This is a genomic window from Pantoea sp. S62 (assembly GCF_016658625.1).
Taxonomy (GTDB): domain Bacteria; phylum Pseudomonadota; class Gammaproteobacteria; order Enterobacterales; family Enterobacteriaceae; genus Pantoea; species Pantoea vagans.
Genome location: NZ_JACVVI010000019.1, coordinates 1 through 55,647 on the forward strand (window position 1 = coordinate 1; position 55,647 = coordinate 55,647).

At 52.8% G+C, this 55,647-nt stretch carries 55 protein-coding genes and 9 pseudogenes (1 of these 64 only partly in view); 25 read left to right on the plus strand and 39 right to left on the minus strand.

Features of this window, described 5'->3' with window-relative positions; translation table 11 throughout:
• From IBT54_RS25275 to IBT54_RS21000, 5 genes and pseudogenes are all read left to right on the plus strand, one after another.
• Positions 1-239, plus strand: a 239-nt coding sequence (locus IBT54_RS25275) for a hypothetical protein (protein WP_236263584.1), incomplete at its 5' end; no start/stop codon positions are given.
• Positions 240-351: 112 nt separating this feature from the next.
• On the plus strand, positions 352-801 hold the full coding sequence (gene umuD / locus IBT54_RS20985; RefSeq protein ID WP_370585186.1) for a translesion error-prone DNA polymerase V autoproteolytic subunit: 450 nt from the start codon (positions 352-354) through the stop codon (positions 799-801).
• A 14-nt stretch (positions 802-815) separates the two neighbouring features.
• A pseudogene (locus tag IBT54_RS20990) lies at positions 816-1,043 on the plus strand (DNA polymerase V subunit UmuC); the annotation flags it as partial.
• 473 nt (positions 1,044-1,516) lie between these two features.
• Complete coding sequence (locus IBT54_RS20995) at positions 1,517-1,741, plus strand: KTSC domain-containing protein (protein WP_201252928.1); 225 nt, start codon at positions 1,517-1,519, stop codon at positions 1,739-1,741.
• A gap of 18 nt (positions 1,742-1,759) precedes the next feature.
• A complete protein-coding gene (locus IBT54_RS21000) occupies positions 1,760-2,383 on the plus strand; it encodes a DUF2913 family protein (protein ID WP_201252929.1) in 624 nt (207 codons plus the stop codon).
• A 752-nt stretch (positions 2,384-3,135) separates the two neighbouring features.
• On the opposite strand, the pseudogene IBT54_RS21005 reads toward IBT54_RS21000, so the two are convergent.
• Positions 3,136-3,318 (minus strand): annotated as a pseudogene (locus IBT54_RS21005) (IS30 family transposase); the annotation flags it as partial.
• A 202-nt stretch (positions 3,319-3,520) separates the two neighbouring features.
• Between IBT54_RS21005 and IBT54_RS21010 the strand changes: the two are divergent.
• Positions 3,521-5,176, plus strand: a complete 1,656-nt coding sequence (locus tag IBT54_RS21010) for a methyl-accepting chemotaxis protein (protein WP_201252930.1) — start codon at positions 3,521-3,523, stop codon at positions 5,174-5,176.
• Between the two features lie 726 nt (positions 5,177-5,902).
• Here IBT54_RS21010 and IBT54_RS21015 read toward each other — a convergent pair.
• The 7 genes and pseudogenes from IBT54_RS21015 to IBT54_RS21045 all read right to left on the minus strand — a co-directional run bounded on the left by IBT54_RS21015 (position 5,903) and on the right by IBT54_RS21045 (position 10,938).
• The gene (locus tag IBT54_RS21015) at positions 5,903-6,205 is read right to left on the minus strand and encodes a hypothetical protein (protein ID WP_201252931.1); all 303 of its coding nucleotides are present in this window, start codon (positions 6,203-6,205) and stop codon (positions 5,903-5,905) included.
• A gap of 119 nt (positions 6,206-6,324) precedes the next feature.
• Positions 6,325-6,606 (minus strand): hypothetical protein, encoded by a 282-nt coding sequence (locus IBT54_RS21020; protein ID WP_201252932.1) that lies wholly within the window; start codon positions 6,604-6,606, stop codon positions 6,325-6,327.
• Between the two features lie 268 nt (positions 6,607-6,874).
• Positions 6,875-7,030, minus strand: a pseudogene (locus tag IBT54_RS21025) (chemotaxis protein); the annotation flags it as partial.
• 150 nt (positions 7,031-7,180) lie between these two features.
• Positions 7,181-8,698 (minus strand): bifunctional diguanylate cyclase/phosphodiesterase, encoded by a 1,518-nt coding sequence (locus IBT54_RS21030; RefSeq protein WP_236263587.1) that lies wholly within the window; start codon positions 8,696-8,698, stop codon positions 7,181-7,183.
• Between the two features lie 601 nt (positions 8,699-9,299).
• Positions 9,300-9,482 (minus strand): hypothetical protein, encoded by a 183-nt coding sequence (locus tag IBT54_RS21035; protein WP_201252933.1) that lies wholly within the window; start codon positions 9,480-9,482, stop codon positions 9,300-9,302.
• Positions 9,483-9,797: 315 nt separating this feature from the next.
• Positions 9,798-9,959, minus strand: a pseudogene (locus tag IBT54_RS21040) (hypothetical protein); the annotation flags it as partial.
• Positions 9,960-10,059: 100 nt separating this feature from the next.
• On the minus strand, positions 10,060-10,938 hold the full coding sequence (locus IBT54_RS21045) for a LysR family transcriptional regulator (protein WP_201252934.1): 879 nt from the start codon (positions 10,936-10,938) through the stop codon (positions 10,060-10,062).
• 96 nt (positions 10,939-11,034) lie between these two features.
• On the opposite strand from IBT54_RS21045, the gene IBT54_RS21050 reads away from it, so the two are divergent.
• Positions 11,035-11,922: a DMT family transporter gene (locus IBT54_RS21050; protein ID WP_201252935.1), complete on the plus strand. Its 888-nt coding sequence runs from the start codon at positions 11,035-11,037 to the stop codon at positions 11,920-11,922.
• Between the two features lie 76 nt (positions 11,923-11,998).
• On the opposite strand, the gene IBT54_RS21055 is transcribed toward IBT54_RS21050, so the two are convergent.
• The 4 genes and pseudogenes from IBT54_RS21055 to IBT54_RS21070 form a co-directional block, all read right to left on the minus strand.
• On the minus strand, positions 11,999-13,024 hold the full coding sequence (locus IBT54_RS21055) for an ExeA family protein (RefSeq protein WP_201252936.1): 1,026 nt from the start codon (positions 13,022-13,024) through the stop codon (positions 11,999-12,001).
• Positions 12,957-14,624 carry a DDE-type integrase/transposase/recombinase gene (locus IBT54_RS21060; protein WP_201252937.1) on the minus strand — a complete coding sequence of 556 codons (1,668 nt, stop codon included), beginning with the start codon at positions 14,622-14,624 and terminating at the stop codon, positions 12,957-12,959. The genes IBT54_RS21055 and IBT54_RS21060 overlap by 68 nt, the downstream gene beginning before the upstream one ends.
• Positions 14,608-15,168 (minus strand): recombinase family protein, encoded by a 561-nt coding sequence (locus tag IBT54_RS21065; RefSeq protein ID WP_201252938.1) that lies wholly within the window; start codon positions 15,166-15,168, stop codon positions 14,608-14,610. The genes IBT54_RS21060 and IBT54_RS21065 overlap by 17 nt, the downstream gene beginning before the upstream one ends.
• A gap of 119 nt (positions 15,169-15,287) precedes the next feature.
• Positions 15,288-16,301, minus strand: a pseudogene (locus IBT54_RS21070) (nitrilase family protein).
• Between the two features lie 170 nt (positions 16,302-16,471).
• Between IBT54_RS21070 and IBT54_RS21075 the strand changes: the two are divergent.
• On the plus strand, positions 16,472-17,263 hold the full coding sequence (locus tag IBT54_RS21075; protein ID WP_370585187.1) for a LysR substrate-binding domain-containing protein: 792 nt from the start codon (positions 16,472-16,474) through the stop codon (positions 17,261-17,263).
• Between the two features lie 221 nt (positions 17,264-17,484).
• Here the strand turns inward: IBT54_RS21075 and IBT54_RS21080 are convergent, their stop codons facing one another.
• The 3 genes from IBT54_RS21080 to IBT54_RS21090 form a co-directional block, all read right to left on the minus strand.
• Positions 17,485-17,943, minus strand: a complete 459-nt coding sequence (locus tag IBT54_RS21080; protein ID WP_201252939.1) for a GNAT family N-acetyltransferase — start codon at positions 17,941-17,943, stop codon at positions 17,485-17,487.
• 438 nt (positions 17,944-18,381) lie between these two features.
• Entirely contained in the window at positions 18,382-19,257 is an 876-nt protein-coding gene (locus IBT54_RS21085; RefSeq protein ID WP_201252940.1) for an EamA family transporter, read from the minus strand.
• Positions 19,254-20,387 carry an MFS transporter gene (locus IBT54_RS21090; protein WP_236263599.1) on the minus strand — a complete coding sequence of 378 codons (1,134 nt, stop codon included), beginning with the start codon at positions 20,385-20,387 and terminating at the stop codon, positions 19,254-19,256. Before IBT54_RS21090 ends, IBT54_RS21085 begins: the two co-directional genes overlap by 4 nt.
• 207 nt (positions 20,388-20,594) lie before the next feature.
• Here IBT54_RS21090 and IBT54_RS21095 point away from each other — a divergent pair, with 207 nt between their 5' ends.
• Complete coding sequence (locus IBT54_RS21095) at positions 20,595-21,068, plus strand: helix-turn-helix domain-containing protein (RefSeq protein WP_201252942.1); 474 nt, start codon at positions 20,595-20,597, stop codon at positions 21,066-21,068.
• Positions 21,069-21,542: 474 nt separating this feature from the next.
• On the opposite strand, the gene IBT54_RS21100 is transcribed toward IBT54_RS21095, so the two are convergent.
• Positions 21,543-22,163 carry a LysE family translocator gene (locus IBT54_RS21100; RefSeq protein ID WP_201252943.1) on the minus strand — a complete coding sequence of 207 codons (621 nt, stop codon included), beginning with the start codon at positions 22,161-22,163 and terminating at the stop codon, positions 21,543-21,545.
• A 754-nt stretch (positions 22,164-22,917) separates the two neighbouring features.
• On the opposite strand from IBT54_RS21100, the gene IBT54_RS21105 reads away from it, so the two are divergent.
• Positions 22,918-23,652, plus strand: coding sequence for an alpha/beta fold hydrolase (locus IBT54_RS21105; RefSeq protein WP_201252944.1), 735 nt, complete (start codon positions 22,918-22,920; stop codon positions 23,650-23,652).
• Positions 23,653-23,756: 104 nt separating this feature from the next.
• On the opposite strand, the gene IBT54_RS21110 is transcribed toward IBT54_RS21105, so the two are convergent.
• Positions 23,757-24,371, minus strand: coding sequence for a LysE family translocator (locus IBT54_RS21110; protein ID WP_201252945.1), 615 nt, complete (start codon positions 24,369-24,371; stop codon positions 23,757-23,759).
• A 257-nt stretch (positions 24,372-24,628) separates the two neighbouring features.
• Between IBT54_RS21110 and IBT54_RS21115 the strand changes: the two genes are divergently transcribed.
• The 3 genes from IBT54_RS21115 to IBT54_RS21125 all read left to right on the plus strand — a co-directional run bounded on the left by IBT54_RS21115 (position 24,629) and on the right by IBT54_RS21125 (position 27,555).
• Positions 24,629-24,775, plus strand: coding sequence for a hypothetical protein (locus tag IBT54_RS21115; RefSeq protein WP_201252946.1), 147 nt, complete (start codon positions 24,629-24,631; stop codon positions 24,773-24,775).
• 17 nt (positions 24,776-24,792) lie between these two features.
• Positions 24,793-25,761, plus strand: a complete 969-nt coding sequence (locus tag IBT54_RS21120; protein WP_201252947.1) for an IS5 family transposase — start codon at positions 24,793-24,795, stop codon at positions 25,759-25,761.
• A gap of 564 nt (positions 25,762-26,325) precedes the next feature.
• Positions 26,326-27,555, plus strand: coding sequence for an acyltransferase (locus IBT54_RS21125; protein ID WP_201252948.1), 1,230 nt, complete (start codon positions 26,326-26,328; stop codon positions 27,553-27,555).
• Positions 27,556-27,762: 207 nt separating this feature from the next.
• Here the strand turns inward: IBT54_RS21125 and IBT54_RS21130 are convergent.
• Positions 27,763-27,988 (minus strand): annotated as a pseudogene (locus IBT54_RS21130) (resolvase); the annotation flags it as partial.
• Between the two features lie 156 nt (positions 27,989-28,144).
• A pseudogene (locus tag IBT54_RS21135) lies at positions 28,145-28,480 on the minus strand (integrase core domain-containing protein); the annotation flags it as partial.
• A gap of 686 nt (positions 28,481-29,166) precedes the next feature.
• Here IBT54_RS21135 and IBT54_RS21140 point away from each other — a divergent pair.
• The 4 genes from IBT54_RS21140 to IBT54_RS21155 all read left to right on the plus strand — a co-directional run bounded on the left by IBT54_RS21140 (position 29,167) and on the right by IBT54_RS21155 (position 31,614).
• Positions 29,167-29,517, plus strand: coding sequence for a GIY-YIG nuclease family protein (locus tag IBT54_RS21140; RefSeq protein ID WP_201252949.1), 351 nt, complete (start codon positions 29,167-29,169; stop codon positions 29,515-29,517).
• A 74-nt stretch (positions 29,518-29,591) separates the two neighbouring features.
• Positions 29,592-30,197 (plus strand): DUF2239 family protein, encoded by a 606-nt coding sequence (locus IBT54_RS21145; RefSeq protein WP_201252950.1) that lies wholly within the window; start codon positions 29,592-29,594, stop codon positions 30,195-30,197.
• Positions 30,198-30,239: 42 nt separating this feature from the next.
• The gene (locus tag IBT54_RS21150; protein WP_201252951.1) at positions 30,240-30,713 is read left to right on the plus strand and encodes a DUF1330 domain-containing protein; all 474 of its coding nucleotides are present in this window, start codon (positions 30,240-30,242) and stop codon (positions 30,711-30,713) included.
• A complete protein-coding gene (locus IBT54_RS21155) occupies positions 30,697-31,614 on the plus strand; it encodes an alpha/beta fold hydrolase (RefSeq protein ID WP_201252952.1) in 918 nt (305 codons plus the stop codon). Before IBT54_RS21150 ends, IBT54_RS21155 begins: the two co-directional genes overlap by 17 nt.
• A gap of 187 nt (positions 31,615-31,801) precedes the next feature.
• On the opposite strand, the gene IBT54_RS21160 is transcribed toward IBT54_RS21155, so the two are convergent.
• The 4 genes and pseudogenes from IBT54_RS21160 to IBT54_RS21175 form a co-directional block, all read right to left on the minus strand.
• A complete protein-coding gene (locus IBT54_RS21160) occupies positions 31,802-32,284 on the minus strand; it encodes an N-acetyltransferase (protein ID WP_201252953.1) in 483 nt (160 codons plus the stop codon).
• A gap of 77 nt (positions 32,285-32,361) precedes the next feature.
• A pseudogene (locus IBT54_RS21165) lies at positions 32,362-32,698 on the minus strand (integrase core domain-containing protein); the annotation flags it as partial.
• Positions 32,699-32,998: 300 nt separating this feature from the next.
• Complete coding sequence (locus tag IBT54_RS21170; RefSeq protein WP_201252954.1) at positions 32,999-33,208, minus strand: hypothetical protein; 210 nt, start codon at positions 33,206-33,208, stop codon at positions 32,999-33,001.
• A complete protein-coding gene (locus tag IBT54_RS21175) occupies positions 33,199-33,960 on the minus strand; it encodes a DMT family transporter (RefSeq protein ID WP_201252955.1) in 762 nt (253 codons plus the stop codon). The genes IBT54_RS21170 and IBT54_RS21175 overlap by 10 nt, the downstream gene beginning before the upstream one ends.
• 114 nt (positions 33,961-34,074) lie before the next feature.
• Here IBT54_RS21175 and gcvA point away from each other — a divergent pair, with 114 nt between their 5' ends.
• On the plus strand, positions 34,075-34,968 hold the full coding sequence (gcvA, locus tag IBT54_RS21180) for a transcriptional regulator GcvA (RefSeq protein WP_201252956.1): 894 nt from the start codon (positions 34,075-34,077) through the stop codon (positions 34,966-34,968).
• A gap of 943 nt (positions 34,969-35,911) precedes the next feature.
• Positions 35,912-36,967: pseudogene (gene umuC / locus IBT54_RS21185) on the plus strand (translesion error-prone DNA polymerase V subunit UmuC); the annotation flags it as partial.
• A 32-nt stretch (positions 36,968-36,999) separates the two neighbouring features.
• Here the strand turns inward: umuC and IBT54_RS21190 are convergent.
• The 6 genes from IBT54_RS21190 to IBT54_RS21215 all read right to left on the minus strand — a co-directional run bounded on the left by IBT54_RS21190 (position 37,000) and on the right by IBT54_RS21215 (position 40,889).
• Positions 37,000-37,728, minus strand: a complete 729-nt coding sequence (locus IBT54_RS21190) for a hypothetical protein (protein ID WP_201252957.1) — start codon at positions 37,726-37,728, stop codon at positions 37,000-37,002.
• A 78-nt stretch (positions 37,729-37,806) separates the two neighbouring features.
• On the minus strand, positions 37,807-38,049 hold the full coding sequence (locus IBT54_RS21195; RefSeq protein ID WP_201252958.1) for a hypothetical protein: 243 nt from the start codon (positions 38,047-38,049) through the stop codon (positions 37,807-37,809).
• A 15-nt stretch (positions 38,050-38,064) separates the two neighbouring features.
• Entirely contained in the window at positions 38,065-38,430 is a 366-nt protein-coding gene (locus IBT54_RS21200) for a plasmid partitioning/stability family protein (protein WP_039343688.1), read from the minus strand.
• 4 nt (positions 38,431-38,434) lie between these two features.
• Positions 38,435-39,391, minus strand: a complete 957-nt coding sequence (locus tag IBT54_RS21205) for a plasmid segregation protein ParM (protein ID WP_201252959.1) — start codon at positions 39,389-39,391, stop codon at positions 38,435-38,437.
• Between the two features lie 504 nt (positions 39,392-39,895).
• Positions 39,896-40,258 (minus strand): hypothetical protein, encoded by a 363-nt coding sequence (locus tag IBT54_RS21210; protein ID WP_201252960.1) that lies wholly within the window; start codon positions 40,256-40,258, stop codon positions 39,896-39,898.
• Positions 40,251-40,889, minus strand: coding sequence for a ParA family protein (locus tag IBT54_RS21215; RefSeq protein WP_116585293.1), 639 nt, complete (start codon positions 40,887-40,889; stop codon positions 40,251-40,253). The genes IBT54_RS21210 and IBT54_RS21215 overlap by 8 nt, the downstream gene beginning before the upstream one ends.
• 294 nt (positions 40,890-41,183) lie before the next feature.
• Here IBT54_RS21215 and IBT54_RS21220 point away from each other — a divergent pair, with 294 nt between their 5' ends.
• Positions 41,184-42,179 (plus strand): type II toxin-antitoxin system PemK/MazF family toxin, encoded by a 996-nt coding sequence (locus IBT54_RS21220; RefSeq protein ID WP_201252961.1) that lies wholly within the window; start codon positions 41,184-41,186, stop codon positions 42,177-42,179.
• 483 nt (positions 42,180-42,662) lie between these two features.
• Here the strand turns inward: IBT54_RS21220 and IBT54_RS21225 are convergent, their stop codons facing one another.
• From IBT54_RS21225 to IBT54_RS21235, 3 genes are read right to left on the minus strand one after another with little or no spacing between them, the layout of a single operon-like run.
• A complete protein-coding gene (locus IBT54_RS21225) occupies positions 42,663-43,436 on the minus strand; it encodes a site-specific integrase (protein WP_201252962.1) in 774 nt (257 codons plus the stop codon).
• Between the two features lie 45 nt (positions 43,437-43,481).
• Positions 43,482-44,087, minus strand: coding sequence for a hypothetical protein (locus IBT54_RS21230; protein WP_236263590.1), 606 nt, complete (start codon positions 44,085-44,087; stop codon positions 43,482-43,484).
• Complete coding sequence (locus IBT54_RS21235) at positions 44,084-44,437, minus strand: hypothetical protein (RefSeq protein WP_201252963.1); 354 nt, start codon at positions 44,435-44,437, stop codon at positions 44,084-44,086. The genes IBT54_RS21230 and IBT54_RS21235 overlap by 4 nt, the downstream gene beginning before the upstream one ends.
• A gap of 511 nt (positions 44,438-44,948) precedes the next feature.
• On the opposite strand from IBT54_RS21235, the gene IBT54_RS25280 reads away from it, so the two are divergent.
• Entirely contained in the window at positions 44,949-45,935 is a 987-nt protein-coding gene (locus tag IBT54_RS25280; RefSeq protein ID WP_236263592.1) for a hypothetical protein, read from the plus strand.
• A gap of 119 nt (positions 45,936-46,054) precedes the next feature.
• On the opposite strand, the gene IBT54_RS21245 is transcribed toward IBT54_RS25280, so the two are convergent.
• The 3 genes from IBT54_RS21245 to ppl all read right to left on the minus strand — a co-directional run bounded on the left by IBT54_RS21245 (position 46,055) and on the right by ppl (position 50,270).
• The gene (locus IBT54_RS21245) at positions 46,055-46,681 is read right to left on the minus strand and encodes a hypothetical protein (RefSeq protein WP_201252964.1); all 627 of its coding nucleotides are present in this window, start codon (positions 46,679-46,681) and stop codon (positions 46,055-46,057) included.
• A 106-nt stretch (positions 46,682-46,787) separates the two neighbouring features.
• A complete protein-coding gene (locus tag IBT54_RS21250; RefSeq protein WP_201252965.1) occupies positions 46,788-47,486 on the minus strand; it encodes a hypothetical protein in 699 nt (232 codons plus the stop codon).
• 102 nt (positions 47,487-47,588) lie between these two features.
• Complete coding sequence (ppl, locus tag IBT54_RS21255) at positions 47,589-50,270, minus strand: anti-phage protein Ppl (RefSeq protein WP_201252966.1); 2,682 nt, start codon at positions 50,268-50,270, stop codon at positions 47,589-47,591.
• Between the two features lie 552 nt (positions 50,271-50,822).
• Between ppl and IBT54_RS21260 the strand changes: the two genes are divergently transcribed.
• From IBT54_RS21260 to IBT54_RS21275, 4 genes are all read left to right on the plus strand, one after another.
• Entirely contained in the window at positions 50,823-51,080 is a 258-nt protein-coding gene (locus IBT54_RS21260) for a hypothetical protein (protein WP_201252967.1), read from the plus strand.
• Between the two features lie 39 nt (positions 51,081-51,119).
• The gene (locus IBT54_RS21265) at positions 51,120-51,467 is read left to right on the plus strand and encodes a hypothetical protein (protein ID WP_201252968.1); all 348 of its coding nucleotides are present in this window, start codon (positions 51,120-51,122) and stop codon (positions 51,465-51,467) included.
• Positions 51,468-51,488: 21 nt separating this feature from the next.
• Positions 51,489-52,115 carry a recombinase family protein gene (locus tag IBT54_RS21270; protein WP_201252969.1) on the plus strand — a complete coding sequence of 209 codons (627 nt, stop codon included), beginning with the start codon at positions 51,489-51,491 and terminating at the stop codon, positions 52,113-52,115.
• Positions 52,116-52,404: 289 nt separating this feature from the next.
• Positions 52,405-52,701, plus strand: a complete 297-nt coding sequence (locus IBT54_RS21275; protein ID WP_201252970.1) for a hypothetical protein — start codon at positions 52,405-52,407, stop codon at positions 52,699-52,701.
• Positions 52,702-52,982: 281 nt separating this feature from the next.
• Here IBT54_RS21275 and IBT54_RS21280 read toward each other — a convergent pair whose 3' ends face one another.
• The 4 genes from IBT54_RS21280 to IBT54_RS21295 form a co-directional block, all read right to left on the minus strand.
• Positions 52,983-53,276, minus strand: a complete 294-nt coding sequence (locus tag IBT54_RS21280; protein ID WP_201252971.1) for a DUF1493 family protein — start codon at positions 53,274-53,276, stop codon at positions 52,983-52,985.
• Positions 53,270-53,728: an STM2901 family protein gene (locus tag IBT54_RS21285; RefSeq protein WP_201252972.1), complete on the minus strand. Its 459-nt coding sequence runs from the start codon at positions 53,726-53,728 to the stop codon at positions 53,270-53,272. The genes IBT54_RS21280 and IBT54_RS21285 overlap by 7 nt, the downstream gene beginning before the upstream one ends.
• A gap of 149 nt (positions 53,729-53,877) precedes the next feature.
• Positions 53,878-55,182, minus strand: coding sequence for a DUF1173 family protein (locus IBT54_RS21290; protein ID WP_201252973.1), 1,305 nt, complete (start codon positions 55,180-55,182; stop codon positions 53,878-53,880).
• 38 nt (positions 55,183-55,220) lie between these two features.
• A protein-coding gene (locus tag IBT54_RS21295; protein WP_201252974.1) for a phospholipase D family protein crosses the window boundary here: on the minus strand, positions 55,221-55,647 show its 3' portion. Its footprint extends 92 nt past the window's final position; 427 of the gene's 519 nt are visible here — the last part of the coding sequence; the start codon falls outside the window, past its right edge; its stop codon occupies positions 55,221-55,223.

Consider the following 55,647-nt stretch of genomic DNA (forward strand, 5'->3'; position numbering starts at 1 on the left):
CACCTTTGCCGGCAGAAACTGCTTATGCGCCTTTCTCAAAAAAAGTGCGTGATTCAGGAATTCCACAGACAGATTACAGGGTGACTGAATCACCTCCCGGGAGCCCGGTGGAACCTTTATTCTGCCCGTTGTCTGACGTGATGCTGCTGAAAGTGCATGATGCTAAAAATTTTCCATTGATAATCAGCCGGATAAAACCGCATCTGAGTGATCCCCTGCTGCTTTTTCTTGCCAGATAAATTTCGCCCAATAATACTGTATATAAAACCAGTTAATTACAGAGGAGGAATTTATGCACCACTTACATACAGCACATATCCCGTCACCGGTATTTTCATCCCGGAGCGTCCTGTGAAACCCGCCGCGTACGGCTCAGGCCTGATGCTGCTCTGGCCCCCGGTTTTCACCCCCCGTGTACGCGTGCCCCTCTATGCAGATCCCTGTGCGGCTGGCTTTCCCTCGCCGGCCGCAGATTATGTGGAAAGTGAACTTGACCTCAACGAGCTCTGCATCCGCCGGCGCGCCTCCACGTTTTTTGTGCGCGCCAGTGGCAGCAGCATGCAGGAACTGGGGCTGTGTGATGGCGACGTCATGGTCGTCGATCGCGCAGAGGAGGCTTCGCACGGAGACATCGTCATCGCCGAGGTGAACGGTGAATTTACGGTCAGGCGCCTGCAGCTTCATCCCCGTCTGGCTCTCCTGCCGATGAACCCGGCCTACTCCGTCATTTATCCGGAGGAGCTGCAGCTGCTTGGCGTCGTCACCTGGTTCTTCAACAGTACAAAAGCGCGCAGGAGGTAGCTATGGCGCTGCCTATGTTCGGACTGGCAGACGTTAACTCGTTTTATGCGAGCTGCGAGTCCCTGTTCCGCCCTGACCTGCGCGGTAAACCGGTGGTGGTACTCAGCAATAATGACGGCTGCGTCATCGCCCGTTCAGCGGGCGCCAAAGCGCTGGGCATCAAAATGGGTGCCCCGTGGTTTCAGATAAAAAATGAAGGATATCCTGATAAGATTCATGTGTTTAGCTCAAACTACAGGCTTTAGTAAGTTAAGTGGAATGCAACATTAGCTGAGTAGACTTTGAGCAGCAAAACTGCTGACAGAGGTGAACGCAATGCTGACTCCACCTGATGAGCGAGTCCTGTTGCTGGCAGAGCGCTGGCTGAAGCTCTTATCCTGCCAGGGACGGGCGCAGGACACCCTCACCGCCTGCCGCTGTGCCCCACCATTATTTTGTGTTCTGCAGCCACCGGCAGCTATGAACACCTGGCTGCATTCATCAGTCCGTAGTTAACGGGCATGTATTTTCCGGCTGTCAGCAGATTCTGTCCTGGCCTCTGTAACCGGTGCTGCCTGACTCATGGTCCCCGGTTCCGGCGTCTCCTTCCCGGACTAAAGCATCCTCAGGTGAGGGGCGGGGGCTGCGCAGCCCCCGCCGTAACCCCCCGTTTTTTCAGTGCCGGACGTTTCTGCTACAGTAGACTTCCGGCATTACCGGCATAAGGGACGGTCCCATGAAGCGACACGACATGAATACCACGCTGTTCAGCAGCGCCGGATTTGATCCGACGTCCGGCGTGCTGGAGCTGGAATACCGCAACGGCAGCTGCCGCCGCTGGCTGGCCGTGCCCGCACGGGTGTATCAGGGGTTCTGCGCCGCCGCTGACCCCGATGCATTTTTTCGCGGCAGCATAGACGGGCGCTACCTGTCGGTGCGTGGTCAGAGCGGCCCGCAGTAAAACAGAGTAAGGAAGCGAATGAGTCAGGATAATAACCCGGTGGGGCACCTGGCCTGGTGCGGTCTGATTGCCCTTTATATGGTGCGGCAGGACCGCCAGGTGAGCACGCCCGCGCAGGAGACGCTGTTTCTGACGCGGTGGCTCGCCGTCGCTGAAAAACAGCGGCGCTTCAGTAAAGAACTGGCGCCGGACATCCGGTGGCTGCTCCGTGAGGGGCGCGAAAAGGGCGTACACGCTGACCTGCCCGGTAAGCTGGAATACCTCTGGCTTACGGGCAGCGACGCGCTGATGGCACAGAACGACCTGTCCCGCCTGCAGCATGCCCTTCAGGCGCTGCAGATGGCCGGCTGGGTTTACAGGCTGCTTGATGAAGGTCAGTGGCAGGGCCGGAAAGCGCTGCGGCTGAACCCGTCCGTATCGGGACTGTATCTGCATAAGAATTCCCTTCACGCCGGGTTTGACCCGGCCGGCTTTCAGGCGGCCGCCCTCCCCGTCCGTATCACCGGCGACCTGAGTGCCCTCGACTCCCTGCTGCAGCGGTCCGGCTGGCGGCGGGAACCGGACGGCAGTGACCCGCTGCTTTATTATCTTGTCGCGCAGAGCAGGGAGTGTGAGGACACCACAGGCAGGCTGACTCCGTAAGCCTTTCCTGCTGTTCCCTCACGGCTGCGCTTATCGTCTGCGCGCGGGCCGGTCATCATCCTGCAGGTACAGATTTCTGTCACATAGCGGCCCGTGCGTGCCGCTCAGGGGATTCACCGCATAATGAAAACAGCACATCTGACAAGATAACCTGACGCATCATTATTTATAACCGGTACTGATGTGTCGCTGTCAGTAAAGCACCTTCATAAACCCTCCGGCGTGTATTCTTCGCCGGACCTGATTGCCTGATGTTTTGAACCGTCTGTATCCCGGTATATCTTTAGTGCTTATCCGGAACGCCCTTCCCGGATGCGGGTTCGGGAACAGGCCGGTTAACCCTGCCCGTACTCTGTATAAATGTGGACCTGTTTTAAACCGGAAGTACCCTTCCATCCTGTTCTGAGTTAAATTTTTAAGGGCCGAATGAAATTATAAAACAGGGCTTTCTTTGACAGTTAATACAGCAGCCGGGAATTGTGCGCAGAAAATCAGGCAGATAGCCGGAATTTATCAGTGCGGCGGAAACCTGAAGGATGCAAAGCGCAGTGTCGACCTCGCCCTCCGTGAGCTGGGGTACCTGAACCGGAAACAGCCAGAGTTGCAAATCATCAGCTGGGAACAGCTGCGTTTATCGCTGGCTTCATACCTTAACTGCTGCAGTGATATACGCTGGTTAACCGTCATCAAATACGCCAGAGCAAAAGCAGGTTCACGCCGGGCTGCCGCGGTTCACAACCTGAAAAAAAGGTTAACCGGTGCCGCGTTCGCGCAGGGGGGCGGTATCCGCCAGTCTGATGGATAGCGGGCATGACAGAAGAATGGTATCTGTCGAACATTCTGGCGATATCATGCAGGGAATTACCTTGCTTATACCTGTCCCGGATGATCGCCTTTTGTTCCGGCAGGTAGTAAATGCGGGTTCTTCGCTTCATGGCAACGTCCTCCCTGATTAAGGATAGCGTTGTGCCGACCCATTGAACTCCCGGCCGGGTGCAGACCTTTTATTTACCTCATTGCATCATTATCCCTGTTAAAAATAACTTTCCCTGTTTTTCTGCCGATATATATGCTGCAGGTTTTTATTATTTTCAGATTTCACACAGTATCAGTCACTTACAATGGCAGGAATGACAGATGACGATTACACAGCGCTTGCTGCTCACCTTTTCACTTCTCTCCGCTGCGCTGGTCGCGATGGTCATCGTGGCCGTTATGGTAGCCGGCGGTTTTCAGTCCCGCTTTCAGTATGTGCAGGAAAATACCATAACCTCCCTGCTGGACCTGGGAAAGCTGACAGACGGCAGTAATTCCCTCATTATCTGGCTTTACCGGCACCAGAGCGCCACGGAGCCCCGGCGGCAGGCTGAGGTCGAAAAGAAAATTGATGAAACTATCAGTAATATCAAATCGCTGAACCAGTACTATCTGAATCACGACGTATCGAGCGAAGAGGACCGGCTGCTGACCGAAGCGGCTTTCTCCACCATTAAACAGATTGAATCCTCGCTGCCGGCCTTTCTTGCCGGCTCACGCGCGCAGAACGACGCCGTTGCGCTGGGCGCGCTTCAGGGCAACGAAGGCATTGGCGAAGCGGCCCGCCAGCTGATTGCGGGCTACAGAAAACAGCTCCAGCTGAATGTGGACATCGGTAAAGCCCTGCGTCAGGAAAACGACCGGACTTACCAGGTGACGCTCTGGGGCCTGCTGGGCGGCTCAGCGCTGGCCATTTCAGTCCTGGCTTTCTTTGCGCTGAAAACCGTTTTCGCCATCCGGCGCCAGCTTAACGGAATGCGTCAGACCATGGAAACCGCCAGCGGGCGGCTTGACCTGACCCTCAGAGTGGACGAGTCACGGCGGGATGAAATCGGCATGACCGGGAAAGCATTTAACCAGCTGATTGAAAACGTCTCGGCCTCGCTGTCGAAAGTGGAGGCCTCTGCACAGTCGGTCAGCTCCGCTTCAGCGCAGATATCTGCCGGAAATGAGGACCTCTCCTCCCGTACGGAAGAGCAGGCGGCCTCACTGGAGCAGACGGCTGCGAGCATGTCCGAACTCAGCGAAACGGTTCGTCAGACGGCAGAGAACACGGTTCTCGCCAGCCAGCTGGCGAAGAACGCCCGGGATATTTCAGAAGACAGCGCCGGCCGGGTGCGCACGCTGCTGGGCACCATGGGTGACATCAGGGGAAGCTCTGCAAAAATCACGGATATTATTGCGCTCATTGAAGGGATTGCGTTTCAGACCAACATTCTGGCCCTGAACGCCGCCGTCGAGGCCGCCCGGGCCGGGGAGCAGGGTCGTGGCTTTGCCGTGGTAGCCGGTGAGGTCCGCAGCCTCGCACAGCGTTCATCATCCTCGGCCCGTGAAATCAGGGAGCTGATTGAGTCTTCCATAAGCTTTGTGGAAGCCGGAGCAGCCCAGGCGGAGGGCGTGGGTGACAATATGTCCCGCATGAACGATGCCGTGCGGCAGGTGACTGACCTGGTAGATGAGATATCTGTCGCCGCCCGTGAACAGTCTCAGGGGATCGAGCAGGTTCACCTGGCCGTAAATCAGATGGATGACGTGACGCAGCAGAACGCAGCGCTGGTTGAAGAGGCCTCAGCAGCATCATCTTCACTGATGGAGCAGGCGGCGTCGCTGAACCGGCTGGTCAGTACTTTTACGCTGACTCCCACTTCAGACCCGGCAGGCACTGCGCGCGCTGACGCAGTCAGTCCGGTACGGACGGTGGCAGTATTACGTTTCGCTCCGGCCGCTGCAGGTGATGATAACTGGCAGAGCTTCTGAGAGAGACGTCGGTTCTCTTCGGGTCAGGGCCGGAGCGGCGGCGCCCGCCTGCCCGGCAGCACATCAGTATTAAGAAAACTTTTCTATTCATACAGCCGGGAAAAAATAGTGCCGGCCGGGCTCATGCCCGCGGCAATCCGGCCGATAACGGTTATGTCCCCCTGCAGAGACAGATGACGACCCATTGAGACCCCTGAACGTATTCGGCTCCCGGACGGGGGCCTTTTTTTCGCCTGCAGGCGCACCCGGCTTGCGAAACCGCCCTTATTTTTCCATGCTGAAGGTGTGCCGTTCCACTGCCGGAGCCGGCACGTCTGCCGTAAACTGTGAACGTTTTTTGTTCAGCCCGCTTAAAGATGGCGGTTTTTTTTTACGGGTGAAATTCCGGTGCGTCAGGCCTCAGGAACCGTCGTGCCGGCAGATGAGAGGAGGGAACCGGGCATGAGAACCCCTTTTTTAACCGTTCACGCCTGCTGTCGCGGCGATTTTTTTATGATCAAGACCGGCCGGCGGCTCCGGCTGACCGCGATAAAAGCAAGCGTCACCGCATTCTTCTTCGTACCGCCGTGATGGCGTTTTTTTGCCCGCCATTTCGGCGGGGAAGACCGTCTCATAACTGAAGTGTGCCGCTGTGCGGCACAGGAGCGGAACGGCTCTGTCTCAGCTTCTGTCCTGATGCCTGGCACGCCGCGGGGTGCCATATTTTATTCTGCCCGCTGCGCGGCCTTATTCGTGGACGAGGTGGCTGAAGTTCTGGAACGACTCTTCCACGATGACGTTAACGTGACAGAACACCTCGCTGTCCGACTGACGGTCGTAGCGGAAAAAGCGAGAGACCACCACCCCCCGGAACGAGGAGAGGCTGCCGTCCTTTGCGGGATCGCCGCCGATTTCCACGAAATCGCCCACGCCGGGAATAAACATCACCGGCGTTTCCTCGCCTGAGCTGCTGATCACGTTGCCGGCCGGAACCGGTTTTTCATTTCCGCGTGGTTTGTACTGAAAATCAATGCTGTAGGTTATTTCCAATCTGGCCTCGTTCTGTGCTGTTGCCCGGAACGTCCGTGTAAGTATTTACGTCCTGACAGCCGTTATTTTATCAGAGGTAAAAAAGAAGCATAAGCAGCGGGGGTAAGGAAAATTCAGGTTTACGGCCTGATACTGCGGATCAGCGCCTGCAGGTGTCGATCATCACGATGCCGGCGCGCCCGCCAGGCGGACGTGGCTTCCTGAATGGCCATAGTCCTGAATACCCAGAGCGCACGTGCAAGCCCGGCAACGTGATAAAGGCGGTTTCTTTCGGGCAGGCTTTTGCTGCCCAGGGTCCGGCACATGCTGTCCAGCAGCGCGGTGACGTCGGCGGTACGGCGTTCGTAATCGGCGTAAATATCGTTGCCGTCTGAGGTGAGGGCGCGGGATGAATCCGGCATCGGTTGTCTCCTTCAGCATCTGAAACTACCGGTAATTATAACAGCCCGGCCTGTGTGCCCCCCATCTGCACGTCAGCTGCTGCGAAAAAAAGTTCATCGCCCCTGATGCATGTCAGGCCGTAGCCGGCGCGCCTGCGGTATCCCGGCCTAATCCCCTGTGCCACGAGGATGTTCCGGCAAACGGAACCGGCCACAGCTTCCTGTCCGTCCTGCCTGCTTCAGGGCACTGATATCCGGCTTTCCATTAAATCGTGAATTTTTCACCGGTATCCACGACCAGGGCAAAGCGCTTCATCTTCACGTCGACGGTGTCGTTCATTCCCTCCGTGGCCTGCCTCAGGGCGTGAACGGCAATGCCCGTGCACAGGATAAAAAGCAGAATAAGCAGGCCAAAGCCGGCGCTGAGGCGCGTTGAAATTTTCATCAGTTCTCCGGAAAACGTTCGTTTGATGAACGGGTATCGGCAGAAAGCGCGGTTTCAGGAGGGCGGAGCGCAATTAAATTGCGTGCTATATAAAATTCAGGGGCTGCAGCATACCGTTCTGGCGCATCGCATATCTGATGTGTTTTTAAGTTATGATTTTTTTATGCCCGGATAGCCCGCCTCAGTCAGGCCGGCGGCACGCTCTGCCGGAACGGGCTGGCTGAAAAGGTAGCCCTGGCCGTATTCACAGCCTCTTTTCCGCAGCCATTCCAGAGTGGCTGCATCCTCAATCCCCTCCGCCGTCACCGTAACGCCCAGCTCCTTACAAAGTATGAGCAGGGTCTCAACTACCTTTTCCTTCTGAGGGCTGTTTATCAGGTCAGAGATGAACGAGCGGTCAATCTTGATATGGGTGATACCAAGCCCCAGCAGGACCGACAGGTTGGAATAGCCGGTGCCAAAATCATCAAGCACCACGCCGGTGCCGGATTCTTTCAGGGTGCGGATAGCCCGTCGCGCATCTTCCGATATCGTCATCACGTTCTGTTCGGTAATTTCAAGCTCTAACCTGACCGGTCCGGCATGCTGCATGAGGCGGCACAGGCATGCCGTCAGCGCCGGCTTAAGCAGTTGCTCCGGTGTGATATTCAGTGCCAGATGAAGGCCTGCCGGCCATCCCGGGGTCAGCGGGACGACGGCCTCCAGCAGCCGGGCGGTCAGCGTGTCCATGAGTCCCAGTTTCTCCACTACGGGAAGAAATACGTCCGGGGCAACGGCCCGTCCGGAAGCATGAGTCCACCGCGCCAGTATCTCAAACCCCCTGATGCGGCCCGTCTTAAGGCAGACCAGCGGCTGCAGAAAAGGTACGATGTCGTGATTTCTGACGGCCATGGCAACGTCATTCTGTAACCGCTCCCTGCGCCGGAACCGCTGCTCCAGGCCGAGCGTAAAATGAACCACCGGGTGCGCCGTATCCCTTTTCGCCTCATACATGGCAAGGTCGGCCGCCCGCACGATGTCATATCCGGCGCTGCAGGCAGGGCTGGCGACGCCCACGGACAGGCTCAGGAGCGTTCCCGGTCCGGTCCGAACGCCCGCCGCGCGGCTGATAAGGGTGCGGGCTGTCTCAGTTGCCTCATCCGTGTAAGAATGTCCGGAGGTAACAGCAAACTCATCACCACCGATGCGGAATACCTGCGTTTCAGGCCCGGCGAATTCAGTCAGCAGCCGGGCCAGAGCGATCAGCACGGCGTCACCCTGCTGATGACCGTGAAGGTCGTTAATGCTCTTGAAGTCGTTAATGTCAATCAGGGTGAGGGTGTAGGGTGTCCCGCCAGCGTCAAGTTCAGCCAGGCGGATGCTGAACGCCCTCCGGTTACCGGTACCGGTCAGCTCATCCGTTCCGGCAAGCAGGAGGGCACTTTTCTCTGCTGCGAGACTTTTGCGGAGGAGGCCGGCGATGAGCAGGCCCGGGATTATCATTGCCAGCCCGGCAAAGACCGTGGACGTCAGAATAAATCTCAGCCTTTCACTCGCCTCAAAGCCAGCGTCATAGCCCAGGCCAAGTACGCCCGAAACAGGCTTTTCCAGCCCGAATTCCCAGAGAGAGGAAAGTAAAACAATGGTAACCATGTTTATCATGGCCAGCCGGAAAAGCTTCTGTCGCATCCGGGGACTCCCGTCAGTATAATCAGTGAGCATTGTGCTGCTTTTAAGTGAGTCCAGATCGGGACGTGCTTCCCGCACAATACCTGCCTGCTGTCAGAAATAACCCGTTATTTATCCTAAACTGAGCATGAGAATGTAAGCGGATGAAGCCCGTCACCGGTTACCTGCTGTTGCCCGGTCCCGGAAAGAGTGGCTGTACGGGCACCTGTAGTCAGCGAATAAACCCGAAAAGCAGTCAGAAGCGCATACAGACTTATCGGCTTCGCGCGCTAAAATAACAGGGCCTGTCCATAATATTCCTGCGCTGCGGGTGCCTGACCGCGCAGCAGGTGAGAGTCACCTGCAGGCAACGCGTCGCCGGATCCGAGTTCAGTTGCCATAATCTGTCCCTTACAGGAGGATGCGGTACCGGAGGCGCACGCAGAAAGTCAGGAGAAACCCGAAGGCGAAGCTGCTGCGGAGAGGGAAAAAAGAAGGCCCCGTTAAACGGCTTAATCAGGGGAAAGCATGCTCGTATCGTGTTGCGTCACAGGAATTGCGGCCGACATGCGTTATTGCCCGGTACCGTAATAATCCTGGCGGCAGTGGCATTTTAAAGGCGTCAGCGATGCATATGTTTTTCTTCCAGACGCGCCACGTCACGCTCTGCGTCCTCAATTTCTGACAGCATCGAGGTCAGAAACGTCGCGCTTACTGAAGGATTAAGGCAGGCGCGCCGGTAGCGCAGCCGCAGTGCAATAAGACGAATCAGGGACTCCCGCCAGGGCGTTGCGCCGGACACCATAGTCACTTCCTCTTCATCAGTTTTCTGCTGACACCGCCTTTGCGGGTGCCAGCGGCACGTACTTCTGCGCGGTTTTTCCGGCTGATTCCTGTGAGACACTCATCAGGCGGGGTTCACGCAGGTGGACTTTTAACTTCTGCCCCTTGCGGACGGGCCTTCCGGTACCTATAGCGGCTCGCAATCGAAATTCCCCTGACTCGCAATCAGCGCAAATTTTGGCTCACAATAACTGCAACTGAAATCAGGCGTGAACTCACATTAAGTGACAATCGACCCGCATTTATCCTGCCCGGTCCGCAATAAATCTCGCCGGGCTCACAGTAACTGCAAATAAACATCGTCATACCGGCAGCCCACTGCCAGCATTCTGTCGCGCAGTTCCGCGGTGCGGACAGGATCCAGCTGATTGTTAAATAACCCCCCTGATTTCAGAAGTTCTGCATCAAACTGACCCACCATGTCTTTCAGCCGGTTACCTGCTGATAAGTTCAAGACTGAAATAACCGGCTTGGCGCGGCAGAAAAAAACGGAGCAAAGGATACGTGACGGACATGAATCAGGCCTCTTTAACCGGTTTTCAGCCCGTTCCGGCCTGCAGTCCCTGAAGGAGAAAGTCAAGCAGAGACGCCCCGGATACACGCCCTTCCTGCACCATTGCGGTGGCGTACAGCCCAAACTCAGCCTGCGGAAGCCCGGGAAAACCCGCCACGTCTGAACTGACTACGTGAATGTTACCGGAGGCGGTGTTAAAGACGGGCAGGACGGCAAGCCCCAGCCCTGCTTCAGCCGCTGACAGTATGGCGGAAAGGCTTGTGCTGCTGCAGACAACCTTCCACTCAATGCCGGCGCTGAGTAGCAGCGAGTACAGCTGTTCCTGCCAGGCGCATTCGCCCGAATAAATGACAAGAGGAACCGGGCGGCGGCTGAAGAAGTTTTCCGTACCCGTCCCTGCCGCCCAGCAGAGCCTGTGCTGCCAGCGAAAGACGGGGGTGGCGTGGATCAGGGACGGATCGCCGATAATGATGTCGGTGGTGCCCTGACTGAACCGCTGCCAGAGCGCCCGGCTGCTGTCTATCACAATATCCAGCGCCACACCGGGATGACATACCGAAAACTGACGCAGGGTGCTGAGAAGATACCCTGCCGCGATTTCCTCCGGCATGCCAACCCGCACCGTTTCCGCTGCTTTCACGGCGTTCAGGGCGGCGCGGGCCTCTGTTCCCGCACTCAGTATCCGGTAAGCATAGCGAAGCAGCGTCCTGCCGGCGGGTGTCGGCTTCACACCGCGTGATGAACGCTCAAGAAGCTGATGGCCGGTATCTTCCTCCAGCCTGCGTAATGCCATACTGACGGCAGCCTGCGTGCGGTGCAGACGCACGGCCGCCTCACTGACGCTGCCCGTTTCGGTGACAATCACAAAGGAACGCAGAAGCTGGCTGTCAAGGTCCGGACTCATAAATATTCCTGATAGGGGTTTAAAAACAACTGACTGCCCGGAGGGGGCAAATGTCTCTACCATAGCCGCATGTTACTTTACCCGGTGAAGACATAAATGCACGACAAATCCTGTTCAGACACCGCAGACGCCCCGGCATCTTCAGCACGGCTGTCCGTCCTGCTGGCCCCGGTTTTCTGTGTAATTTCCATGTTCAGCATCCAGCTGGGTGGGGCTCTCTCGCGGCCGGTCCTGGCCGGTTACGGTACCCTCAGCACCACCTGGCTGCGCCTCTGCGTGGCGGCGCTGATACTTCTGGTGATTGTGCGCCCGTCGTTCCGCCGCTGGACGCGCGCGCGGTGGCGGGTGACCACTGCGCTGGGTGTGGCCATGGCGGGAATGACGTACTGTTACTTTGAGTCTGTTCAGCATGTCCCTATGGGACTGACGGTCGCGATTAACTTCATGGGACCGCTTGTGGTGTCTGTGGCGGGAGTCAGGCACCTGCGCACGCTCCTGTGGCCTGCGCTGGCTGCGCTCGGGGTGGTCATGCTGGCGCGTCACGACGGTGAATGGGCGGTGGATGACCTGCGAACACTCCTGTACCCTGCCGGGGCGGCTGTCTGCTGGGCACTCTATATTATTCTGATGAAACACACCGGCGGGCAGTCTGAGGGGCTGGATGGCCTGACGGCATCAGTTTGTGTGGCGGCGCTGGTCTTCACGCCGTTTGCCCTGATGCAGGGCGGGGGCCATATTACTGCCGGGTTGTTTTTTGATGCTGCCTGGCTGGCGCTGCTCGTGCCACTTGTCCCGTATGTACTGGAGCTGACTGCACTGAGGCACATGACGTCCTCTTCTTTTGGTACCCTGATGAGCGCGGAGCCCGCCGTAGCGGCGATGACAGGTTACTTCTTACTGTCGCAGTCGCTTGGTGCGCTGCAGACAGCAGGGGTACTTTGTGTCGTTGCGGCCAGCGCAGGAGCCGTGCTGCAGAAACAGTGACCCGGCAGTTCACAGGTTACGTGTAACGACCCTATACCCATTTCGCCGGGCTCACAGTAACTGCTAATAAACTCAGTCATATAGGTAATCCGACTGCCAGCATTCTGTCACGCAGTTCAGCTGTGCGGGCAGGATCCAGCTGGTTATTAAATAATGCCCTGATTTCAGAAGGTTTTGCATCAAACTGCTCCACCATATCTTTCAGCCGGTAACCATGCCGTGTGAGTGTCGGTTCCAGATCATCCAGCTGGCGTGAAAGTAACGACTCAACCAGCGTGGCGGTAATGGGTTTTTCGCCTGTCTGGTATCCTGCTTCCATTGCCAGAGTCAGGTGCAACTGTACCTGCAGCGGTGTTCGCAGTTTCATCGCCAGCAGATCGACAGCTTCGGTCGTCAGAATATCTTCCTGCTTTCCCTTGCCTGTGCTGGTTTTCAGCAGCCACTGGATATACTCGCGCTGACTGCCGGTGATCCCGTCCAGCGTAAAAATATCGGTACGATAACCAATTTCCTCCATCGTCGGACGACGCAGGTCGTTACGCAGCTTTGGGTGGCCAGCCAGTACGACAGACAGCCGGCCTCCGCCATCCTCAACCACTTCCATCAGTCGTTTCAGCCCGGTTAAGGTACTTCCGTTCAGGTCATGTGCCTCATCAACAAACAGCGCGACCGGGCGCCTGCCTTTTCTAACCAGTTCCTGCAGTTCACGCTCGCGGCGTTCGCCCTGTTTGGGGATCTGTACCTGTTTATCCTGAGCCAGGTCATAAAACAGGGCGTTAATCAGCGTGGCGAGACGGACGTTGTGTTTGTCCACCGACAGTGAACGGGCGACAATGATTTTGTTTTCATCCATCAGTTGCTGCTGCAGGCGTCGCAGGGTGACGGTTTTACCGCTTCCCACCACACCACAGACGGCAATCAGCCGCCCTTCACGTATCGCCCCCCTGATGTCCTTTATCAGTTGCTTATGGTGGGCGGTTTCATAATAGCCAGCCTGTTCAATTGACTGAACCAGTCCATAATGCTCCATCACTTCAGCCCGCATGGTCTTCTCCTGATTGTCTGTGACGAAAATAGTCTCTGATGCGGGCGAGTACTTCACTACGGTTAAGCGTCTCAGTCAGAATACTGTCGATAAACGCCCGGTCTTCATCCGGCATTCTGGCCAGTGGTGTGGCCAGATCGTCGGCAATAGCCAGTTTTGCCGCAATAACGGTGGGAAAGTGGTATTCAAATTTTCGGGTATCAAAGGGCTGATGCGGCAGCTCATCAATAATGCGCTGCTGAGTGTCATCGCTGACCACGCGGAGATCGCTGCCGGACAACGCGCTGATGGGGATGTTCAGCTGTCTGGCCAGCGCATGGATACGATCGGCTTGTTCAGCCGCTTTGCCGCGCCTGAACGTCCGGTAATGGTGTAGCGGCACTGGCCCCGACACAGGATAATAAGGACCCCATGTTTCACCGGAAAACTCCACATACATCTCGTCATCAAACAGCCCCCACAGCAGGATAACGGTTTCACCCGCCATATCAGGGTCAACTTCCCACACGGTGCCTTCTATCGTTACCCGTGCATCAATACCCACTTTGCGAGATTCGGGTTCACGGGCGAACCGGCAGTATTGTTCCCAGTCACACATGTCTCTCACGCCGTCTTCGGGGATATGTGACAACCAGTCCTCCAGACGTGAGTGCTTCTCGCTGCGGTGACGCTGCGCGTTGTAACGACTCAGATAGTTCCAGAGCCATTCGTTGGCCTGCAGTTCCGTCTCCGGCTTATGGAAATGGTACAGGGTTTCATGGGCTTCCTTGACGGTCCGGAAAGGACGTTCGACTTTACCTTTGGAACGGGCTGTCGTCCGGGTGCCATCCTTGCCTGCGGGGGTGTGCGTCAGCCAGTCAACCTTCAGGGACTGCATCACATTCTGGAATACATGGCTTCTGGCTACCGGTCCGTTGTCGAGATACAGCATTTTCGGGCGGCCCAGGAAAGGAAAATCAGATCTGGCTTTTGGCGCCATGGCGTTAAAGAGAAAACGCAGCGCTGACTCCGCATCTTCACCGTACACACACCGGTATTCCTGGTATGCAACACCGCTCCGGTCATCCACCACGCTGAACAGCATTAGTGTGGGTTCGCCCCGGGCAGGGTCCACCCAGTCAGGCCACTCAATATGTTTGAGATCGGACGGTGACATATCAAACTGCCAGCAGTCATTACTGTTTTCAGCCTGAAACCTTACCGCCGGAGGTTCCCGTAACAGACGGGGCTGGTCGAGGCGCCAGCGGGAAAGCCAGCGATTGACGGTCTGCTTTCGAAGTAATCCTTTGGGGCTTTTGATCAATCCCTGAACCGTTTCCACGCCATGCTCTTCCAGTAACTGAATTGCCCGCCCGGTTGACAGATGTCGGCCGGATTTATTTGTGGTTCGCAGTTTCAGTGCGGCAATCAGTTCACAGTAATGTTCCAGTTCGGACGGAGGCAGTACCCGGGGCTGACCATGATCGCTGCGGTGAGCTGTTCGGGGTCTGAGGACCAGACGGAGGGCGCGATAGACTGTTGTGACTGAAATACCATACAGCCGGGCAGTGGCGGTAATCTGAGTGGCGCGTTCGGGGCTTTTTGGCGGCAGGCGATCGAGCCGTTGCCGTAGTTGCAACAGGGAATCAGCCGGGATGGCACTACGCCGGCTGCTCATAATTTTCCAGTGCCCGGTAAACTGATGCCCTCCCGATCCCGAGATGGCGGGCAATGGCCGTGGCCCCCATCTTCTCAGTGGTGTACAGACGATATATCTCGGCATGATCTATTGAGGGTTTTCTTCCGCGGTATACGCCCCGGGCTTTCGCTGCAGCAATACCTTCCATCTGGCGTTCACGTCGCAGACTGGTTTCAAATTCAGCGAAAACGCCCAGCATATCGAGGAAGGCTTTTCCCGCCGCCGTCTGCGTGTCTACAGGTTGTTCTGTTGCCCTGAGCGTTACACCCTGCTGATGCAGGGCATATACAATATCCTGCAGGTCTTTAATGCTACGGGCCAGGCGATCTACCCGGGTCACCATCAGCGTATCGCCAGGGCGCAGGAATTCCAGCAACAGCTGCAACTCACTTCTTCCGGTCCGGCTGCTGCCACTGACTTTTTCTGACCGAATGATTTCACAGCCAGCTGCGCGAAGAGTTTGTGTCTGCTGGGTAAGATCCTGATCGCTGGTTGAAACGCGGGCATAGCCGTAAAGTGCCATAATGATGAAAAGTGTCTCGTTAGCCTTTAGATGATGAGAACGTAGCACCAGGACGAGACAAAAACAACCCAAATGAGACAGAAAAACCGTCTCACCGGGTCGTGTTTTTTGGGTATACTCTATTCAGACGTGTCTCCGGTTCCTTCATGGTTGTCACTTCCAAAGGAAGGGACATCATCAGAAAATCGTGCTGTCCTGGCATCCCGCTCGTAGCCCTGAGATTCACACAAAATACCGTACAGCTCTGGCTGGCGTCCGTGGATCCACCGCCGGCCTGTGGACATTGCAAGCAAATCCAGATCCAGGTCGGCGCACACTATTGTATCCTCATACGAACCGGTTTCGCTGACGATCCTGCCGTAGGGGTCAATAATCATGGCATTACCTGTACGAACCTCCCCGTTATCCAGCCCCACGCCATTACTGAACAGAATGAAAAAACCGTTATCATGCGCACGCGAGGGTAACCAGCGCATCAGCCAGCCCCGGCCACTGTCACCGCGAAAAGCATCCTCCAGCTTTTCCGGATCGCTATGCCTGTTTTCCCAGAGGCTGGCCGGAATGGGTTTCATGCCGAAAGGACTTCGTGAGTGGGTTCCCCCGGTCTAGTGCGGAGCAACAAGAATATCAGCACCCAGCAAAGCCGTTATACGCGCATTTTCGACGAGATTGTTGTCCCAGCAGATAAGCACACCAACACGTACTCCCCAGGGCGTATCAAAAACCGTAAAATCGTGGCCGCGGACAATGTCGGGATGTTCAAAGGCATGCAGCTTCCTGTGTATATGTCGCTTACCATCCGGCATACAAATGGCATAGGCATTATATAATCGCCCGTCACTTCCCTTTTCGATAAAGCCTGCACCTATTGCCATCTGATATTTCTCCGCCAGAGTGGCAATCCGGTACAACGATGGACTCTCCTCAGTCCGTTCCGACAGTGCACTCACCTCCTGGCTGCTGAGATCCGGCACATGCCAGTAGCCGGTAATGCACATTTCAGGAAATGCCAGGATCTTTACCTCCTCCCTTGCGGCCTGAAAAATAAATTTTTCCATGACCGATAAATTGTAGTGTTTGTCCCCCGCCCGGTGGCAGAACTGTACTGTGGCAGCACGGATTTTTTTGCTCATCATATCTCTCCTCATCTGACGATTCGGACACTATTGCACCAGAGAATGAAGAGGCATGTATAATCACGATTTCTCCCTATCTGATAACCGGACGGAATGGATATAAAACTACTGCGCGCTTTCGTCACCCTCTCGCGGCTGGGGAGGTATCACTCAGCCGCTGAAAAACTGTGCGTGACGCAAAACCGGCACTGACCAAGCAGATACAGACGCTGGAGTCCCTTTCCGGCGTTAGCCTGTTTCAGCGAGGTCGTCATGGTGCGAGACTGACCGTGGCGGGAGAACAGCTGCTACCTGGGGCCACAGAGATACTGGAACGTCATGATAATTTTTGTGCCGAAGTGACCGGCATCCGTAAAGGAAAGGCGGGGAAGCTGACCGTGGGATTTGGTATCTCATCATTCCGTCTGGCACCCGGACATGTTGCTGCTTTTCGCTGTCAGTATCCCGATGTGCAGGTGTCGCTGAACGATATGCCCTCCGCATTACAATTCCGTCAGTTGACAGAAGGACAGCTTCAGGCCGGATTTGTACGACTGCCAGCCCCTGAGCCACTTGAAAGTAAAATACTCGCAGAAGAACGACTGGTTCTTGCAGTGGCTCAGAAACGTTACACTGAATCAGCCGGTGCAGCAGAGTGGCTTCAGATGAGTCAGCTGCTGCTGCTGTCCCCCCACCGGGGAGAAGGGCTGTCGGCCCAGACATCGCGTTTTCTCTCGGGAAATAACCTCACCCCCCGGACGGTCTCGGCGGCAGATGATATTCAGACCCTTCTGGCGCTTGTTGCCGCCGGGGACGGAGTGGCATTACTGCCAGCAGGCGTTATTCACATTCTCCCTGCCGGTGTCAGGCTTGTGGTACCCGAAGGTGAACATACGACCTGGCAGACCGGAATAGCCTGGAATGCTCAGTTAAAAGATCCTGTGAGGGATAACTTTGTAAATATGGTCACCGTCGGATGAAACCGTCCGGAGAGAAGGCCGGGGAAAGAACATGCTGACGTTCGGTAAGGCTGTTCCGGATATGGCAGTACTGATTTACAGTTATTGTGAGCCAAAATTTGCGCTGAATGTAAGTCCGGCTGTTTTCGAGCGGGTCTACAAACCGATATTACTAACTGAAGTTAGCATCTGATACTGGGGGCTGATCGGTACAGACTGGATTTTTTCTGAACTTAACCTGATCAAATCCTCATTTTAAAACCAGTGTGGCTGGGTACAAAACCCAGCGCAGAGTAGAAGTGATGTGCATCTTTTCGGGTAACATCACAGGTAAGCTGGATCATTACACATCCCCGCTGACGCGCCTGCTGAATCGCCCACTCAAACAGGTAACGGCCAAGACCACTACTTCTCTTTGCTTCGTGAACTCTTACTGCTTCAATCTGGGCTCGCCAGGCACCTTTGAGAGATATGTTTGGAAGGTAGGTCAGCTGCAGTGTGCCAACTATGATGTTCTCACTCACCGCAACAGCAAGGAACTGGTTTGGATCTGAACAAATTGCGTTAAACGCATCAGTATAAGTTGTCCGAAGTGGAAGAGTACTATCCTCCCGACTGGCACCAAGAGTGTCATTTGCCAGAAGTGCAACGATAGGAGGTAAGTCTTCCAAAATTGCGCGCCGTATAAACAGTTTGTTCACGTAATGCTTCTCCTGTTAAAAACAGTCAGCGAAGGAAACTCGCCGGGCAAACCTGGTCATGATGCGCAGTTCAAAAACTGATGAAAGAAGTTTTTGTCAGCATTCAGACAACCGATTTTGCTATTTTCTGCCAGAAAAATCAGGTCCGCTTCACTTGCACCTGGTAGAAGTTGGGGTCGAATCAGGAAACGGACTTAAAAGCACGTTAAGCCGTCTGGATTTATTACAGACGGTATTCGAAAAAAATCGGTGGTTTTGTTAACCGGAAATTTCCAAACAGGCCTGCAGTCTACAAACGGGAAACACAATTGTCACCAATCAGTCCTGTATTCAGGCTATTTCGCCAGAAGAGCGATGGACGGGTTTATGGTCTGGTCCTGGCTGGTCAGCAGCCACAACCCGTGCTTACCGGCCTCAGCGTTTAAGCGGAAACATACCTTATATTGCAAGTAAACGCCGCAGACGATGGCCATACAATCCTACCGCCAGCCCGGTGATAATCAACAGCAGAGCAAGAATTTTACCCGGCGAGATGTGCTCGCCAAATATCATCATGGAACCCAGAATCCCGAAGACCGGCACCAGCAGTGAAAGCGGTGCTACTGTGGAAACCGGGTATTGCTTCAGTAACGAATTCCACACCCAGTAGCCGAAAAGGGTATTGGGATAGACCTGGAACAAAACAGACAGCAACGCGCGGTTGTCCATGTGGCTAAACATCTCTGTAAAGCCGTTGCTGCCGTTAACCAGCCAGTCCAGCCCAAAAAGCGGTAGCGGCGAAAACGCGCTCGACCATACCAGAAAGGCGAATACCTGTTTTGTGCCTGCCTTTTTAATAATGATGTTAGCGATGCTCCAGGCAAGCGCACCGGCCATGACCAGCAACATGCCGCTCAGTGTAACCGAGCCATCAGTTACAAACACAATGCTTAGTAAACCCGCACAGGCGATAACAAAACCAGTGATTTGATAGCGACTGAGGCGCTCCCGGAATATCAGGCTGCCCAGCAATAAGGTAAAAAAAGCGCTGAACTGCAGTACAAGCGATGCTATCCCGGCAGACAAGCCTGTTTTGATTCCCAGATTGACCAGTCCCCACAGACCGATGCCAAAAATCAGGCCATAACCGATGAGGTAACGCCGCGGCACATCGGGCTTTTTGATGAAAAACAGGGCGGGCAGGGCACTCAGCGTGAAGCGAATGGCTGCCAGTGTGAAGGGATCGATAGTGTGCAGGCCAAGTTTAATGACGGAAAAGTTTACGCCCCAGATTGCGGTAACCAGGATGGCGAGCAGAAGATGTGGGTATTTCATGATTGACGGGATCCTGACCAGATAAGAAAAGCACACGCGCTGACTGAGGCCCCGGCAAGGCAGACAGCCTGCCATCCCCAGTGGGCGTAAAGTTGTGTTGCAATTAAGGCACCTGCTGCGCTGCCCACCGAATAAAAACACATGTACGCACCAACCATGCGGCTTGCTGCTTCAGGTCTGGCGGCAATAATAAGGCTCTGACTGGTGACATGAACGACCTGCACCGCCAAGTCCAGTGCGATGATGCCTGCCGCCAGACAGAGCAGAGAGATTTCGGCATACGCGACAGGCAGCCATGAGAACGTCAACAGCGCCAGCGCCAGCCCTGTTGTGCGCCGGGCCCATCCTCTGTCAGCCCACTTTCCCGCATGCGAAGCTGCAAGCACGCCAGCGATGCCGGCCAGGCCAAACATCCCGGTCTGGGTATGAGAAAGGGCACGGGCCGTAAGTGGCATCACCATGGTCGTCCACAACATACTGAAAGCCGCGAAAATGAGAAGGGCAAAAACCCCCCGCTTTCTCAGTTGAGGTTCCGTGATAAACAGCTGATAAACTGACTTCAGCAGGGCAAAGTAAGCAGTTTTTTGCTGCGGAGGCGGGGGCGATGGAATGACTTTCCAGACGACACAGGCAATCAGCAACATCAGGCAGGCAGAGGTAAGATAAACGGTCCGCCAGCCGGCGATATCAGCAATGGCGCCTGAGATAAAACGGGATAACAGGATACCTGTAACAATTCCGCTGGTCAGCGTGCCGACCGCCTGTCCCCGTTTCTGTGGTGTCGCCAGTCTCGCTGCCCACGCCACGATAAGCTGCACCACCACCGCCATCAGGCCGATAACCAGCACGGCGCAGAGCAGGATTGTGACACTGGGTGATAACCCCGCGACGACTAACGCTACGACGGACAATAACAGCTGCGTCACCACCACGCGTTTAGGATTCATCCAGTCCCCGAGCGGAACCAGAAAAAGCAGGCCGATGGCATAGCCCGCCTGCGTGGCAGTGACAACGCTGCCAATCATTCCTGGTGATACTGTCAGGCTCTCCGCCATTGAACTGAGCAGGGGCTGAGCGGAATACACATTGGCCACCGCCAGTGCACAGGTCGATGAAAATAACACCGTCATCCCTGCTGTCAGCGCAGGGCGACTGGCTGACGCGGTTTTTGCCTCGTCTGCAGTATGTGTATTTGCCTTACATTTCATAAAACGCCCGTTTAGGTTTCTTTTTAAAACCAGAGTGGCAATAGAATTAGCAAGAGTGGTTTTTTTTTGCAACTGTTAAATGTGAGGATTATGCTGGCATCAGTAGACAGACTGACAGGGAGAACTCCGATGGCAAAACAGGAATCGCTCAGAACCAGCGAATGTCCCGTTGCGCGGACGTTAGAATCGATTGGTGAGCGCTGGTGCCTGATGATTATCCGCGAGGCATTTGATGATGTGCGGAGATTCAGCGAGTTTCAAAAAAACCTGGGGCTTGCCAAAAACATCCTGGCTTCGCGGCTGAAACACCTGGTTGATATCGGCGTGTTCGACATTTTGCCAGCATCGGACGGCAGCGCCTACAGGGAATACGTCCTGACGGAAAAGGGGCGTTCCGTTTTCCCCATTGTTGTGGCGATGCGGCAATGGGGAGAGCGCTATATGTTTGAACAAGGGGAAATCTGTTCTGTCCTGCTTGATAACGAACAGGGGCAGCCGGTTCAGTTTCTGGATGTGCGCTCATCTCAGGGGCACAAACTGCAACCGGGCGACTGCCACCGTAAGCGCATGGTTTCTGACACAAGCGGCAAATGGATTTATTAATAAGTGAATACATATCCGCAGGGCGCAAGGTGTTGATGCTCCGGTACCTCACGAATGCGGGCGAACGCCGCAAGCCCGACCTGGTGGGCCGGTACGGAGAACTGACCGACGACTCGGGTACGCCGCCTTCTTTCTGCCAGGACGGAACCATTTAAAAAGAACATTGCCGTTGACTCTTGGCGCACGGGCATATCCGCAACACTGGCGTCCGGCCGGGTAGCCAGTTCGACCAGTATGAGTTTGAAATCACTGGATTAAACGCGGCGGGGTTCGGTCCGCCAGGTCTGGGTTTCCGGTTACATAACTCAGATGTCCGTCTGTATCAGATGAGCATCTGAGTGAGCGTTTCCACTTACCTGCTCAAAGACGTCTCAGGCGGTGCGCTTACTTTCTCGCAGCCTGAGCGAACAGCAGATCTTGATTTATAGCAACTGAGCATTTCCGTCACAACACAGAGTAAAAGCCCTGAACGTATTATCTTCGGCTCATAGCAAGCTTTACGGCAAACAAAAGGAACAAGCATCCGGTGATACGGTCCATCCCTTTTACCACAGCAGGCTTTTTCAGCACACCGGAAGCATAGCGGGTAGCAGTAATGAGTGTCAGTGACCACAGCGTTCCAATCAACACATGGATTGCAACCAGAAGGAACGTCCAGCCGACAGGAGAATGTCCCGCCGGGATAAATTGTGGTAAAAATGAGACATAGAAAACGCCCATTTTGGGGTTGAGCACATTGCCTAACATTCCGTGAATGAACCAGTTATTCGTAGAATTCTTATCCTCCTGACTGTAGCTGAAATGTTGTCGCGGGCGCAATAAAAGCTGGATGCCCAACCAGAACAGGTATGCCGCGCCGCACCACTTCAGCATTGTATAAGCAAGCTCAGAGACTGCCAGTAAAGCCCCCAAACCAAAGGCCACCAGAGCCCCCCAGATAAAGCATCCTATATCAATACCCAGCGCCGCATGAAAGGCTTTCCGGCCGCCTTCAGCGGCAGCAGTACGAAGGATCAGGGCGGTATCAAGACCGGGTGTTAAGGTCAGAAGTGTTGCAGCGAGGGTGTAAGCAAGCAGTGAATCAGTGACGGACATTTCCTGTCTCCGAAAGAGCTGATGCTACTAAAATACCTGAGCTCCTGCAACAGGAAGGTCATGAGAGCATTGTCCGGCGGGGCGCTAAACCGGTTTGCACAACGGACATCGGCGCTTATTTAGTCTCCCGGGTTCCATTTTGGTCGGTGCGTAATTCTCAGAGTTATAACAGCAAGGCCATGTGCAAGGAGAGACCATCCAAACACGCAGCCACAGGCAATGGCGGTTAAGCCTCATCTACATTGCCAGATTCCAGAATACGGGGGGACGGACGGGCCAGAAAGTAACCGATCCTGACACCTGCCGGATTCGGCTCATATGAGAGTCAGTTCATTAATGGTAATCAGCCAGAGAAACCATCGGATTCATTCTGGTGATGAACATCCCCGGTTTGTAGTACGCGCAATGGCAGAAATAGCCAGAGCAGTCATTTTATATTAGCGATATGTTCCCCGCACCTGAATGTTCCCGCTTCACCACTATAATGGTCCGGCAGCAGGACGACACCGTTCCCTAAACAGAGCGGAGTATTTCGGCGGCTCTCACAGAATATTCTGGTGAAGAATAAATTGATTATCTGGCCAGTCTTTCGGTGGGATACTCTGGGCGTTAACCTATTACGTGCAACCTGCGAATAGCCCGTGAAATTTTGTTGTCGTTATAACTGTGGCTGCGTTGACGCACGCTGTTGTCAGCGCGGCTTATCCTGGTCCCCGCCACGCCATTGTGGCGAAAAGTATAAAGTGAGGTTTAAATGAGGGCTCCGGTTCTGCTGGTACATGGTCTTTTTGGTTCACTCAGTTCTCCCGGGATTCTTGCCCCTTTCGGCAAACAATGTGTCTATGCTCCTGACCTGATCGGATATGGTCAGAGCCAGAAACAAGGGGACAACGGATGGACGCTGAACGACCAGGCCGACCATCTTGCAGGCTTTATTGATGAACGAAAGTGCGGGCCGGTTCATCTGGCAGGTCATTCAGTTGGCGGAGCGGTTGCTGTACTGATGGCTGTGCGCCACCCTGACCTGGTCAGTTCTCTGACTCTTATCGAAGGTAATCTCACGCTGAATGATGCGTTCTGGTCTCAGAAAATATCAGGGCAGAGTCTGGAAGAGATACAGACTGAGGTCAGTGTTTTTCGCTCAGACGTTAACGCCTGGATTGCAGGTGCGGGCGTAACACCTACGGAGTTTGCGATTGAGACTGCCACCGCCTGGCTGGATAACCAGCCTGTTTCTACTCTGCGGACGCAGGCGCGGGCAGTGGTTGCTGCAACAGGCGAAGAAAGCTACCTCCAGGGACTGCGTAACATCCTATCGTCTTTAACGCCGGTTCATCTTATATCAGGCCAACGCTCGCAAACCGGATGGCATGTTCCCGCCTGGCTCAGAGAGCGCGTAACCACGGATACGGTTATCCCGGAGACTGGCCACCTTATGATGATTGAGCAACCAGAAGAATTTGCGCGCGCGGTGCTTAACAATCTTTGAGACTGAACTGCCCGGATTTATGCTTACCGGCATGTCAGAGTTCTCTGCGCCTGCCTTAAGTTAAACTGCCGGATGTTCAGTCTTCCGGCAGACTCTTCAGAATTTTAGTTTCGTGCCGCAATAGCCGCAGCTGCACCACCCATTGCAACAGCACCAATACGATTTGCCAGCCTCACCGCTTCAGGACTACGTAATAAAGCCCGTGATTTGTGGGCGAGGAATGTCCAGGTAAGATCTATGCCAGCCAGTGTAACCAGAGTAATGCTGGTAAGAATTGCCCACTCACTGGCACCTGCTTTTGGCAAATCGATAAAAGACGGAAGAAGGGCAAGATAGAACACCATAATTTTGGGGTTGCCCAACGTTAATGCCATTCCTGCACTGAACATTGACCAGGAAGAGGAACGCCGGGGAAGTTCTTCTGCCCCCTCATTCACCGGCTTACGCCACATTTTAATCGCAAGCCAGCAAAGATAAGCGATGCTGCCCCACTTAAGTATATGAAATCCTGTCTGGAATGTTTGCGCGAGTGTCGTCAGACCTGCCATTGCCATAGTGAGCCAGATAACTTCACCGATCCACATTGCAGCGATGAAAGGGATGACGTTGCGCCAGCCATTCGTGATTACTCTGGAAACAAGCGCCGTAATACTGGGTCCGGGAACACCTGCATTCAGAAACAACGCGCCAGCAAACAGAATACAAGATATCAGTTCCATAGTTAATCTCGAAATTTAAGCTTGCGCAAATTGCAATCAACACAACAAAACCAGAAGTGTCTTCTCAGCTTCAACAGCATGACGACGAAAGTGCGTATGCCGATGCGCGCCGAACATGTGCTGAAGCTGTTTCCCTGTCAGTTGACTTTAAAATCCTGATAATTTTTTTGCAATATGGGTATGAAATATTTATCTTGTCTGAATCGCCAGAGCATGAGACTTTAAATAAAATGCTGATATAAGAGGATTTTTTCAGGATGCAGCTTGATTTTGCTGCATATATAGCTTCTGTTAATGATATGACTCTAGGCGCCGTTATCATGGAGTTTACCAATATTTATATCCGGCTGGGGTTGGGACGGGATTTCGATGCCGGTAACCCGGAGTGGGGCTTTGTTGAATAAATCGAACTTTTGCTGAGTTGAAGGATCAGATCACGCATAATCCTGATAATGCAGGCAGCTCCGTGGCAAAGCAGAAGTTCAGAATAACCAACTGGTGCAACTACAACAAGGCCCTGATTAATCGTGGCTCCATCACTTTCTGGCTGGATGATGAGGCGATTCAGGCCTGGTATGAGTCAGCAACGCCCGCATCACGCGGGCGACCTCAGCGCTATTCAGACCCTGCCATCACTACCGTTCTGGTAATTAAACGCGTATTCCGGCTGACCCTGCGAGCCGCACAGGGCTTTATTGATTCCATTTTTTCCCTTATGGGTGTCCCACTGCGCTGCCCGGACTACAGCAGCGTCAGCAAACGGGCAAAGTCGGTGAATGTCAGTTTTAAAGCGCCCACCCGGGGTGAAATCGCGCATCTGGTGATTGACTCAACCGGGCTGAAGGTCTTTGGTGAAGGTGAGTGGAAAGTCAAAAAACACGGCAAAGAACGCCGTCGCATCTGGCGAAAGCTGCATCTTGCCGTAGATGGTAGAACACATGAAGTCATCTGTGCGGACCTGTCACTGAACAACGTAACGGACTCAGAAGCCTTCCCGGGTCTTATCCGGCAGACTCACAGAAAAATAAGAGCAGCAGCCGCGGACGGCGCTTACGATACGCGTCTGTGTCATGATGAACTGCGGCGTAAGAATATCAGCGCGCTTATCCCTCCCCGAAAAGGAGCGGGCTACTGGCCCGTTGAGTATGCAGACCGCAACCGTGCCGTTACGAATCAGCGCCTGAGCGGGAGCAATGCACGGTGGAAGTGGACAACAGATTACAACCGTCGCTCGATAGCGGAAACGGCGATGTATCGGATAAAACAGCTGCTCGGGGGTTCACTGACGCTGCGTGATTATGATGGGCAGGTGGCAGAGGCTCTGTCCATGGTTCGAGCGCTGAACAGGATGACAAAGGCAGGAATGCCAGAAAGCGTGCGTATTGCCTGAAAATCTGCCCTGCAACAGGGACACTCGCCCCGAATCTGATTTATTCAACAAAGCTACTGAAAATACCCGTGATAACGGCCAGACAAAAGCCCTCGCTCAAGTCGCCTGGTGAAAAGGGACTCCGTTTGTGAAACGGAAAGTATTTTACGTTTAAATTCTCTCCTGAAAAGGCTTAATCGACAGCATTAAGCATCCATGATATGAATAAAAGGGAAATTCCCCTATTACGTGGCAATTACAGCCCATGCTTTTGCGTCAATTATCGCGAAGAGATCAGACCAGATAAGATGTCACTTCTATGCTTTGCTAAAACAGCCTTTCATCAGGCCGATAAAAACTAACCTGCAACGATTTTTTGGCAGGGCTGAGGCGGAGCGCAGCGAAGTGAGCACCGAACAGTCTTGGCTACAAAGCGGAATACATCTGTAGATCATACGGCGGCATTTTATAGAAAGTGATTTGTCACTTTTTTCAACGGTAATTGACGCTGAAAGGCGTTTTGTAATTGTCGTCTAACAATTCCCCTTTATCCTGCTTCCAGCATCATGCGACGGATTGTTTAATATGGCGAAAGCTATTGATGATCATCCCAGATGTCACGAGTCTGGCTTAGCCGATCCGGCATTTACCCTCAGGCCGAGAGATATCTCAATCGACTATCTGCGGGCAACGCTGACCGTCATGGTCGTGGCCCATCATAGCGCGCTGGCTTATACCACCTTTGCCCATTTCAACATGGCTCAATATCTGGAATCGACAGCGCCTGTCGTCAACGAAAGGCACACGATTTTTCTCGATTATGCGGAGAACTTTAACGATGTATTTTTCATGTCGCTGATGTTCTTTGTTTCCGGATTGTTTGTCTGGCCATCGCTGTTGTGCGGAGGCGCTATGGCGTTTCTGAAAAGCAGGATGCTAAGGCTGGGCATCCCCTTCGTCGCTCTGGTCCCGACATTAATGCCGATGGCCTACTACGCTTCATGGCTGATAACGGGTAGTAATGAAGGCTTTGCCAGCTATTGGCTGCAGAATGTCACACAGGGCTTTACCCCAGGACCGCTATGGTTTGTCTGGCTGTTGCTGCTGTTTGACATCGTCATCGCGATTGTCTTTTTGGCGAGACAGAAGCGCGACATTGCCCTAATGCCGAAGGCAACCTTGCTGGAGCGTCGCCCGCTACTCATGGCCTTCATAATGTTTTCCGCATGCGGTTTCGCCTATTTACCTGCCTTAAAGGTATTCGGTTTCGCAGGGTGGTCCGTATTTCTGGTTCGGCCCCTCTACTTTCAGACTAGTCGTTTCGGCTTATACCTGTTGTGGTTTATGGCGGGGGTCTGGATTGGGCGGGGAGGCACGAATCGTGGGCTTCTCGCGCGTGACGGCGGGTTAGTACGCCACTGGCTCCTGTGGGTAGTGGGGAGTGTTGTCGCCTATACTCTGTTAATGACAGTACCTCATTCATCAATCATCATGGTCGGATTGTCTGCGCCGGGCCGCGGAGCGCTCGAAGCGATTCTTTGGGTATTGAGTTGCGTCGCAAGTTGCTTTGGCTTTCTCGCGATTTTCAGGGGAACAGTTCGTCGCCCGCATCCTTGGATGAACAATCTGGCGCGTTGCGCCTACGGCATCTATCTCGTCCATTACCTGTTTGTACTATGGTGCCAATGGCTCCTGCTGGGCCAGAACCTGCATGCGGGGGTTAAATTCCTGATAACGTTCATCGTGGCCCTGGCCCTGAGTTGGGCAACCGCAAGAGTTATGCTGCTTGTCCCGGCCATACGCAAGGTGGTGTAGGGGCAGTCTGGATATCGAAAAATGATTGTTCTTTACGATGCTTTTTAGCACCTCTCAGGATGTGTTATGGGAGCCAGACCCCGCTGACAGGCATTTTTGATCGAGGAGCGGGAGTCAGACGCAACATATCTCCAGTCCCCACTACCTTTACAAGGCCTGACTGGCCCGTACGCCAAGCTCGTAAATAAACACCGGTATTCCCGTGTTTCAGACAGATTCATTATTTTTGTACAGCGCTCGTATCCGGCGAAACGCAGTAACCTGTCGCATCTGCCGTTTCACGGATACTGAGCTTTTTGACCTGCCGGCGGTCTGTTACTTTCTGATGCCGCTCATTGTCGGCCTGCTTTCCCTGATATTTACCCGGCTTATGTGCTCGATCAATGTCCCGTCTTTGCCGATGGCGGCGACTCACCCAGTTTTTATGCGACATTGTCAGCGCCCCCTCTGAATTATTCGGTAGCAGCAGCGACAGGCCATTCTGTTCTACCAGCTGATCTGCAATGTGTGCGTATCCTTCATCCCGGCACCTTGTCAGTCTGGTCGGCAATCAGCACGAGTACGCTCGTGGACACCTGTATAAGCCACATCACTGGATTGGTGTGATTACCAATGGATGACACCTTTTATCACTTAACCCATTACTGCTCCGACGCCGCAGGTATTCACGCGGCGAGCGGTATCCCAGCGTACTGTGCGGATGCCATTAGTTATAGTGTTCGAACGCTTCCGCAAGGTTCTTCACTGCCGTCAACCCGTCAGGCTTCGGCATGGTACTGATATAGTCGCGCTTCATCGTTTTCACGAAATTCTCTGCCATTCCATTGCTTTCAGGGCTACGCACGGCCGTGTTTCTCGGTTCAAGTCCTACCATTCGGGCGAACTTCCGTGTGTCATGCGCCCGGTAGCACGAACCGTTAACCGTATAAAAAACGGCCAATATGTCGGAGTGTCACATAGCTGCAGGCCTGGCCGGAACTCTGCCGCAGGCCGGGCTGATAAGTCGGTAGCGAGCCTCTTCCGTCTGCTGATGTATACCTGTCTGGCTTCCCGGCGTTTTCATAAAAGTTTCGACAGGTATTTATACCCGGATGTTATTGACATTGTTTTTTACCCGGATAATATTAAGCCATCGTCTAAGAATGAACTTCCATTTCGTGACGAATTGCTCAGGATGTGCGTCGGATGATGGGCCAGTGCGGCTGGGTACTTATGAACCCATTGCCTGTCTTTTTTTAAGCCGGGTGAGTCAGAGCCTGAATTAGCCTGCTTAATGAACGGTTGGGGCATCGCTTTATTCAGACGTTACCGGGAATGGATCTCTGACCAGCTGTGAAAAATTAGCGCGGCCCAGCGCCTGCTGGTTGAGGATGAAGCTCCTGATGGACAGTCCGGGAGCAGGAATTTAAAAAAGAATGTCACTTCCTGAGGTGCGATATGGCTGGCGACAGACTTTTTTTCGTAGATGCAACCTGAGCCTTCTTTGCGGACGCCTTCGGGTCTCTGAAAGAGCTGGCCGACACACGCACTCCCCTGGTTGAAGGGACAAGCATTGCAGGCTTCGCAGACATGCGCCGGCCGTACGATTGCTTCAGATAAGGAGAAACACTGATGGAAAAGGCCAAGCGTAAAGAGCTTGCCAGCATATACAAGCATACGTTCCCATCGATGGGGATTTTCTCCGTCACAAACAAAATCACAGGAAAACAGCTGGTAGGGAAAAGCACCAATTTAAACGGTTCACTGAATCGCCACCGAATGGAGCTGCGCATGGGTGTTCACCGGAATCCGGAGTTGATGGAAGACTGGCGTTTGCTCGGGGAAGATCACTTTGTGTTTGAAATTCTTGAGCTGATTAAGGAGCGTCCGGAACCGGGCTTTGATTACACATCCGAGCTGGACAAGTGCCTGGAGCACTGGCAAGGCAAAGTTCCTCCTGGTTCATCAGGTTCATACCTTTGATGTTCTGCTTCCCGATTTTTCCGGGCTCCTGTGTACACAGTCTGCACAGTGGCCATCACTGAAGAGACCTGTCTATGAAAGAATCCCATTCAGACTCCTATACGAGTTTCGATGGCCACAGACGCCTCGCAACGGGGTCTCTGCAAACCAGTGCTCTTGCAGTCAGGCGGGCAAGTGAGAATACGGCCGCAGGGCCTTTTCTGATAATCGATAATGCGACAGGTCGTCCGGTCGATATTGATATCAGAGGTTCAGAGGAAGAGGTCGTTGCAAAGCTAACCTCCGCAGCCTCCGCCCAGACAGAGGCGGTCAGCCAGAGCGACACGTCAGAACCTTGCCGCTCAAGAGGCCGTGGCCGGCCGAAATTAGGCGTGACTGCGCGTGAAGTGACCTTGCTTCCGCGTCACTGGGAATGGCTTGCCGGTCAACCCGGTGGGGCCTCAGTGGCGCTGAGAAAGCTGGTCGAGGAAGCACGACGGGCTAACAGCGAGAAAGAAAAAGTTCGCAAGGCGCTCGAACGGGCCTACTACTTCATGCTTGCTGTCGCGGGTGACCTGCCCGGATTTGAAGAAGCAACGCGGGCGCTTTTTGCCAGTGAGCCAGTGAAATTTCAGGGGCTCATCGCCGCATGGCCCAGCGATATACGGGAGCACGCTATGCAACTGGCATTCACTGACTAGCCGTGTGGTTCACTCATTGAAAGACGAAAGAGTACAAAACCAATGACTTCTTTATCTGCATATGCCCGCTACCTGGAACCCACGCAGGAATCAGGACGTGTGCTGAGCAAGCGTGGAATACAGGGCAGCATTGTTATGCTGAATATGTTGCGATTCCGCGAAATCGCCAATTATTCCGCCAGCCCGGAGTTGGCGCCGGAGGCCCCTGTCAGCGGTGCCGACGCTTTTTATCGCTACATTCACCACGCGCTTCCCTTCCTCCATCAAAGCGGGGGAGAACTTTTGTTTCTCGGATCGGGCGGCTCTTTCCTCACTGGTCCGGAGCAGGAGCGCTGGGATTTAATCATGATGGTCCGCCAGAGCAGCGTTCAGTCTTTTTTCGCTTTAGCGAACAACAAAGATTATCTCGCTGGCATTGGCCACAGGACGGCTGCACTTGAAGACTCACGCCTTCTGCCTCTGACTCCTGTAGATGATCCCGGGTTTAAGAAGGGGCAAAATGATGGTATCCGTTGAGTCAAACGGCATTACCCTGAGCTACGAAAGTTTTGGGTACGGAGATGCCGGATCAATCCTTTTGATATCTGGTCTCGGGTCTCAAATGCTCCGATGGCCAGAAGTGTTCTGCGAGAGTTTAGTGGCAAAGGGGTTTCGGGTCATTCGGTTTGATAATCGTGATGCAGGTTATTCAACGCACTTCACGAACTCCCCGACACCGGATTTTTCAGCTCTGGCGAACGCAGTCATGACTGGCCGTACGCCGGCCGTGCCATACACGCTCTACGACATGGCAAAAGATGCGATGGGATTGCTCGATGCTCTGAAAATCGACAAGGCACACGTCGTTGGAAGATCCATGGGCGGAATGATCGCTCAACTGATGTGCAGTGAGCATCCGGAGCGCATGCTGTCTTTGACATCCATCATGTCCGGTACGGGAAATCCGAATCTTCCCTCTGCTGCCCCGGACATCCTGGCCATGTTAACGAAACCTGCACCTCATCCTGTAAAGGATGAAGCCGGTTTTCTGGCACACAGTCTGGCATTTGCAAAGCGCATCTCCAGTCCGGGTTATCCTTTCAATGAAGAAGCACACAGGGCCCTGGTTCTGGAAGAAACCCGGCGTGCCTGTGATCCGGGTGCACTGGGAAGGCAGATTGCCGCGATAGCTGCAACCGGCGATATCCGTTCACGGCTCGCGCGGATAGTAGCGCCGACTTTGGTGGTGCATGGAGTTGATGATCCACTGATACCTCTGGACTGTGGCAGGGATACAGCCGCATCCATAGCCGGAGCCAAATTCATGCCTGTCGAGGGCATGGGTCACGATTTTCCCTGCGCGTTGTATCAAACCGTATCGGATGCGATTGACAGGACTGCGCGCCGGCGGCACTCAGAAAGGCGTGCGCAGAAGTGAAAAGGAGTGAGTATTGTGTTCACTTCTGACACCAGCACTGATGCTTGAATTTCATCCAGTGAATGTTCCATTTCACTGAACTCACTTATGTGGAATTGAAAATCTACAGAAATTGTCAGTACATTAAGGTCCGCTATGAGCACAGCCTGTAGACTGGCACCATATTAGTTAGTGCTGTTTACCTGACTCAGTTGTCATTTTTCACATCAGATATCGTCCAGGTCACGCGTTTACGCATGTGGATAATTACTCCGCCGTTTCGTTCCTCACTGTATTCAGATTCATAGCCGAGTGAGTTGTAAAAGCGAATATTCTCTTCAAATAGCGAGTTCGTATAGAGCCGGACGACATCTAAACCGGCTTGAACTGCTAATTGCTCTGCATGGATCAGCATTTTTCTTCCATAACCGCGTTTCTGGAAACGTGGATCAACGGCGACGTTTTCAATGAGAATATCTTCCTTGCACTGAATTGTTTCGACGAGCGCGACCAGCTCAGCGCCACAGAACAAAAGGTCGACTCTGTGCTCTTTAATGAACGCGGCGTGATCGGCCTTCACTGGAAGAGGTTCCCGGCCAATCACAGGTATCCACTTAGCGTAAGCCATTCTTGTCAGTGCCGTAACGGCCTCTGCATCACTAATCTCGGCGATTCTCATCGTCTCAATCATGACTTTATCTCTCTCTTTGTGACGGGGTATAGCACTTAAACTAAACCCTGGAGTTGCCCCGGCATAAACGGACACGGTTAATTTATAGCGAGTAGTGAACTTATGTACTCTCCCGGCGACTGCATTTTCAGACCTTTATGTGTATGCCAGTTATTATAGTCTTCCATCCATTCCGGCAGTTTTCCCATTACAGTGATGGCATCCGGTAAATCATTTACATACACGTAGTCGCGCTCGAACGTTTTCACGAGCGATTCAGCCATCCCATTGCTCTCCGGACTGCGTACTGGCGTCGTGCATACGATGAACCCGAGTAAGTCAGCGAACGTTCTTGTTGAGTCCGCTATGTAGCACACTGCCGTTATCGGTCATCGCGGCTGTCAGTCCCACAGGGACATGCTGAACAGATCCAAAGTAACAGAACCTCATTTCCCCCATGGCTACACCCAGCGCAGCGAACACCTGACTTCTGCAGGCTGAGTCTGGGCTGTACGCCACCACAGTAGTGCAGAAGGGGCGCGTATCCGTGGCGTCTCGGCTCGACTTTCTCCTTGAGGGCCTGCAGGCCAGAGTGGAATATAAACCGGGTAAACAGGCCTGATTCATGTCCGTCACGTATCCTTTTGTCCGCTTCTTCCTGCCGCACCTGGTCTGCTATTTCAGGCCGTAATGTATCCGCCATGGCGGAAGGGTGTGCTGTTGTGAGGCAGGCTGTCAGCGTTCTTTCTGTCCGTGCTTACGGTGCAGACCTTCCCTGATGCGGCCATACCGCCAGAAGCCTGCAGACAGGAGCCGGCCATCGAGTATTATCAGTCCTGCAGCCAGTACCCCCATGCCGGTGAGCCTGGCGGCCGTCAGGGATTCGCCCAGCAGAGTACAGCCAGCCAGCACCGCCGTGACGGGAATAAGAAAGGTCACGAGCATGAGGTTGGTTGCGCCGGCACTCGACAGCAGCCGAAAAAAATCAGATAGGCCAAGGCGGTTGAAAAAACGGCCAGACCCGCGAGAGCCAGCCAGCTGCTGAGATCTGCCAGCAGAAATGCACGGGCATCACCGGTCAGGAAAACAGCAGGTAACGTCAGCAGCGATGAGGCCGTGAGCTGTCCTGCCGCCGGCACCAGGGGTGACAGTCCCGCGCGGTTAAACCGGCGTCCCCAGAGGCTGGCGATGGCATAGCTGAGGGCGGCGGCCAGCACGGCCAGCTCTGCGGGAAGGCTGTGTTGTCCCCGGGTGATGTTATCATGCCCCAGCATCCATGCGACGCCACCAAAGCCGGTCAGCACGCCCGCGGTGCGTCGCCAGGACAGACGCTCATCGGAGGTAAAACGGTGGGCCAGCAGCACGGTAAAAAGCGGCGTTGTGGCGTTAAGAATGGCCGCCGTGCCGCTGGCAATACGTGACTGCCCCCATACGATAAGCAGAAAAGGCAGAACGTTGTTCAGCAGCCCCATAATCATGAAACTGCCCCACACTTTTGCACTGCGTGGCACGTGTATGTGACAGACAAGCAGAACGCCCCACAGCACAGCCGCTGCCAGCGTGACCCGGGCGGCGACCAGCGGCAGAGGAGAGAGATGTTTTACCAGCACGCCGTTAAAAAAAAATGAGCCGCCCCACAGCAGTGAAAGCAAAAAAAGCAGGCCCCAGTCGGAAAGTTTCATGTGTTTTATATTCACGGCAGCGCTGCTCCTGAATCATTACCGTCATTATCAGTGTGTGGTATTAATAATGCGGTTGGGCCATCAGGAGAAACGATTTATCCCCGGCCCTGTTTTGAGGAAAACTCAACAATGCGTGACAATCTTCCTTCCCTCAGAGCGCTGAGGGCGTTTGAATCCGCCGCCAGACACCTCAGCATGACCCGTGCCGGTCTGGAGCTGCACGTTACGCCGGGGGCCGTCAGTCTGCACATCCGGGACCTTGAGCAGCAGCTTGGCATCATCCTGTTTCGCAGAAACGGACGGGGACTGGCGCTGACGCCCGCGGGTGAGGCCTATTTTTCCTCACTCAGCACGGCATTCCGGCTGATAAAAGACGCGACAGAATCGCTGCGGCATGAAAAACGCTCACATGTCCTGACACTCAGTTGTACCAGCGGATTTGCCACTCACTGGTTACTGCCCCGGCTGCCTCATTTCGAGCGCACGTTTCCGGAAATTGATTTGCGCATCAGCGCAACCTCCCGCATTCAGTCTTTTGTTACGGATGAAATAGATCTGGCGGTAAGGCACGGTAATGGCCGGTACGACGGTGCGGTCAGCGAAAAACTGCTTGATGAAGAGTATATCGCCGTATGCACTCCGGCAGTGGCTGCGTGGCTGGACCCACCGCCGTCTCTTTCAGCGCTGAGGCACGTCACGCTGTTACACGATATGCACCGTGATGACTGGCGTCGCTGGCTGTCCGGGGCAGGTGGCGTCAGCGCGGACGCGGACCGGGGACCGGTTTTCAGCGATGGCAGCGGTGCCTGGCTTGCCATGCTTTCAGGAGAAGGCATCGCGCTGATGCGTCGGGGCTTTGTCGGGGAAAAACTGACGTCAGGAGAAATCATTTCGCCTTTTGAGCAGACGCTTAACTCCGGACATGCATACTGGCTTGTGTATCCCCCTGACGCGCTGACGCGCCCGGCGGTGGCAAAAGTAAGGGGCTGGTTAAAAGAAAACTGCATACAAGGGGATGACTGAAAAGCTGACGGGGAAATGGTTATGGCTTTGTGATGTGTCGATGAACATACCACCTGGAAGACCCGAATGACCTGGAATGCTCAGTGAAAGGAACCTGTGAGGGATAACTTTTTAAATAGGGTGACCGTCAGATGAAACCGTCCGGAGGGAAGGCCGGAGAAAGAACATGCTGACGTCTGGTAAGGTTGTTCCTGATATGGCAGAACTGATTTACAGTTATTGTGCGTCCGTCGAAATGGATTGTGAGCCAGGCAGGATAAATGCGGGTCCATTTTCACTTAATGTGAGCCCGGACCCGATTTCAGTTGCAGTTATTGTGAGCCAAAATTTGCGCCGATTGCGAGTCCTCCTGTTTTCGATTGCGAGCCGCTACAGGTACCATACGCCAGAGTGCTGTAAAATGCACAGTTGCTGACGGGGGCCCCGTTAATGTGGCGTCAGGAACCCCTCTCATTCAGCCCGACGACCCGGCAGTTTTTTTTCTTTATGTCTGCAGGCATAATGAATGCTAAGGCATTGTTCAGATCGATGTTTTTTATAACAGCATTTTCAGGTATAAAAAAACCGCCACGGGGACGGTTTAATGAGGAACTTACTGACTGTTGATTTTATCGTGTTCCGGATGAGCCACCGGAGGGCCTTAATGATAGAAACGATGGTCACAACAACAAGCGTAAGCGGTAAAAACTGATTTTTATGCTTCCGTACCGGCGTCGTATTCACCTCCGGCTTTCAGGCTGAGTCCTGCCCTTCATGAATAAAACCCTTTCCTTTCTGGCAGACAGATTAATCAGAAATATATCTGCGCCCATGGGGGCCGGCAGAATGCCAGCAAACACATGCAGCGAGGCAATGAACTCAGGCAGCTTCAGGATGTGCGAATGCAGCGCACGTACGGTAATAAACGGCCACTGAAAGAACTTCATCTCATTTCGATGTTCCATTCCACATAAATCATTCATTATCGCAGAGAACCATGTCAGCACTTGAGGAAATGACGCCCAGGGTCGAGCAGTACTCCATCGATGAAATGTTCCTCGATCTGACCGGCATTGATGGCTGTGAGGATTTTGAGCACTTCGGGCACCGGCTGCGTGCCCATGTTCTGGCCAGAACCGGACTGACGATTGGCGCCGGCATCGGCCCGACCAAAACGCTGGCCAAATCAGCACAGTGGGCCTCCAAAGAGTGGCCACAGTTTAAGGGCGTGCTGGCGCTGACGCCCGGAAACCCGAAGCGGACCGAGGCGCTGCTGATGCGCCAGCCGGTCGAGGAAATCTGGGGCGTTGGCAGACGTATCGGCAAAAAGCTGAACCTGCTCGGCATCACAAACGCGCTCGAGCTGGCGCGCACGCACCCCGCCTTCATCCGGAAGAACTTTTCGGTGGTGCTTGAAAGGACGGTGCGGGAGCTGAACGGCGAGGCGTGCATTCCCCTGGAAGAGATGCCGCCGGCAAAGCAGCAGATTGTCTGCAGCCGCAGTTTCGGTTCACGCATTACCACCAAAGTGGCCATGCAGCAGGCACTCTGCCAGTACGCAACGCGAGCCGCCGAGAAGCTCCGGGGCGAACGCCAGTACTGCAGGCACATCAGCGTGTTTGTCCGTACCTCACCGCATGCTGTAGGCGAGACGTTTTACGGCAATACGGCCGGGGAAAAACTCACCCTGCCCACCCAGGACACGCGGGACATCATCGGCGTGGCCATGCGTGCGCTGGACCGCATCTGGATAGACGGCCACCGGTACATGAAGGCAGGCGTCATGCTCGATGACTTCACCCCACACGGCGTCAGCCAGCTTAACCTGTTTGACGACAACCGGCCGCGGGCGAACAGCGCACAGCTGATGCAGGTGCTGGACGGCATCAATCAGTCAGGCCTGGGACGGGTATGGTTTGCGGGTCAGGGCATTGATACGGAGTGGAAGATGAAGCGGGACATGCTGTCACCGGCGTGGACGACGCGCTGGAGCGATATACCGGTTGCCCGGGTAATCTGAACCAGCGCCCTGAGCAGGTGACAGTGCGAAGGTCATTCAGACTGTCGGTCTTCCGGACTGAACCGGTGGGCAACGTATTTTGAATGTGACTCATCAATCAATACAATCCTGTCGCCTGTAGGAGAGACGACATGAAGATTTTCGTCAGTTGCGCCGCGTAAGTCTTCCATGCTCTGCACCACAGAGGCCACCGTCATGACTGACGAGAAGCGTAAAAACGGATCTTTATTCCCCTTCACTACGGGTACAGCGGGGAAGAAAATGGATGCCTTCGGCTCGCCGAGAATTTCGCGGATGCGTGACAGCTTATCGTCCGTCAGCGTTTCTGCAAATGTCCGTTGTCTTTCCGCACTCAGCCCGTTCACGCTGATCGTGACTTCCACCCGGTTGGCCGGCTTGCCCGGGCGTAATTTAGACAGGTCGCGCAGATCTTCCTGCAGCGTTTTGTCCATAAGCTCAGCAGTCATGAGTTTGCCTGCCTCAAACCCGAGACGGTATTCCACCCAGTAAATCAGCTTTTGATTGCACTCTCTGACTGACGTGTAGATATCGACTGTGCCCGTATGCGGCACAGGCACCGCGGCGGACTCCCCTGCCCCGGCATCACTGACATTCCTGTAGAGCTGTCCGTTAAAGATACAGTAATCGGCCATGTCGTATTCCATATCCAGGTCTTTGGTCTGGAAATACTGGCCATTGTGGCTGCGGTCAAACCCTTCGTGGGTAATGTTAACAGGCCGGATATCGCTGAAGCTGCTCATGGTGCCTGCCTTAATTATTAATTTTCAGACTGTCGTTAAGCTGCGCGCTAAGGTTCATCGTAAATTTAAGATTAAGTTTCAGCGCTGCTGCTTGTTCTTTTTCCAGGTATCATTGGCCAGAAAAGCTGATCGGGTGATAAAAACGCCCCAAAAAAGCTGGAGTACCACTTTGGCTATCACACTATCGATAACCCCTAACAGAAGTGGAGCTATACACGCCATTCCGAGTAAAAAGCCCCATTCAGCCGCACTTTTTCTGTCTTTGCCGGTGAGTTTTATAAATCCGATATATCCGGATACCAGCAATACCAGTCTGTTCATAATGACCTCGTTAAATTAGCCTCCGCCAAACATGCCTCTGGCATTACTGCGGGTTTCATCGACAGTGGCATTCGGGGATGCTTCAGCCGGCTCAGGAACGCTTTCAGCCTGAGGCGGAGTCTGCGCTGTGGCGCTTTTAGGGCTGACAGCACGTATCACCTGAAGCACTTCTTCTGCAGTCGTGTTTTCGCTCAGCAGTTCCGACAGCAGGAACGGCAGACGCGGATCAATACGCTCAAGTGCAAACCCACTGAGCATGGCCGCCTTCCAGAGACGGCCGCGCTCACCCTGCGGAGTTTCATCGGTGTGACTGTCTGCATAGGCCTCACCGAGGCTGCTTTTAGGATTAATGTAAAACTGGATCTTTCGGCGCGTATCCATGACGTTATCCGATAGCAATCATCCCCCTGACCAAATCGAACTGGGATGAGTCGGTTTTATAAAAGCGCTCTGCCCTCACACCACAGTGCGTGCGAACGGCCTCGGCAATAATTTCGGCCCCCCCGCCAATCACCATGACATGGGTATAGCCTTCAAACGCCTTCATGGCGCTGAGAACACGCTGCGTCAGACGTTCGAGTGATTCGTTAATGGTACTTTTAACCAGGCTCACGCGGGAGAGGTCGTTAATCCGGCGCTCCAGGTATGCATCATCATTACGATGGACAATAATATCATCGGCAAGATAACTGCTGCCCCGCGTTCCTGCAACACGCAGCGCGTCCGCGACCGCGGTCGTTACCAGTGACACACCGATGGTTGCGTCACCATGAATGCGCGTAATACCGCTCATGCGACCACGGACCTGTGAAATATCGAGCGTCGTTCCCCCCAGATCAACAATGAGAAGTGAATCGAGCGGGTCCAGCTCACTCAGCAACTCAAAGCCGGCAGGGATGGATTCGGGCATGACCGAGACACTGCGGATTTTGAAGCCCTCACCCCCGTTCAGAGAAACCGGACGCAGCAGGCTCGCCTTTTTCTTTTCGATGTTTGCTGCTGCGGGCTGGTTATTGTGATCATAAAACTCTGTCAGCGGCAGCGTAACCGTAATGTCCACCTCACAGGGTTTGAGGCCGGTCTGCAGGAGCGCATGATGCACAGCAACCACGTTCACGTCGCTGTACTGCCATGCAATGTTCGTGGTTTTCACCGCTTCCGGCGCAATCGGATCATAAGAGTACTGCTCGCCGTTCATGGTGTAATTGAAAACCGGTTTTTCACCAAATGCCACTGACCATTCGCGCTTGAAGCTGTTCGGGCTCAGCTGCGTTCTGATACTGCCGTTTTCTTTCCAGGCCAGCTTTACGTTTGTAGAACCATCATCGATGAACACTTTCATATCCCAAACCATCCATTAATTGAGAACAATATGAGATAAATATACACTATGGAGGGACTCAGATATATACTCAACCTCAACTTTTCTCAAATAATTCTCTTATATATCTCATAAAGTTCTATGATCTTGCTGCAAGATTGCAGATAACATGAACAGTAGGTCTGCAATTGGTTTCCTAAAAGCAGAATTTAGAAGCAAGATGACAGCAAGATAGCTGCTAGCTTGCTGCTATTTTCCTAATCAACTATCAACAAGCTATCCTCGATTTTATGCAGCAAGATTACTGCAATCTTGCTGCAATATAAAATGAACACAACAATGCACAATGAGTGAAAACAGATAGCAGCATGATTGCAGCAAGATAAACTAAATAAAATAAAAGGAACTCAAAGTAACAGAATGCAGCAAGATAGCTGCTATCTTGCAAGCAAATAAAAGCTAACTTCGGGCTTCATGCAGTAAGAATGAATTTAATCATGCTGCAATCTAGCAGCAATCTTGCTGCTAGTTATAACCCTGTTTTTCCGCATAAGCTTGCAGGGCCTTTTCCAACAGCTCAACTATTTTAAGATCTTCCTGATAGGCTATATCCCGGAAGCGCTGATCAAACTCAGCAGAAACGCGAGTCGCGAAAGGAATTGTGCGATTGGTTTTGCGCATGCTTCTGCCATCACGCTTGATATAAGGCTCTTGGACAGGTTGTTCCAGTGAAGCCCCAGCTGAAGACGGTGCTTTTGCCGCTTCAGCAATATCTGGTGCTGGCGCGACCTCTGGAGAGTTCAGACTCGTAGCGTATTCATCAGGTCCCGGAGGAGAGCCTAAACCTTTAGATTTAGATTTATTTTTCAATGCAGACAAATCAGCCATTTTGCTCTCCCACTTTGTTAATGAGAGCCTGAATCAGTTCATCAGCTCTTTCATTGAGACCTTTGTATCGGGTTTCAGTAACCGCAAGCCCTGCATTCATTGCTTTGCGGTAAGCGGGTTTTTCGAAAAGACAGCCGTCGAGAACGTCATAGCCAGCCTCTAAGATATAGGCACGAGCGTCAGCTTCTTCAGCATCAGTTCCAACCCTGCTCAATGAGAAAACGAGTTTATTGCGTGGAACGCCTTCTTTAACTAGCGCATGAAAAACTTTGATTGCTGGAACTAAGTCATCGAGTGATGCACCTGTAGGCTGCACTACAAGATCAGCCACTTTAGCAATTTCAGTCGTGCCCTTACTTGCACGAGCGGGACCATCCAAGATGAGAAGATCGACATTGTCTGCAACTGATAGTGCCTGAGAAACAGTCTTGAAAAGCTCAACTGAACAGGCAGGGGGAAGACCATTGGAAAGGCGTCTACGATGCCAGTCAGTGGTAGTAGCCTGTTCAGTATCAAGATCAGCTATTTTAGTAACAATACCTCCTGCGTTTGCCTCACGGCCAAATGCACGGGACATCGTGCTTTTACCAACACCACCTTTTTGGGAAATGAATCCGACAATCCAGGCCATACACCCTCTCAATTAAGCAGCAATCTTGCTGCAAGACAATGTATACAAAAAAATAACAGCTTTCAAATTGTTTGCTGCAACAATGTAGCATGCTACAATATTGCAGCAAGATTTTATGTGAGTTTTGATACTAATGAGCTGAATCATGAACAGCGCTAACTCAAACTAACTATATAAACAGAAAATGGATGTACACTTTAGAAGATTTTTTAAATCTAATTTTGACGCCATGAGCGTGATTAATTAATGTATAACACCATTTGATAAAGAAAATGTATTGAAAGAAGGAATACGATGGCTGCGGTAACTATAAAATACTTTCTGCTTGGCAACAAACCGCAGAATGATCGCCTCCTTGGTACTAAATCAATTGATGACATTGAAGAAGTACTTATACCCATATCTAATATGAATAAAAAAAAGATCCCCCCTTTTTTTATAACAATAAAGTTTTCGGGAAATCAATGTTTTAGATGGCGTGTTCAATATGTTCTGGGTATTGCTAAAAATATCTGGGGTATTTGGCTGACAGAGAAAGATATATCGGATGAGGTTTATTTATCGCAAACCTTGTCAATGTCAAGAAGAAGTACTGCTGCACAGGTTGCACGAAAGGGCGCTATCGTAATAGTTGAATATGGACATATATATCAATCACTTAACTTTACAAATGGTTTATCTGATAGTTCTATATATCCATGTGCAAATCAAGAAGGCGAGATGCATAAACGTAGACCGGCTATTATTGTAAGCTGCGACGCCTGGGGTGCCAAAGTTGTTCCAATCACTTCCGTGGAACCTGATGCTAGCAAAAAAAATAACGCCATATTCCAACTGGAGTCACAATCGACTCAAAACATATCCGAGTTTACACACGGACAAAACAGCTTCGCCCTCTGCGAAATGATACAGAGTGTTTCGTATAATCGGATCCTTCCACCGCTTGAAAGGAAGTGGCAAGGTACAACTCGCCAATACGTTAGAAGTCAAAGTTATCCTCGTAAACTTAGTCCCAACGATATGACCGCACTTGATAAGGGACTTTTGACAGCGATGGGTTTAGCAAACTTGCAAAAGACTAACGATAAATTCTTTGCTCAGATTCAGAGCGATAAACTTATCATTGAGGATCTGACTCAGAAACACGTAGATTCTTCACAAGAAGTTGACCAGTTAAAAGCAAAATACGCTGCCTTAAAGAAATTGTATCAAGCTATAGGTGCAGCAGATTCCGATGAGGCTGTAGAAGGTGAGGTCGATGAGTGGCTCAAAGTAGGGTTTGACGAATAGGGTTGACCTATAAGCCTTATGATGCTGTAATAGAGTCTCGGTAGGGATACGAGACGGCACTCCCCCTACGACGCTGAAAAATGCAGGCCGACGAACACAAAAGTTTGCAGTACCGAAGGCCACCTTTATCAGGTGGCCTTTTTCATTACATCAATCTTTCACCTCTCCGTAATAACCAGCCATCAGTTACATCTCAGAATCAAGAATGTAATCATTTAAAACAATCAACGAAGAAACTATCACTCTACTAAAAAAGTTTGATATTAAATAGTGCACACTTAAATCGACAACAACAAAATAACCTTAAAGATAATACCAATAGAAACAATTACAAATGATTACTATATAGAGTGTATTGTTTCTCGAATAGAAAAACACTCAAATAGCCAATTTAGGTAGCCAATTATTATATGGCCAATTTACATCGTTAACTGATATTATTGGCCTGTAAAAACAAACAGGCCAAATTAAGTATACCTTCCGTCATTCCTTCCTGAGCATTGCCACAGCCTCATTGCCCGGCATCGAAAACTGCACCCTGTGACGTGCCGCCACGTCCAGCGCAAACACCTTCGTATAGACTTCCGTTGACTTCAGGCTCTTGTGCCCCATAAGGCTCTGCAGCGCCTTCAGCGGGATCCCCGCGTAAAGCATGTGCATCGCGTAGCTGTGCCGGAAGGTGTGCGGCGTCACCGGCACCGAGAAGGTCACGCCGTCTGACGCAGCGGCCGCCACGGCTTCGTTGATCCAGGTGCGCACAGTGCGGTCGGTCACGGTCCAGAGGCGCACCTTTTCCGTCCGGCCGGTGTCAGGATTGCGCCGCTCAACCGGGATCCGCAGAGTGGCCACCATCATCTCCAGCTGGGCGATGTACTGCGGATCGGACAGCGGAACCAGCCGGTGAGGGACCACGCCGGACGGCGTACGACCCGGCCCGCGGGCGACCTTTTCGCCCCGCTGCTTCAGCGTGGCCAGCTGCACAAACGGGTGAGGCGGCGTCAGGGTGAAGTCGGCCCGCGTCAGGGCCAGCGCCTCGTTGATACGCGCGCCGGTGTTCCACATGGTGGTCAGCAGCATCTTCCGGTGCAGGTCCGGCACATAGTGCAGCAGGGCGCTGACCTCCGGCGCCAGCAGATATTTGGGTAAGTCGTCAATCAGCGCAGCCATCTGTCGCAGCGCCAGCGCAGCCGGATAATCAATGGCAACCGGAAGGTGGGCCGTGTCTTGATGAGGAATATAGGATACTGGCAAATTCACAGCTGTCTCCGGTAAGCATTAATGAGGATTTTCATAAGCGCGACATCAAGGCTGGTAGCGGGAATCGCTCATCATGTTTAAAAACAAGCTGTATGATTCAGCGATATAAGAATCCATGCAGTCAAGTTCATAACAGGCTGCTTTCATTTTCTCGCCAAACAGCCGTGTATTAATGTGGGAAATGCCGGTCAGACTGGGCTCTCCTTCCCTTGTCCGGTCATACCGGAACGCCGTTGAACCAGAATCAATGGCAATCAGTTCCTTGATGACGGCATCCGTATTACTGTGGTTGGCACGCGGAAAAGAAGGGTCAACCTTTCTGACCAGTTTTCTGGCGTGGTCCCACAGAACGTTAAGGTCGTGAACGGCCTTTGGTCCTTTAATATCCGGGTCATTTATCTGCAGCAGGCAGAGCGTGATAATTCGCTTGAGGGCGAGTTCGACATGATGCCGGTAAAGGAAAACAACAGGATAGACAAGCACATCCTGATCCCGTCCTTTGGTATCAATATGCTCTATCAGAAGTTCAGCAGCCCGCCGGTAACCGGCCGCATAAGTTGCTCCGTAATCGTGAAGCCACTCATTCAGGCATGCGTTATTGTGCCAGTCGTCATCGCCGGCAAACAGCTCCGACACAAATTCCTTTTTCATAACTGGTTAGCCCTGATTTCATCAGCCAGCGCCACAAATCCCTGATGCGCCGCCTGCAGGTACTGGCTGTAGATCCGCGCATCCCGTTCGGTCAGCCCGTCCGGGTTGCCCTCAAACCAGCGCTGCAGTACCCCGATGGCGTGCCCGTAGGTGTCCAGATCATATTCATTATCGCCGAGCTCGCCGGCGTCGCGCAGCTCCTGGCGGAACTGGGCAGACTTTTTGCTGATGATGTTGAGCCCGAGGTGAGTGGCGGCATAAAGGTTGTTTTCACCCGGCGACAAAATGGCGTTGCGGATCTTCTCAAAGGCATAGCCAAAATCATCACTGCGCTTCATTGATTCAAACATGACAGTTCTCCGGTTAATTATGAGCACCCTGCTTATTTACAGTGGTGACTGATTCTGACGTGATGGTCACTTCTGAACAGATAACTTAGCTTACCTTCAATATTCTGACAGTAAGTCTGCTTATATTCCCTTTACGAAATTACCGGAAGCCGCTCACCACTGGATCCGACTTTTTCCGTATCGGGCAGTAACCGGAAGGGTAGCACGGCGGCGGGGCGGGCGGAAGCGGGGTTTTCAGGCAGCCTTTCGCCTGACGCACCCCGTATGTTGTGTCTCAGGCATCTGAGTGAGCCACAACATGTGGGGTATTGCGCAGAAAACCGCCGGTAACGTGGGGAAGATCCGGTTCCGCCTTTTTCCGGATCTGCGCGGAAAATGAAAGGGATTAATAATAAAAAATTGACATGGTAGTAAAAAACTTACATTGTATTACCAACACTTGATTGAAGTACAAATCAATCAAGGGATACAAAACCTAACCTAAGAGTAAATTCAGAAAGAGGTCCTTGATATGGCTATTCGTGATTCATCGGAGCAAAACGAATCCCACAACACCATTTCCGTTTCGGTTAAAGGTATTCCTTCCAATCAGGGCCTGGCGCTTAAGGAAGTCTCAAAAGCCCGCGACGTTAACATGTCCACGCTTTTGCGCGAGATGGTTAACATGACAATGGGCAGCACTATCCACGTTTTTTGCGTCAAAAGTCCGATTGTTGCATCTCTGGATCAGGACATTGTCCAGTTCGTAGGGTGTTACCTGATGCCAGCCTGGAACAACGTGCCTATGGCCCCTCAGTATGAAACCGCTTACCGTGAACTACTGGGGATCCATAACGAAGACGATCTGACAAAAATCCTCCTTCGCAACGCGCAATATCTTCGTATGCGCGCCAGCCAGGTTCTGCCTCGTGGACAACAGGTCTACGGCGGCATATCCATGCATTTTGCCCTGTTCTGTGAGATCGCCGGAAGAGACGAGAAAACCATTGAGGCTTTCTGGGCAAGCGTTGCCCGCTTCTGGGGGATAGGATACCGGCGTCAGGATTATTATCATCAGATCAACCAGCTCCGCGGCATTCAGGGGCTGGAGCACGCAGTTGGTCTCAGCGAGGTCAGTGCGATGGGTGTATATGCAAGAGCTGCTATTTTTCAGCCTGAGAACAGTGAGAAGGGACTGTATCAGGTCCTGATTGCGTTGCGCACTGAAAATACCCGGGCCCTGCCTGCTGAGGCAATTGAACGTTTCACACTGCCTTACTGCAACGGCCATATTCTCGCACCAGATCCAGGTTATGGTGCGCCCGTAATTTTCCAAAATAATAATCTGGGTATGGGATACCGTTTCAAAGAGGATTCCTGTTCACTGCATCTCTACAGCATTGAAGACTCTCGTATAGGAGAAACCCAGACGCTGAGCGAAGTTGCAAATGCCCTGGTTGACAGCATTGATGAGAAGCTGCGTGCCTACGCAGCAACCATTCCGGTAAATTCTCGGTAGGAGAGTAATCAGTTTACGCCGGCGCATGAATCGCTGTGGCCAGATCATTAATGGGTTATCTACAGCAAGTAGTCAACAGTTCGGGGGCCGGGTCCCCGGACTTTCTTTCACAAGAAAGCTTACTTAAATAGAGCAATGACGCCCGCAACTGCTCCGCAAAGTACAATGAATTCTTTGAGCCAGTGCCTGACAATAAATGGCATCAGTCCCCCCCCTTTAGAGTATTTTAGGCTCCTCAATTCTAGATACCTGATTCTGAGCCTCTCACGGAAACTCTCAGAAAAATGGACACTGGTAACGCGCATATAAGTAAAATAATCACGAATCACGTTTTGCAAAACTTGCTCTGTAATTTTTTTGGGGTCTGTAAATAAAGCCCATGTAATGTGGGGGATTTTCCTGGACATTTTTTCTGATTTAAACGGATACAGAAAAATGCCTACGCTACCGTCTGCTCCCTGGGAAATCACTAATGCTGCACCACCTTCCGTTGGAAACCGCTGACCAGTTCTGTTTCCGAAAGAATCATAGGTCTGCTCAAGAGGTCCTGCAGGATGATATCCGGCAGCAAGCTGTATCTGACGTCCATGATCATTCACAGATACGTACAGTGTCTCGAAAAAACCCGCCTGCTCTGCCTGAAGAATGACTTTCTGAAAAAATTCTTCAGCCAGCTTTCTGTGCACGCCCCAGTTGATGTCTTTGTACCATCGTTTTAACTGGGACTGTTCCTTCCTGAAATTCATCTGTAATGCTCACTTTCAAATTCTAATCTGGGTCGATTTATCAATAGAATTCTCTACGCGCTGACCTCAATACCATTGTCTGGTGTTGTGGAGGCTGCTCGACAGTTCATAAGTTATACTCTTCAGAATTGATGCTGCACTTAGATCGGATAACATTTCTGATGCACCGCATTCTGACTTTCTGAAGTGTACGTACTGCCGAAAAGTCCCCTTCAGAAAGAGGGGATGACGGAAAACCACACTGTCGCCTCAGCTTTCGGGCTACTGAGGCAGCACGCAGACCCGCCGGAGCCACTGACTCTCCGCGGATTTGTAAAATAGCGTGACTGTCCATGCCATATGACAGATGGTCAGTATGGTTAATGATGCGCACCAGGGCATCCTGCAGCATAACGGGGATCTCCCTCGTTCGAAACATGTCACGTTCATTCAGCGTTCGCCAGTCTCCGGCCACATTTCCAAAGCTGATTTCTGGAACCTCGCACGAGGGGATCAGAACTTCCTGTTTTCCCTTAGCGGGCAGCTCCCGTGGAATACCCTTATCAAGAGCCACACTGGCACATTCCACAGCAAATGCTTCAAGAATAAATATAAGTTCTGTGGAAATGAAATGACGCTCCCGCCTGCGAAGCCTCTCGTCATTATCCTGTTGCAATTCCCTCTGGCGTTTGTGAGCCTGAGCATCCCTTTCTAATGTGAGGTTATGACTCTGTCGGATTGAACGTAAAGCGATGAATGCCGGAACGGAGGTACTTATCAAGAGGGTCAAAATCTGTGTCCAGTTAATACCAGAAAGTCCGTTCATTTCCCCCCCTTAGGTTTTATAAGAATCAATTTCTCGCACAAGGCAGGCCGGTGTGTTTTGCTCAGGTGCTTCTCGGCGAAAGCGTAAAGGCCACGGCATCGTTCAGCTGAGAATACGTTCGTAACGCGATCGAAATGCTTTTTCTCCACCTTCCATCTGACGGCAGATCAGCTCTTTCATTTCCTTTTCCTGGAGCGCACCGCAGAGGCTTGGGCTCAGACCGGCCCGGTCATGCTTCATACTGATCACATACTCTGCATCGCCGTTCACTACTATTGGAGCAGAATGCGACACAATGACCAGCTGTCGACGCTTTTTATTGGCAGCAATGGCAGGAATGACGCTCTGACTCAGCATCAGACAGTCCAGATCGTCCTCGGGCTGATCAAGGATAAGTGGGTCAGTTCCGTAGGAGAGCAGGAACTGCAGCATACTCGCCCCCTTCTGACCAGGAGAGGCAGACGTGATGTCTTCCATGTTTCCACTTGGTGCACGATACTTTATGTAGATTCCGTCATCGGGATACCAGCACATAAGGGAGTCCAGAGCTTCATCTGACATCCCACGGATCCTGTTAGCAAAAGCACCGTGAAGATCATGCACTGCCGTAATCTCATTGTGTTTCAAATCAAAATGTAACTTTTTCACCTTATCAAGAAGCGCATATTTCGCGTCGGTGTCGGCCGGAACGGGCCGAAATGGCCGGTGGGCTATGAATTCTTTAAGAAGGCCGCTCTGCGCTTCAGAATCATATATACGTTCAGAATAACTGGTTATTCCGGTAGCCTTCTGATAGCCCGAGACAGCAATATCACTGGAAGCGAACAGTGGTAAAACCTTTATCTCTAGTTCCTGAAGTTCAAGAGATGACAGAAATTGTCGCCGGCTCTCAGTAAGTGCTTTCCGGTGCTGACGCATTTCATTGAGTAAACTACTGATACGCTCTTGTGATGCGGCAGTGGCATCCTCAAGGCCGGTATACTCTTTGAGCGAGCTACGCAGGCGTTCGCACCGCTCCATCAGTTGATCCAGCGTATCCGGATTGAGGCCCTTTTCGCGCAGAGAAGCAGCCTCACGGTCAACATTTTCCTTCTCACTCAGGACTACAGCATGCAGAGCCGCAAGATGCTCGCCATCCCTGATGCCCCTGACCGCTGCACCGGCACTATTAAGGAGATCCCTGATGCCATGTTCAAAAGACTGCTGTGCGCCTGAAATTAACGCGCTAATCTCTTTCAGGCTCACAGATGGGTTGCTGTCAGGATGTTTATCCTCAGTTGCAGTGCCACTCTGCGCCTCAACGGAAGAGATGTGGTCTTCAAAACGCTGCAGTGCGGCGGTGGCTTCTGACAGTTCCTGCTCTGCCGCGGCCAGCCGTTGCCGAACAGGATAATAGTCACTCTCACTTAGCTGGCTGACGGCACGTTCAGCATCTGCAAGTTCGCCTTTAAGTGACGATTCACTTTGCTGACTGGCCAGGTATCCTCGCAGGGTCGTTCGCTCATTTTTAAAATCCCTTTCCAGCTGCCCCCACCGTTCAGACCATGCGCGTTTGTTCACTTCAGAACTTTCATCACACACCCTGAGAAAAGACTCATTGTCAGATGCAAGCTCATAGAGCATCTTCTGGCTGAACACGGAAACAGGGAAACGATCGGCTGACCAGTGAGCGTCCTCTTGCCACTCACCGTCAGTCCAGTTGTGAAGCTGATGGACATGCTCCGGTCTCCAGCTCAGTCTAAAATCAGTGCCGTCCTTCCGGTATATACATTCGATTACTGAGTCAGCGGCCATCCCTTTACCAACCTCGCTGAAAGCATCCAGTACGCCTTTCTGAGAGGCAGACAGTCCTGAGGTTTTACGCATGGCGAGGCGCACACTTTCGATCAGTGTTGACTTTCCGCTTCCCCGCGAACCTATAACGGCATTGTAGAAAGGGCTGAATTTCACATCTGCGGTCCCGCCATCCACTGGACAGCAGAGACGTGTGCGTAGTTTGAGACTGCGCAACTGAAGAGCAGGTTCTTCAGGAGGCGGTGTGTCAAAAAGGATGCAGTTATCGTGATCAAGAAGTGCATGCCGTAGTCCGTCAAAATCCGGCCGTGACATTTTCACCCAGCATGAACGTGAGCCTGCGTGATCGGGATGGTGTGCATCAGAACCACGTAATTTAGGGAGATTACCAATAAGCCGCAGGTGAGTTCCGTTTGTGATACCGGAAAGGTCATGCCTGATTTCTACTGCATGTGGCTGTGCATGGAAAGCCGCTTCAAGCTCTCCCTGGTTAGTCATTGTCAGGATGCCCTTTGGCGCATCTATGTGCGCGAGTATGCACAGGGCTTCAGGATTAAGACGTATTTTACTGATGATCCCGGCCGGTCCGAGCTGGAGAACAAGCTGATGATTCGGCTGCTCCCGGCGGTGCGGGGAATTACTACACTGCCCGATGAGCCTTTCCACATCCGCGCTGCCCCTTTCTGTATGAAAAACAGCCAGAATGTGCACATTTCCGGTTGCCGTAAGCTCTACGCCAGGAAAAAGTGTAAGCGGCCTGTATCCCTCTATTGCTCCGGTCTGCGCCTCAATACTCATCCGCTGAAGTTCAGTTTTCAGCGGATCGATGCGTGCTCCGCTGTTGTGATCGCTGATCACGACACAGTCCACCTTCTTTCTCATATAAGCGAGAAGCCACTCACGGTCTGACAGTTCAGGAATTGCATAATCATCGGAGGCAGGAGTGTGATTATGAAAATCGAACTTATACCATCTTGAACCCACAGTCATAGACCGTTTTCCTTGTAGCCTTCATTCTGGACTCAATGAAAAGCAAAAATGTGATAATGAAATATTTTGTCATGAATATACTTTTTTTATATCAACTTTCCTACAGTTTCTCTTACCAAAAATAATACCTCTGTGGATAAAAAACCGTCTTTTGCCCTGCCTTTAAGTAAAAATACCAAAGAGAATTAACCGATTTTTAAGCAGACTGTCTTTATCTGGAACCTTTCACTAATTTTTTAGAAATGGGGGCCTGCTTCATATCGCTATGTTTGAAAAAATGGGTATCTAAATCTCATCTGATCAAGTACATGAGTTACAAGCGGGCTGTCCTAAGGGAAGTAAATATCCGGATAAAAATAAATTCTGTCGGATCATGGCACTTCGATAAGCGTCTGAGAGAAATGAACTGCCGCTTTATAACGGCCAGTCAGAATGACATTCAACATAAGTTTTCGACTCGTTAAACCCTGACGGGGTATTAGTACAGAAATACAGCCAATTAGAGTATACTCAAAATAGCCTAAAGCCGACCTTAAAAGAAAGGGGTATTGAATGTTTCAGGCAAAAACGAAAACTTTTTCGGGAAGAGTTGAACGCGTTGTTCATGTGGCCACGATCAACGAGGTTAACCTGATGCTGTATGGCGTTCTGCTTTCAGGGGAGCCGGAATGGCTGCGCATCTGCACAACCGAGATTAAGAATGCCGAGAAAATAGCGTTTCTCAGCCCGAACGCTCACGTTGAAATCAGGGTGCGCGGCGACATTGCTGTCAGGGGGACGACATACATGGAATTTCACTCCCTCAGTTAACATCGTTTACCCGTATTAAAAACATTCCCGGAGAACGCAGTGAAACCCTTCAGCCATTTAGTAAACCATCCACTGGATGAAACCTATCTCAGTCCTCCGGGAGACTTCTGTGCGGAGGGGGAACTGCCAGCAGAGGAGACTGAGGTGCGTCAGGCGCTTACAGCCATGTATGTTCTGACAAACCGCCTGATGAACATCAGCTTATGGGACCGTCTTTTAAGAACCCGTAAATACTCGTCAGCCAGCCGTTCGGCGACAGAGGCACAGCGGAAGCTGATGGCGCTTGTGAACAGTACGCCCTTACACAAAGCCGCGCTGAGGCGCATTGTGAGTGACATGCCTGAAGACAACGGCGGCCGGGAAGCGCTCAGGGATTATTTACGCTAAGAGGGTGGGGTCGCTAAACCTATGCAGATTGCACGTATTTATCTTCGCGTCAGTACGGATGAACAGGAACTGACACGGCAGAACAGCATTATTGAAGATGCCCGCGGCAGGGGATTTTATGTAGCCGGCGTCTATAAAGAGAAAGCATCGGGTGCCAGGGCAGATCGGCCTGAACTCCAGCGCATGATTGCCGACCTGCAACCCGGGGAAGTGGTCGTGGCTGAGAAAATTGACCGCATCAGCCGTCTTCCACTTACGGAGGCCGAGCAGCTGATCGGCTCGATAAAGGCTAAGGGGGCAAAGCTGGCCATCCCCGGCATAGTGGATTTGTCCGAGCTGGCCATAAGCCAGGACGGCGTGGCCAGAATCGTGCTTGAATCCGTCCAGGACATGCTGCTTAAGGTTGCCCTGCAGACGGCGCGTGACGACTACGAAATCCGAAGGGAAAGACAGCGGCAGGGCGTTGAGCTGGCAAAGGCGTCGGGTAAGTACAAAGGGCGAAAGCCAGATAATAAAACGCACGAGCGTATTATTGCGCTTCGTGAATCCGGCATGACGATTGAACGGACCGCCACCCTGGCAGGCTGCAGCATAAGCCAGGTAAAACGTATCTGGTCGATATACAAGGCAGATAAATCCGGTCAGTAGTTAAACATTAATAAGGCTGCATTGCGGAGAGGGGGACAGAAATGTCAATTTTACCAGGCAGTGTGTTTGTGGCCGGTCGTGAGCAGGCAGAACGTGTCGCAGCGCCGCTGCGGTCAAAGGGCATCGAGGCCCGGAGGACAAGCAGCATACAGACCGGGTCGGAAAGTGTTGACGGCTAATTCGCTACAGGTTTGACAAAAGAGGCAGTCTGTCAAATGGCCCGTAAATCACGAAATGGCGCATGATGAGTGCAGTTAACGGCGGCAACAGGCCGCATCAAGGAGAAGGTATGTCAACAGGCTGGATAATCACGACTGCGGTATTCATCTGGTTCGTTATTTCCCTGTCGGGGCTGATGTCCAACGGCGGGTTCCGGGCGGGCACCACGCAGCCGTATGTGTTCATACAGGGGTGCGGGTTTGCAATGGGGTTCGTCGGGGCGGGAATTTTTTTGCTGTTTTATTACCCCCGCGCTGCTTACGTCCTGTTTGCGGTCGCGGTACTCACCGTATTTACGGGCTGGCGCGAGCTGAAAAAGTCAGAGAAAGAGCTGGCTCGCCGGGCACGCGAGGAAAAGCAGAGCTGAACGCCAGAATAATCACGAAATAGCCCGAAAATAACCAAATGGTGCACCCTGTCAGACATCGCCAGCGCAGCCGCTGAACATAACGAAGACGTCTGTATGAAGACCTGGCCCGTTCATCGTGTACGGATATCCCAGGGTGCTACAACAGCGTTCTCAGGTAGGCGAAAATGATGGCATTTCAAATGTTCCTGCCACCTCACAGTACCATCATCGGCTCTGGCCACTTTCCGCAAAGTTTCATGCCTTAACGCTGATAACTGTCGTCTCTGGCTTCTTGCACATCAGTCATAGCACCATCGCCTGGCCCGGGCTGACTCGATCAGCATCCCGATGGTAAGGGGAATGGCCTCACGGGGGTTTTTCGGATAGTAGAGGCTGAACATGACCTGATCAGAATCCATTCCAAACGCATCAAAGACGTTTTGCAGACATTCCGCCGCATCTTCCGGGTCAAGCTTCATGTCCAGATTTAGCGACATTCCGGGCGTAAGTGTTTTTTTCCGGAACGTCAGCAGGGAACGGCCGTTCCACGGCTCAATGAGCGCCATCACACGCGCCTGTGTCTCATCTACCATAACTTATCCTCCCCGCGGGCGATGGTGTTATACCGGTTGACCGTGTGAAAGCTGATATCGGCAACATCTCTGGCCAGAATCACCCAGCCCACGACAGGGACCGCACGCCCTATAAAAGTGCTTAGCTTGTGTGTCCATCGTATACGCGCCGTCCACGGTGGATATCCTCCTACGACAGTGGGGAGCTGAATGCCGAAGGGGAACTTGGCTGTCCGGAATACTCTGCGCGCAGCACGTGAAGCGTAGGATGTGCCCTTTTCCGCATCGCGGGGTTTTGCGCGGGTCGTCAGGACATTACGGCCTGAGAGGACAGCTACGATCGCCCCGAAGTCATCTATTCCCAGCTGTTCGGCAACTTCTTCACAAAAAATGATGAAAAAGAGTTCACCGGCGGTCAGGTTCGGTCTGCCCGCGTAGAAATAGGTGTCATTGAGTTCTTCAGTCGTGTCCACTGCCTGCTCCCATTTGTTCTGACTGAGCTGTTTTCCTGAAGCGTGAGTGAAGATACCCCTGACAGTGACGACTGACAACCTGACGGTCAGGCACAGAATCATGAATTGCAGACAGCCACCTTATGATCCTGCAGATGACTTTCACCGTTTCATGCAGGGGGAAATGCCGGCATCTCTGACCTGTCGGCAGCATCCCAGTACCACCAGTTACCCGGTCCGTATTCCCTGTCGTAATGGTCCGTTTTCACCTGCTTACGCTGCAGGTACTCAGGCGTGTTCATGCCGAAGACTTCCACCGGCAGCGCATCCACGCCGGGAACATCCTTAAGCACAAAGTCCGGAAACACGTCTTCCTCACCGTCGTAGCGCAGCGGCTTGATGAAGGCACGTTTTTCCTGCCAGAGCCGGTCTTCAACCATTCCCTCATAGCCCGAATCCAGCGGAATAAAGCGGGGGCTGACCGTCATCAGCGCCACGTCGATGACCGTGCTGCAGCTGAACGGCCGGTTGCGTCCGTCAGTGTGTCTGAACGTCGTTTCGGGCGGCTCCGTTTCCGCAATGACCACGACCTTCATACCCCGGCGCCAGTCGCCCAGCTCGCGGCCAAAGCTCCTCTCCAGGCGCAGGCGCACGTCTTCCGGCAGCACCAGGTCAGGGAAGCCGAAAAACAGCCCCAGCGGCAGCGTTGTCTGCAGCCGTGCTTCCGCAGCCTCATTCCAGCTGGCCAGCACGGATACCACAATGAGCCGCCGTTGGTTCTTTTCGGCTACTCTCATGTGCTCCCAGTTTGAAATGACCTGCGGCGTGCCCTTCATGGCCATGAGCAGCAGCGACTCCTCCAGTGGCACGCGGCCGACGCGTATCCGGCCCGCCGTCTGCTGCAGACGCCAGCTTACCCAGCCGGGCGTGCGTTTCTTTTTGTCGAAGGCGGGGTGCCAGACGTTGATGCCGGACTGTTCCCACAGCAGGTGAAGCAGCCCCAGCAGACGCATCGAGGGACGCCGTTTGCGCTTTACAGGCTCATCAACAGACACGTCTTCAGCCGGCTTTAAATCTGACGGGGCCTTTTTCTGAAGGCCGGTAGGCAATCTGACCACGATGGTCCCGTCCGAAGCCGAGCGGACCGCATCGCCCTGATAAATCTCCGCCTGCCGTTCGTCTGACCACACCGAATAAAACCGGCAGTCCGGCTTGTGTTCATTACCTGTAAAGGCATATGAAGAGAGCCAGCAGCGTTCAGTCTCCTGAGAATAATGCACTTTCAAGCGGCGTCTGACGGGGTCGGTCTCTGCCGGCAGGCAGCTGCAGGTGACCACCGTGGTCTTTTTGTTGTCGCGGGCATGCTTCAGCCAGCGCTGCCAGACAGGCGTTTCGTTCTGCTGAAAAGCTTCTGACGCCTCGTGCTGGCCACGCTGACCGGTGAAGTAAACCGGATACACTTTTTTCTTGGTCATATACAGTCCACCTCACCGGCAATATTAATTATATTTTTTTAACGGCTGCACTGTACAGGCGATGATTCCGCCCAGAGCCGGTTAAATTCATCCTGATACTGCTTACTCACTGGCAAACTGTCTCTGATAACCAGCGCATTTTCAGCATTACGCTTTTCCGCCGACGAGGTGTAATTAAAAGAGCCTGTCTGCACGCCGTTATTTCCTGTCACGATAAATTTGTTATGCATAATACTGTACTGCGCATCTGTCCTGACCTGTATACCTGAACAGGCCAGTTCATTAACCAGCGACCAGCGGTCGTGACTTTTCTTTTCGTCGGCCACTAATCTTACAGGGACACCGCGGCGCGAGAGCTGCACAAGCGCCTCTTCCACAGGCTCACTGGTAAATTCGTAAGCAGCCACGTCAGCAGAACCCGTAGCAGAACGGATGAAGCTGATGATGAGTTCCTGAGCAGTACCG

Excerpts from the sequence above, each read along its gene's own strand:
- IBT54_RS21290 (WP_201252973.1), bottom strand. The coding sequence starts at position 55,182 with ATGACCAAGAAAAAAGTGTATCCGGTTTACTTCACCGGTCAGCGTGGC.
- IBT54_RS21150 (WP_201252951.1), top strand. The coding sequence starts at position 30,240 with ATGACTTCTTTATCTGCATATGCCCGCTACCTGGAACCCACGCAGGAA.
- IBT54_RS21170 (WP_201252954.1), bottom strand. The coding sequence starts at position 33,208 with ATGCTCGTGACCTTTCTTATTCCCGTCACGGCGGTGCTGGCTGGCTGT.
- IBT54_RS21140 (WP_201252949.1), top strand. The coding sequence starts at position 29,167 with ATGGAAAAGGCCAAGCGTAAAGAGCTTGCCAGCATATACAAGCATACG.
- IBT54_RS21115 (WP_201252946.1), top strand. The coding sequence starts at position 24,629 with ATGCAGCTTGATTTTGCTGCATATATAGCTTCTGTTAATGATATGACT.
- IBT54_RS21210 (WP_201252960.1), bottom strand. The coding sequence starts at position 40,258 with ATGGCTGATTTGTCTGCATTGAAAAATAAATCTAAATCTAAAGGTTTA.
- IBT54_RS21275 (WP_201252970.1), top strand. The coding sequence starts at position 52,405 with ATGTCAACAGGCTGGATAATCACGACTGCGGTATTCATCTGGTTCGTT.
- IBT54_RS21205 (WP_201252959.1), bottom strand. The coding sequence starts at position 39,391 with ATGAAAGTGTTCATCGATGATGGTTCTACAAACGTAAAGCTGGCCTGG.
- IBT54_RS21110 (WP_201252945.1), bottom strand. The coding sequence starts at position 24,371 with ATGGAACTGATATCTTGTATTCTGTTTGCTGGCGCGTTGTTTCTGAAT.
- IBT54_RS21230 (WP_236263590.1), bottom strand. The coding sequence starts at position 44,087 with ATGAAAAAGGAATTTGTGTCGGAGCTGTTTGCCGGCGATGACGACTGG.
- IBT54_RS25280 (WP_236263592.1), top strand. The coding sequence starts at position 44,949 with ATGGCTATTCGTGATTCATCGGAGCAAAACGAATCCCACAACACCATT.
- IBT54_RS21010 (WP_201252930.1), top strand. The coding sequence starts at position 3,521 with ATGACGATTACACAGCGCTTGCTGCTCACCTTTTCACTTCTCTCCGCT.
- IBT54_RS21090 (WP_236263599.1), bottom strand. The coding sequence starts at position 20,387 with ATGACGGTGTTATTTTCATCGACCTGTGCACTGGCGGTGGCCAATGTG.
- ppl (WP_201252966.1), bottom strand. The coding sequence starts at position 50,270 with ATGACTGTGGGTTCAAGATGGTATAAGTTCGATTTTCATAATCACACT.
- IBT54_RS21105 (WP_201252944.1), top strand. The coding sequence starts at position 22,918 with ATGAGGGCTCCGGTTCTGCTGGTACATGGTCTTTTTGGTTCACTCAGT.
- IBT54_RS21260 (WP_201252967.1), top strand. The coding sequence starts at position 50,823 with ATGTTTCAGGCAAAAACGAAAACTTTTTCGGGAAGAGTTGAACGCGTT.
- IBT54_RS21045 (WP_201252934.1), bottom strand. The coding sequence starts at position 10,938 with ATGAGTCCGGACCTTGACAGCCAGCTTCTGCGTTCCTTTGTGATTGTC.
- IBT54_RS21200 (WP_039343688.1), bottom strand. The coding sequence starts at position 38,430 with ATGGATACGCGCCGAAAGATCCAGTTTTACATTAATCCTAAAAGCAGC.
- IBT54_RS20995 (WP_201252928.1), top strand. The coding sequence starts at position 1,517 with ATGAAGCGACACGACATGAATACCACGCTGTTCAGCAGCGCCGGATTT.
- IBT54_RS21065 (WP_201252938.1), bottom strand. The coding sequence starts at position 15,168 with ATGGCACTTTACGGCTATGCCCGCGTTTCAACCAGCGATCAGGATCTT.
- IBT54_RS21035 (WP_201252933.1), bottom strand. The coding sequence starts at position 9,482 with ATGGTGTCCGGCGCAACGCCCTGGCGGGAGTCCCTGATTCGTCTTATT.
- IBT54_RS21250 (WP_201252965.1), bottom strand. The coding sequence starts at position 47,486 with ATGAACGGACTTTCTGGTATTAACTGGACACAGATTTTGACCCTCTTG.
- IBT54_RS21095 (WP_201252942.1), top strand. The coding sequence starts at position 20,595 with ATGGCAAAACAGGAATCGCTCAGAACCAGCGAATGTCCCGTTGCGCGG.
- IBT54_RS21085 (WP_201252940.1), bottom strand. The coding sequence starts at position 19,257 with ATGAAATACCCACATCTTCTGCTCGCCATCCTGGTTACCGCAATCTGG.
- gcvA (WP_201252956.1), top strand. The coding sequence starts at position 34,075 with ATGCGTGACAATCTTCCTTCCCTCAGAGCGCTGAGGGCGTTTGAATCC.
- IBT54_RS21245 (WP_201252964.1), bottom strand. The coding sequence starts at position 46,681 with ATGAATTTCAGGAAGGAACAGTCCCAGTTAAAACGATGGTACAAAGAC.
- IBT54_RS21100 (WP_201252943.1), bottom strand. The coding sequence starts at position 22,163 with ATGTCCGTCACTGATTCACTGCTTGCTTACACCCTCGCTGCAACACTT.
- IBT54_RS21215 (WP_116585293.1), bottom strand. The coding sequence starts at position 40,889 with ATGGCCTGGATTGTCGGATTCATTTCCCAAAAAGGTGGTGTTGGTAAA.
- IBT54_RS21235 (WP_201252963.1), bottom strand. The coding sequence starts at position 44,437 with ATGTTTGAATCAATGAAGCGCAGTGATGATTTTGGCTATGCCTTTGAG.
- IBT54_RS21155 (WP_201252952.1), top strand. The coding sequence starts at position 30,697 with ATGATGGTATCCGTTGAGTCAAACGGCATTACCCTGAGCTACGAAAGT.
- IBT54_RS21050 (WP_201252935.1), top strand. The coding sequence starts at position 11,035 with ATGCACGACAAATCCTGTTCAGACACCGCAGACGCCCCGGCATCTTCA.
- IBT54_RS21000 (WP_201252929.1), top strand. The coding sequence starts at position 1,760 with ATGAGTCAGGATAATAACCCGGTGGGGCACCTGGCCTGGTGCGGTCTG.
- IBT54_RS21190 (WP_201252957.1), bottom strand. The coding sequence starts at position 37,728 with ATGAGCAGCTTCAGCGATATCCGGCCTGTTAACATTACCCACGAAGGG.
- IBT54_RS21280 (WP_201252971.1), bottom strand. The coding sequence starts at position 53,276 with ATGGTAGATGAGACACAGGCGCGTGTGATGGCGCTCATTGAGCCGTGG.
- IBT54_RS21060 (WP_201252937.1), bottom strand. The coding sequence starts at position 14,624 with ATGAGCAGCCGGCGTAGTGCCATCCCGGCTGATTCCCTGTTGCAACTA.
- IBT54_RS21125 (WP_201252948.1), top strand. The coding sequence starts at position 26,326 with ATGGCGAAAGCTATTGATGATCATCCCAGATGTCACGAGTCTGGCTTA.
- IBT54_RS21220 (WP_201252961.1), top strand. The coding sequence starts at position 41,184 with ATGGCTGCGGTAACTATAAAATACTTTCTGCTTGGCAACAAACCGCAG.
- IBT54_RS21195 (WP_201252958.1), bottom strand. The coding sequence starts at position 38,049 with ATGAACAGACTGGTATTGCTGGTATCCGGATATATCGGATTTATAAAA.
- IBT54_RS21020 (WP_201252932.1), bottom strand. The coding sequence starts at position 6,606 with ATGCCGGATTCATCCCGCGCCCTCACCTCAGACGGCAACGATATTTAC.
- IBT54_RS21160 (WP_201252953.1), bottom strand. The coding sequence starts at position 32,284 with ATGATTGAGACGATGAGAATCGCCGAGATTAGTGATGCAGAGGCCGTT.
- IBT54_RS21030 (WP_236263587.1), bottom strand. The coding sequence starts at position 8,698 with ATGCGACAGAAGCTTTTCCGGCTGGCCATGATAAACATGGTTACCATT.
- IBT54_RS21270 (WP_201252969.1), top strand. The coding sequence starts at position 51,489 with ATGCAGATTGCACGTATTTATCTTCGCGTCAGTACGGATGAACAGGAA.
- IBT54_RS21145 (WP_201252950.1), top strand. The coding sequence starts at position 29,592 with ATGAAAGAATCCCATTCAGACTCCTATACGAGTTTCGATGGCCACAGA.